The organism is Oligoflexus sp. (assembly GCF_035712445.1).
Lineage (GTDB): Bacteria > Bdellovibrionota_B > Oligoflexia > Oligoflexales > Oligoflexaceae > Oligoflexus.
Genome location: NZ_DASTAT010000017.1, coordinates 1 through 57,671, shown reverse-complemented (window position 1 = coordinate 57,671; position 57,671 = coordinate 1). Strand labels below are relative to the sequence as shown.

At 50.7% G+C, this 57,671-nt stretch carries 54 protein-coding genes and 1 pseudogene (1 of these 55 running past the window's edge); 32 read left to right on the top strand and 23 right to left on the bottom strand.

Going from position 1 to position 57,671, the window contains the following annotated elements:
• Positions 1–776 carry the end of a chemotaxis protein CheB gene (locus VFO10_RS02955; RefSeq protein WP_325137185.1) on the top strand. It extends 1,780 nt beyond the left edge of the window, so 776 of the gene's 2,556 nt are visible here — the last part of the coding sequence; its start codon lies off the left edge, out of view; its stop codon occupies positions 774–776.
• Between the two features lie 4 nt (positions 777–780).
• Here VFO10_RS02955 and VFO10_RS02950 read toward each other — a convergent pair whose 3' ends face one another.
• On the bottom strand, positions 781–2,304 hold the full coding sequence (locus VFO10_RS02950) for a GAF domain-containing protein (protein ID WP_325137184.1): 1,524 nt from the start codon (positions 2,302–2,304) through the stop codon (positions 781–783).
• Between the two features lie 236 nt (positions 2,305–2,540).
• On the opposite strand from VFO10_RS02950, the gene VFO10_RS02945 reads away from it, so the two are divergent.
• On the top strand, positions 2,541–4,709 hold the full coding sequence (locus VFO10_RS02945; protein WP_325137183.1) for an ATP-binding protein: 2,169 nt from the start codon (positions 2,541–2,543) through the stop codon (positions 4,707–4,709).
• Here the strand turns inward: VFO10_RS02945 and VFO10_RS02940 are convergent.
• The 3 genes from VFO10_RS02940 to VFO10_RS02930 form a co-directional block, all read right to left on the bottom strand.
• Positions 4,663–5,985 (bottom strand): HAMP domain-containing sensor histidine kinase, encoded by a 1,323-nt coding sequence (locus VFO10_RS02940; protein ID WP_325137182.1) that lies wholly within the window; start codon positions 5,983–5,985, stop codon positions 4,663–4,665. The genes VFO10_RS02945 and VFO10_RS02940 overlap by 47 nt on opposite strands.
• A 153-nt stretch (positions 5,986–6,138) precedes the next feature.
• Positions 6,139–6,810: a transcriptional repressor LexA gene (gene lexA, locus VFO10_RS02935; protein ID WP_325137181.1), complete on the bottom strand. Its 672-nt coding sequence runs from the start codon at positions 6,808–6,810 to the stop codon at positions 6,139–6,141.
• 26 nt (positions 6,811–6,836) lie between these two features.
• Positions 6,837–8,096 carry a M48 family metallopeptidase gene (locus VFO10_RS02930; protein WP_325137180.1) on the bottom strand — a complete coding sequence of 420 codons (1,260 nt, stop codon included), beginning with the start codon at positions 8,094–8,096 and terminating at the stop codon, positions 6,837–6,839.
• A gap of 207 nt (positions 8,097–8,303) precedes the next feature.
• Here VFO10_RS02930 and VFO10_RS02925 point away from each other — a divergent pair, with 207 nt between their 5' ends.
• The 7 genes from VFO10_RS02925 (at position 8,304) to trxA (ending at position 15,526) form a co-directional block, all read left to right on the top strand.
• Positions 8,304–9,290, top strand: a complete 987-nt coding sequence (locus tag VFO10_RS02925) for a YheT family hydrolase (RefSeq protein WP_325137179.1) — start codon at positions 8,304–8,306, stop codon at positions 9,288–9,290.
• Positions 9,291–9,454: 164 nt separating this feature from the next.
• Positions 9,455–10,438 (top strand): ABC transporter ATP-binding protein, encoded by a 984-nt coding sequence (locus VFO10_RS02920; protein WP_325137178.1) that lies wholly within the window; start codon positions 9,455–9,457, stop codon positions 10,436–10,438.
• 6 nt (positions 10,439–10,444) lie between these two features.
• Positions 10,445–11,443, top strand: coding sequence for a dipeptide ABC transporter ATP-binding protein (locus tag VFO10_RS02915; RefSeq protein ID WP_325137177.1), 999 nt, complete (start codon positions 10,445–10,447; stop codon positions 11,441–11,443).
• Positions 11,440–13,245, top strand: a complete 1,806-nt coding sequence (locus tag VFO10_RS02910) for an ABC transporter substrate-binding protein (RefSeq protein ID WP_325137176.1) — start codon at positions 11,440–11,442, stop codon at positions 13,243–13,245. Before VFO10_RS02915 ends, VFO10_RS02910 begins: the two co-directional genes overlap by 4 nt.
• Positions 13,246–13,258: 13 nt before the next feature.
• Positions 13,259–14,194 carry an ABC transporter permease gene (locus VFO10_RS02905; protein WP_325137175.1) on the top strand — a complete coding sequence of 312 codons (936 nt, stop codon included), beginning with the start codon at positions 13,259–13,261 and terminating at the stop codon, positions 14,192–14,194.
• Positions 14,195–14,212: 18 nt separating this feature from the next.
• Complete coding sequence (locus VFO10_RS02900) at positions 14,213–15,079, top strand: ABC transporter permease (RefSeq protein ID WP_325137174.1); 867 nt, start codon at positions 14,213–14,215, stop codon at positions 15,077–15,079.
• 120 nt (positions 15,080–15,199) lie between these two features.
• Positions 15,200–15,526, top strand: a complete 327-nt coding sequence (trxA, locus tag VFO10_RS02895) for a thioredoxin (protein ID WP_325137173.1) — start codon at positions 15,200–15,202, stop codon at positions 15,524–15,526.
• Positions 15,527–15,580: 54 nt separating this feature from the next.
• On the opposite strand, the gene VFO10_RS02890 is transcribed toward trxA, so the two are convergent.
• On the bottom strand, positions 15,581–16,891 hold the full coding sequence (locus VFO10_RS02890) for a HAMP domain-containing sensor histidine kinase (protein WP_325137172.1): 1,311 nt from the start codon (positions 16,889–16,891) through the stop codon (positions 15,581–15,583).
• A gap of 295 nt (positions 16,892–17,186) precedes the next feature.
• Between VFO10_RS02890 and VFO10_RS02885 the strand changes: the two genes are divergently transcribed.
• Positions 17,187–18,572: a cytochrome P450 gene (locus VFO10_RS02885; protein ID WP_325137171.1), complete on the top strand. Its 1,386-nt coding sequence runs from the start codon at positions 17,187–17,189 to the stop codon at positions 18,570–18,572.
• Between the two features lie 42 nt (positions 18,573–18,614).
• On the opposite strand, the gene VFO10_RS02880 is transcribed toward VFO10_RS02885, so the two are convergent.
• Complete coding sequence (locus VFO10_RS02880; RefSeq protein ID WP_325137170.1) at positions 18,615–19,538, bottom strand: alpha/beta hydrolase family esterase; 924 nt, start codon at positions 19,536–19,538, stop codon at positions 18,615–18,617.
• Positions 19,539–19,753: 215 nt separating this feature from the next.
• Here VFO10_RS02880 and VFO10_RS02875 point away from each other — a divergent pair, with 215 nt between their 5' ends.
• From VFO10_RS02875 to VFO10_RS02855, 6 genes and pseudogenes are all read left to right on the top strand, one after another.
• A complete protein-coding gene (locus VFO10_RS02875; protein WP_325137169.1) occupies positions 19,754–21,601 on the top strand; it encodes a GAF domain-containing sensor histidine kinase in 1,848 nt (615 codons plus the stop codon).
• 11 nt (positions 21,602–21,612) lie between these two features.
• Positions 21,613–24,978 (top strand): response regulator, encoded by a 3,366-nt coding sequence (locus tag VFO10_RS02870; RefSeq protein WP_325137216.1) that lies wholly within the window; start codon positions 21,613–21,615, stop codon positions 24,976–24,978.
• 241 nt (positions 24,979–25,219) lie between these two features.
• Positions 25,220–25,591 (top strand): hypothetical protein, encoded by a 372-nt coding sequence (locus VFO10_RS02865; RefSeq protein ID WP_325137168.1) that lies wholly within the window; start codon positions 25,220–25,222, stop codon positions 25,589–25,591.
• A 242-nt stretch (positions 25,592–25,833) separates the two neighbouring features.
• Entirely contained in the window at positions 25,834–26,244 is a 411-nt protein-coding gene (locus VFO10_RS02860) for an RES family NAD+ phosphorylase (protein ID WP_325137167.1), read from the top strand.
• 55 nt (positions 26,245–26,299) lie between these two features.
• Positions 26,300–26,383 (top strand): annotated as a pseudogene (locus VFO10_RS31285) (hypothetical protein); the annotation flags it as partial.
• A 982-nt stretch (positions 26,384–27,365) separates the two neighbouring features.
• Positions 27,366–27,803: a hypothetical protein gene (locus tag VFO10_RS02855; RefSeq protein WP_325137166.1), complete on the top strand. Its 438-nt coding sequence runs from the start codon at positions 27,366–27,368 to the stop codon at positions 27,801–27,803.
• A 148-nt stretch (positions 27,804–27,951) separates the two neighbouring features.
• Here VFO10_RS02855 and VFO10_RS02850 read toward each other — a convergent pair whose 3' ends face one another.
• The 4 genes from VFO10_RS02850 to VFO10_RS02835 all read right to left on the bottom strand — a co-directional run bounded on the left by VFO10_RS02850 (position 27,952) and on the right by VFO10_RS02835 (position 30,518).
• Positions 27,952–29,010 carry a hypothetical protein gene (locus tag VFO10_RS02850; RefSeq protein WP_325137165.1) on the bottom strand — a complete coding sequence of 353 codons (1,059 nt, stop codon included), beginning with the start codon at positions 29,008–29,010 and terminating at the stop codon, positions 27,952–27,954.
• 29 nt (positions 29,011–29,039) lie between these two features.
• Positions 29,040–29,315, bottom strand: coding sequence for a hypothetical protein (locus tag VFO10_RS02845; RefSeq protein WP_325137164.1), 276 nt, complete (start codon positions 29,313–29,315; stop codon positions 29,040–29,042).
• Between the two features lie 54 nt (positions 29,316–29,369).
• A complete protein-coding gene (locus tag VFO10_RS02840; protein WP_325137163.1) occupies positions 29,370–30,212 on the bottom strand; it encodes a hypothetical protein in 843 nt (280 codons plus the stop codon).
• 114 nt (positions 30,213–30,326) lie between these two features.
• The gene (locus VFO10_RS02835) at positions 30,327–30,518 is read right to left on the bottom strand and encodes a hypothetical protein (protein WP_325137162.1); all 192 of its coding nucleotides are present in this window, start codon (positions 30,516–30,518) and stop codon (positions 30,327–30,329) included.
• A gap of 357 nt (positions 30,519–30,875) precedes the next feature.
• Between VFO10_RS02835 and VFO10_RS02830 the strand changes: the two genes are divergently transcribed.
• The gene (locus VFO10_RS02830) at positions 30,876–31,757 is read left to right on the top strand and encodes a hypothetical protein (RefSeq protein WP_325137161.1); all 882 of its coding nucleotides are present in this window, start codon (positions 30,876–30,878) and stop codon (positions 31,755–31,757) included.
• Between the two features lie 74 nt (positions 31,758–31,831).
• Here the strand turns inward: VFO10_RS02830 and VFO10_RS02825 are convergent, their stop codons facing one another.
• The gene (locus tag VFO10_RS02825; protein ID WP_325137160.1) at positions 31,832–32,890 is read right to left on the bottom strand and encodes a hypothetical protein; all 1,059 of its coding nucleotides are present in this window, start codon (positions 32,888–32,890) and stop codon (positions 31,832–31,834) included.
• A 212-nt stretch (positions 32,891–33,102) separates the two neighbouring features.
• On the bottom strand, positions 33,103–34,185 hold the full coding sequence (locus tag VFO10_RS02820) for a hypothetical protein (RefSeq protein ID WP_325137159.1): 1,083 nt from the start codon (positions 34,183–34,185) through the stop codon (positions 33,103–33,105).
• Between the two features lie 152 nt (positions 34,186–34,337).
• Between VFO10_RS02820 and VFO10_RS02815 the strand changes: the two genes are divergently transcribed.
• Together VFO10_RS02815 and VFO10_RS02810 are read left to right on the top strand one after the other, a co-directional pair.
• The gene (locus VFO10_RS02815; protein ID WP_325137158.1) at positions 34,338–35,468 is read left to right on the top strand and encodes a GIY-YIG nuclease family protein; all 1,131 of its coding nucleotides are present in this window, start codon (positions 34,338–34,340) and stop codon (positions 35,466–35,468) included.
• A gap of 119 nt (positions 35,469–35,587) precedes the next feature.
• Positions 35,588–37,858, top strand: coding sequence for a Kelch repeat-containing protein (locus VFO10_RS02810; RefSeq protein ID WP_325137157.1), 2,271 nt, complete (start codon positions 35,588–35,590; stop codon positions 37,856–37,858).
• Between the two features lie 90 nt (positions 37,859–37,948).
• Here the strand turns inward: VFO10_RS02810 and VFO10_RS02805 are convergent, their stop codons facing one another.
• Positions 37,949–38,410, bottom strand: a complete 462-nt coding sequence (locus VFO10_RS02805; protein ID WP_325137156.1) for a hypothetical protein — start codon at positions 38,408–38,410, stop codon at positions 37,949–37,951.
• 8 nt (positions 38,411–38,418) lie between these two features.
• Entirely contained in the window at positions 38,419–39,111 is a 693-nt protein-coding gene (locus VFO10_RS02800) for a hypothetical protein (protein WP_325137155.1), read from the bottom strand.
• Positions 39,112–39,489: 378 nt separating this feature from the next.
• Here VFO10_RS02800 and VFO10_RS02795 point away from each other — a divergent pair, with 378 nt between their 5' ends.
• The 5 genes from VFO10_RS02795 (at position 39,490) to VFO10_RS02775 (ending at position 44,692) form a co-directional block, all read left to right on the top strand.
• Complete coding sequence (locus tag VFO10_RS02795; protein WP_325137154.1) at positions 39,490–40,644, top strand: hypothetical protein; 1,155 nt, start codon at positions 39,490–39,492, stop codon at positions 40,642–40,644.
• Positions 40,641–41,927, top strand: a complete 1,287-nt coding sequence (locus tag VFO10_RS02790) for a hypothetical protein (RefSeq protein WP_325137153.1) — start codon at positions 40,641–40,643, stop codon at positions 41,925–41,927. Before VFO10_RS02795 ends, VFO10_RS02790 begins: the two co-directional genes overlap by 4 nt.
• Entirely contained in the window at positions 41,924–43,714 is a 1,791-nt protein-coding gene (locus VFO10_RS02785; protein WP_325137152.1) for a pre-toxin TG domain-containing protein, read from the top strand. Before VFO10_RS02790 ends, VFO10_RS02785 begins: the two co-directional genes overlap by 4 nt.
• Entirely contained in the window at positions 43,704–43,919 is a 216-nt protein-coding gene (locus tag VFO10_RS02780) for a hypothetical protein (protein WP_325137151.1), read from the top strand. Before VFO10_RS02785 ends, VFO10_RS02780 begins: the two co-directional genes overlap by 11 nt.
• A 71-nt stretch (positions 43,920–43,990) precedes the next feature.
• Complete coding sequence (locus tag VFO10_RS02775; RefSeq protein WP_325137150.1) at positions 43,991–44,692, top strand: hypothetical protein; 702 nt, start codon at positions 43,991–43,993, stop codon at positions 44,690–44,692.
• A gap of 314 nt (positions 44,693–45,006) precedes the next feature.
• Here the strand turns inward: VFO10_RS02775 and VFO10_RS02770 are convergent, their stop codons facing one another.
• The 3 genes from VFO10_RS02770 to VFO10_RS02760 form a co-directional block, all read right to left on the bottom strand.
• Positions 45,007–45,687: a hypothetical protein gene (locus VFO10_RS02770; RefSeq protein ID WP_325137149.1), complete on the bottom strand. Its 681-nt coding sequence runs from the start codon at positions 45,685–45,687 to the stop codon at positions 45,007–45,009.
• A 240-nt stretch (positions 45,688–45,927) separates the two neighbouring features.
• Complete coding sequence (locus VFO10_RS02765; RefSeq protein WP_325137148.1) at positions 45,928–46,260, bottom strand: hypothetical protein; 333 nt, start codon at positions 46,258–46,260, stop codon at positions 45,928–45,930.
• Positions 46,261–46,338: 78 nt separating this feature from the next.
• Positions 46,339–47,235: a hypothetical protein gene (locus VFO10_RS02760; protein WP_325137147.1), complete on the bottom strand. Its 897-nt coding sequence runs from the start codon at positions 47,233–47,235 to the stop codon at positions 46,339–46,341.
• Positions 47,236–47,538: 303 nt separating this feature from the next.
• Between VFO10_RS02760 and VFO10_RS02755 the strand changes: the two genes are divergently transcribed.
• From VFO10_RS02755 to VFO10_RS02735, 5 genes are all read left to right on the top strand, one after another.
• Positions 47,539–48,144: a hypothetical protein gene (locus VFO10_RS02755; protein WP_325137146.1), complete on the top strand. Its 606-nt coding sequence runs from the start codon at positions 47,539–47,541 to the stop codon at positions 48,142–48,144.
• A gap of 553 nt (positions 48,145–48,697) precedes the next feature.
• A complete protein-coding gene (locus tag VFO10_RS02750; protein WP_325137145.1) occupies positions 48,698–49,789 on the top strand; it encodes a hypothetical protein in 1,092 nt (363 codons plus the stop codon).
• A gap of 168 nt (positions 49,790–49,957) precedes the next feature.
• Positions 49,958–50,707 carry an endonuclease/exonuclease/phosphatase family protein gene (locus tag VFO10_RS02745; protein ID WP_325137144.1) on the top strand — a complete coding sequence of 250 codons (750 nt, stop codon included), beginning with the start codon at positions 49,958–49,960 and terminating at the stop codon, positions 50,705–50,707.
• Positions 50,708–50,936: 229 nt separating this feature from the next.
• Positions 50,937–51,287: a hypothetical protein gene (locus VFO10_RS02740; protein ID WP_325137143.1), complete on the top strand. Its 351-nt coding sequence runs from the start codon at positions 50,937–50,939 to the stop codon at positions 51,285–51,287.
• A 363-nt stretch (positions 51,288–51,650) separates the two neighbouring features.
• The gene (locus tag VFO10_RS02735; RefSeq protein ID WP_325137142.1) at positions 51,651–51,854 is read left to right on the top strand and encodes a hypothetical protein; all 204 of its coding nucleotides are present in this window, start codon (positions 51,651–51,653) and stop codon (positions 51,852–51,854) included.
• 89 nt (positions 51,855–51,943) lie between these two features.
• On the opposite strand, the gene VFO10_RS02730 is transcribed toward VFO10_RS02735, so the two are convergent.
• From VFO10_RS02730 to VFO10_RS02710, 5 genes are read right to left on the bottom strand one after another with little or no spacing between them, the layout of a single operon-like run.
• The gene (locus tag VFO10_RS02730; RefSeq protein WP_325137141.1) at positions 51,944–52,441 is read right to left on the bottom strand and encodes a hypothetical protein; all 498 of its coding nucleotides are present in this window, start codon (positions 52,439–52,441) and stop codon (positions 51,944–51,946) included.
• Positions 52,442–52,448: 7 nt separating this feature from the next.
• Complete coding sequence (locus VFO10_RS02725; RefSeq protein WP_325137140.1) at positions 52,449–52,964, bottom strand: hypothetical protein; 516 nt, start codon at positions 52,962–52,964, stop codon at positions 52,449–52,451.
• A complete protein-coding gene (locus VFO10_RS02720) occupies positions 52,961–53,443 on the bottom strand; it encodes a hypothetical protein (RefSeq protein WP_325137139.1) in 483 nt (160 codons plus the stop codon). The genes VFO10_RS02725 and VFO10_RS02720 overlap by 4 nt, the downstream gene beginning before the upstream one ends.
• A 2-nt stretch (positions 53,444–53,445) precedes the next feature.
• Positions 53,446–53,841: a hypothetical protein gene (locus VFO10_RS02715; protein ID WP_325137138.1), complete on the bottom strand. Its 396-nt coding sequence runs from the start codon at positions 53,839–53,841 to the stop codon at positions 53,446–53,448.
• Entirely contained in the window at positions 53,838–54,143 is a 306-nt protein-coding gene (locus VFO10_RS02710) for a hypothetical protein (RefSeq protein WP_325137137.1), read from the bottom strand. The genes VFO10_RS02715 and VFO10_RS02710 overlap by 4 nt, the downstream gene beginning before the upstream one ends.
• Positions 54,144–54,339: 196 nt before the next feature.
• On the opposite strand from VFO10_RS02710, the gene VFO10_RS02705 reads away from it, so the two are divergent.
• Complete coding sequence (locus VFO10_RS02705; RefSeq protein WP_325137136.1) at positions 54,340–55,326, top strand: site-specific integrase; 987 nt, start codon at positions 54,340–54,342, stop codon at positions 55,324–55,326.
• Entirely contained in the window at positions 55,323–56,747 is a 1,425-nt protein-coding gene (locus VFO10_RS02700) for a hypothetical protein (RefSeq protein ID WP_325137135.1), read from the top strand. The genes VFO10_RS02705 and VFO10_RS02700 overlap by 4 nt, the downstream gene beginning before the upstream one ends.
• An 8-nt stretch (positions 56,748–56,755) precedes the next feature.
• Here VFO10_RS02700 and VFO10_RS02695 read toward each other — a convergent pair whose 3' ends face one another.
• Positions 56,756–57,070, bottom strand: coding sequence for a helix-turn-helix transcriptional regulator (locus VFO10_RS02695; protein ID WP_325137134.1), 315 nt, complete (start codon positions 57,068–57,070; stop codon positions 56,756–56,758).
• Between the two features lie 239 nt (positions 57,071–57,309).
• Here VFO10_RS02695 and VFO10_RS02690 point away from each other — a divergent pair.
• On the top strand, positions 57,310–57,671 hold a 362-nt coding region (locus VFO10_RS02690), incomplete at its 3' end, for a hypothetical protein (protein WP_325137133.1).

Sequence of the window (57,671 nt, the reverse complement as noted above, 5' to 3'; positions counted from 1 at the left end):
ACGTGGTCTGCCACGGTCCCGATACGACCCGAAGCCTCGATATTGAACTGATCGACTTTACCCCCGAAGTGGTGAGCGCCTCGCATGTCTATCTGGTTCGCATTCTGAATAGCGGACCTCAACCAGCCCCTTCCTTGGATCCTCAGGAATCCTTTGATGAAAGGCGGTATTCGCAGGCTCAGATCAGCAATCTGGAAGAGCAGCTGGATGGCCTCAGGGAATCCTTGCAGTCGACGATCGAAGAGCTGGAGACCACCAACGAGGAACTGCAAAGCGCCAATGAAGAGCTGATGTCTTCAAACGAGGAGCTGCAGAGCGCCAATGAAGAGTTGCAGTCGGTGAATGAAGAACTCTATACCGTCAACGCCGAATACCAGTCCAAGATCGACGAGCTTCAGCAGGCGCATCGCGATATCGAATTTCTGCTCAAAACATCGAGCATCGGCATGATCTTCCTGGATCGCGAACTGCGGATCCGCCGCTACAATTCTGAAATCCTCAAACTCGTCAACGTCATGCGCCACGACGTGGGTCGGCCTATCACGGACATCACTTTTATCGCGGAACATGACCTCGTCATTCGCACTCTGAAAGAGGTCATGATTTCGAAGATGACCAAGATCATTCAGATCGCGACCGACCAGAGCAAATACATCATGCGGATTGTGTACTGTTCCGAAGGTCACGAGGCGGCAGGGCAGCCCATGGACTATGGCTATGTGATTTCAGCCTTCAACATGGATGCCAATCCCTTCCACAATGGGCACGGGCCCTGAGCCGTCAGGTGATGCGCGGCCTTTGGATGTCGCCTTTGGAGCGGAAAATGAAGTTCACAAGGCGCCGCGCGACCAGTTTATCGGTGTGCGTCCAATACGAGGAGCAGCCGCGTCTTTCCTCGATCCAGGTGGCAAAGGATTGGCGAGGCTGAAGCCTTGGGGCAGTGGGATCGTCGGACAGATTCTTCATGGGATCGCCGGCCCAGGTGATGGTCTGCAGCATTTCATGGCGAAAGCCGAAGAACACATACTGCCATCTTTTTTCCCCGACCGAGAAACTATTCTGGACGATGATCAGCCCCCCGATGTCATCGGGCCATTCGTGATAGTAGCGAAAGCGCTTGCGAACATTTTCGGTGGCGAATAAGGGCCGGGTTCGATCGTAGCAGAACGTATCCATCATGCGGTGAATCAGGTCGGTGTCGGGACAGTAGCCGAAGGCGCTGACCTCGTCGCCGCTGATCAGCACGAAGCCGCAAAGGCCCAGAATATCGCAGATGCTCGCCACGCCCTCCTCCGAAAGATTCACCGTCCTGTCCCGCCAAATCAGATCATCGGCAAGGCCGAGGAGCCTTTGGTCCAGACGCAGGTGCCAGCGATTTTCTTCGAGGATTTTCATGGTTCGCAGCGTGACGCAGAAGTTGCGCACTGTTTCAGCGACCTGGATGCGCACATCGAAGGGAACCGCTCGCGGTGCATAGGCATGGGTCGTCACAAGGCCCCAAAGCTGCTTGTTCAGGATGATGGGCACCGAGAAGGATGACGCCACCTTCATGTTCCGCAGGTATTCGATATGAACAGGTGACACGCTGCGCAGATAACTATGGGTCAGGTCCAGATTCTGGCCATCGGCCGTCCGAATCGCCACAGGCCGATCATGAATACTCACGACCTGGCGAAAAAAAGTCTTCATATAAAGGTTGCGGGCGATCTGGGGAATGTCGGAAGCCGGGAATCGGTGGCCCAGGTATGCCGGGGCATCAGACAGTCTTTGTTCGGCAATCACTTCCCCGCTGCCATCGAATTGGAACTGATACAGCATCACATGATCATAGCCGATCATTTTCTGAATATCCCGAACCAGGGCCTTATAAGCATCAGAAGCTTCCGCAAACTCATGGGGAACATAAAGGCATGGTGCCAGGTTCTTTTTCGTCGGACCGGAAGCATCCTGCGCGGGCGCGGGTTCAAGTTCCAAAAAAATAATCTCGGCCGACGGGGTCGCGACCACGCTCCACACCCTCTGCCCCAAACGAAAATCTCCCAGTTTGCGTGGCAGTTCCGGGATCAAGGACTGCAGATGTTCACGAAAGGGAAGAAGTTCTTTGAAAAAAGAAAAGAAGTCACGCCGCAGCAGCGTCTCCACAGGAACGCCTATCTGCGCGACGTTTTCGCTTACAGCGAGGCAAAAACCCTGCCGATCCAGGGCGAAGAAGACTCCATGGCCCTGAATAAAGCCCGTATGGCGAAGTTCTTCCTTCTCACATTCGCTGGCGAGTCGATCCATATCAACAGCAGAAGGTTCCATAGACTTCAGAATATGTCCTCCTGATGGAAACTTTGGAAGCTATAGCAAAAACTGTGGAAAAAACGAAGATCAATCCTTTGCACGGCTGTCCAGGTCGCAGTCCCCGTCCCGAAAAGCTAAAAGGTATTTGGTACATGGATGAGATCGTGTAATCTGCGGATAAGCACGCACACACATAACCAAGACTGCGTCCAGTCGACACCGATCGAAGACGCACCAGCAATGTGGGCCATGCCATGACTAGCCAATATACCGACTTGTGCATCAAGGTCAGTTCGGATCGCCTCCCCGAGCTTCATCGTCTGATCAGCACGCAGCTCAGGGCGGATGAATACGTCATCGACGAGGCACTGAGTCCTGTAAGCAGCCGGACTGGAGCCACAGCTCTGGCGGAAAGCCCTTGGTTTTCTGAGCTGAAAACCCAGCTCGTCATTCAATCCGATTTCATCCGCTGCCTTTTGGATATGAACACCGATGCGGTGCTCATGTGTTCCGAAGACTTTTCCATCGAATCCTGCAACCAGTCGGCCCTCGATCTGTTCCAGATGGAACAGCACGAGCTAATCGGTCGTGATTATCTCGGATTCTTCGCGGATGCCAAGGACGGGGAACGCTTTGAACAATTTCTGAAGCCGCATGCCCTGATCCCATCGGATAAGGTCAAATACAACAGGGTCTTCCGAATTCGGAATGGCGTCGGCCGCATTCTGCATGTCGAGATCTGGATGGAGCATCACTTCCAGCTTCACGGACTGAGCCGCGTGATCATGATGAAAGACTGCAGCCAGCGCATGCGGACCGAACTTGAACTCCGCACCAACATCGCCATTCATCGCACCATTGCCGAAGCCGCCTCGGACGCCATCGTGAGCATAGATCAGTATGGGATCATCCAGTACTGCAATCCTGCGCTCCTGCGTCTTTTTCAAATACCGCGCCCCGAGGTCATCGACTTCACCATCGAGAAAATACTGCCAGGATTCAAAGGCAATCTGCAGAAGATCCTGGTGGGATTGAACGCCGAGAAAGAGATCGAGATCCGTGATATCGAATGCATGGCCCTGGCCGCCAACGGTCAGACCTTCAACGTCGCGGTTTCGGTCGGCGGGATATCCGCTGATTTCCCCTTCGGCCTTTCCATTATCATTCGCGATATTTCGAGTCGCAAGAAAACCGAGCTGGCTTTGCAGGAAGCCAAGAAGGCCGCCGAAGCCGCCAGCCAGGCGAAAAGTCTCTTTCTGGCCAATATGAGCCACGAAATCCGCACGCCGCTGAATGCCATCGTCGGCTTTATGGAATTGATCATGGAGCAGCTGGATGACAAGCCCCAGGGGCTTCAGTATGCCGAGACCATTCGCCGCAATTCAAGGCTGCTTTTGCAGATCATCAATGACATTCTTGATCTTTCGAAGGTCGAGGCCGGGCGCCTGGAATTCACCTGCGGCGTCTGCTCTCTCAACAAGATCATCGACAATGTTCGCAGTCTTTTTTCCCCGCGCGCTGAAGCGAACGGCGTGAAATTTCATGTGGTCAAGGAAGGCCCGATACCGGACCTCATTGAAACAGATGAGATCCGCCTGGAACAGGTCCTTATCAATCTGGTGGGCAATGCTGTGAAGTTCACCAGCTCCGGCCTCGTCGAACTGAAGATCAGCAGTGAGAAAAAGGCCGCAGAACCCACTCTCATTTTCACCATCACCGACACGGGCCGAGGCATCAGTCCCGAAGCGCAGGCCTCCCTCTTTCAGCCCTTTTCCCAAGGCGATATCGCCAGGACCCGTGTCTATGGAGGGACGGGCCTCGGGCTTTTGCTGTCCCGCAAGCTCGCCGAGGGACTCGGTGGATCCTTGCAGCTCGTGAGCAGCCAGGTGAATCAGGGATCCTGCTTTCGCTTCGCCATCCAGCATAGATTGCCGGTCTTGCATCAGATCCCGAAGGAGCGAAAAGCGGCTGCCCCGCGGCAGGTGCTGCCGTTTGATCGAGCCTCGCGGCCGCTGCGCGGCATCCGCTTTCTGGTGGTTGACGATGCGCCTGACAATCACGCGCTCCTCAGTCATTTGATTCGCGGCTACGGCGGTGACGTCGCGATTGCTGAAAATGGAGTTCAAGCCGTGGATAAAGTCGTGGCGGAGCCCTATGATTTCATCTTCATGGATCTGCAGATGCCCGAGATGGACGGCTTCCAGGCCACGGAAAAAATTCGCGGGCTAGGCTACAAGGGTTTCATCTTCGCCTTTTCTGCGGCCAACATGAAAGAGGATCGCAGTCGATCGCTGGAGGTTGGCTGTGATATGCATCTGGCCAAACCCATTGAGGTGAATCTGGTCCTGCGCCAGATTCATGATCGCCTGCCTCTGCTCAAATCCCGGGTGCTGGACCTGAAACCAGGGGCAGTTCCATCTTGAAGGTCGTGTAGCGTGCCGAGGTATCGAGCCAGATGTTGCCGTGATGCTGCTCCACGATGCCTTTGGAAATGCTGAGGCCAAGACCCATGCCCTTGCCGATCGGCTTGGTGGAGGAGAAAGGTTGAAAGAGCCTCTCCTTCTGCTGTGGCAGCACGCCCTGACCACTATCGGTCACGATAAAGACCACCCTTTCGCTATCATGCACGGTCCAGACGCGGACCCAACGTTCCTGAGCCTCGGCCACCGCATCAAAAGCGTTGGAAAGAAGGTTCAAAAGCACCTGGGCGATCTGCGACTGATGACAGGGAATCATAAGGGTCTCAGGAATATGCTTGGCGACGGTCAGCTCAATCCCGTAATGCTGAAATTTCTGGCGACAGAGGGCTTCAGTATGATCGAGCAGGGCGAGCACGCTGACGTTCTGAAAGGGGTCGCGCGCTCCGTCTCCGGAAATCTGCAGAAGGCTCTGCACGATATGCGAGATGCGGCCGGAACTCTGCTGCAGGTTATGCAGGGATTCCTGGAGTTCCTGGGCCGAGAGCATGCCCTTGATGAGCCGTGCCTTCAGGGCGTAAAGCTGGGCCACAATAATGGACAGAGGATTATTGATTTCATGCGCGATCCCACCGGCCATTTCCCCGAGCGCCTGCATCTTGGAATTTTGCACCAGGGCTGACTGCTGCCTTTCGATCGTGGCCTTGGCCTGCTGCAGATTCATTCCCGAAGCCACCATCTCGTTTTCCAGCTCCCGATGCCTCAGGCGAAGAAAGTCAAAGATCAGGTAAAGGAAGATAAAGGAGCTATTCAGTATTCCAAGGCGAATGGCCGTGATCATCCATTCAGGATGTGTCCTTGGCAGCTGGAAAATATCATAATCCCGCCATTCCAAAATATTCCAAAGGATAGGAGCGAGCAGCACAGCTGCCCATTCCATCCAGCGCTTGGGTCGCAGGTGAATGATCTGGCTTAAAAACGCGCTCAAGGATAGCAGCTGCACAAGGGCTTTTTCCCCCAGTATGGCGGCAAAGACGAAAAAGGTCAGGTGCTGCAAAAGAATCACGATGCATTTGAGCCGGGAATCAACCTGAACCGACAGCCGCCGCAGCATGAAATGAATGGGAACCTGAAAAGCCAAAAGCAGCAGGAACTCGAAATAGCGCTGCCCGGCGATGAAAATCAGCGCGTAGAAGCTATCGGATACCAGCTGCGACCACATGATCTTTCTGATCTGGCGCCTTTGAGCTTCGATTTCAAATTTCCGGATCTGCTGCAGCATAGTCGACGTGCCAGCCTTGACTCGAGGTTGCGCGCGTATCCTAGCCGCTGAGAAAGAATATGTAAACAGAGTAGGGGAGAAGTATGTCGAGTTATCGCCAACACGGAAGGTTGACGATAACTTATGTCATAATGCTGGGAATTTCTGTCATCATCAGTTCAGGTCAAACATGGTGCGCTGCAGCGCAACGACCCGGCCGAGAACGGCGAAGGGTTCATCGTCGGCATAGATTTCCTGAAAATCAGGATTTTCCGGTTTCAGGTACCAGCCGCGACGTGAATCCAGGCAGAGCCTTTTCACAGTGGCGTTGTCACCGACCTGCGCGACGACGATGGTTCCGTGCGGAGCATCCTGCTGCTGCTGAATCACGAGCCAGTCGCCATCCAGGATCCCGGCATGCAGCATACTCAGGCCCTTGGCCTGCAGAGCAAAAAGATTGTCCTGCGAGACGGAGCGCGGCAGAAGACTGCTCGAAACGCGGATATATCCCGAGTGATCCTCGATCGCTTCGATGGGGACGCCAGCGGGAACCTTGCCAAGGCAGGGCACCAGAAAGGAATCGCCCATGTCGCCGGGAGCGGCGAGCTTCACACCGTAAAAGGCCTTTCCTTTGTCGGAAAGAGTCAGGGAGCGCGCGGCTTGCTTCATCGGTGTGGTGATGAAACCTTTTTTCCGGAGCGAGGCGATCACGTCCTGAGCGGAGCCAACAGCTTTATAGCCCATGAAGTCACAGAGTTCACGAAGCGTCGGCGCATAGCCCACGCGTTCGGTGTGCGATTTTATAAACTCGAAAGCTTTGAGCTGGCGTGGAGTCAAGTTCTGCATAAGCTGCACCTTTCAGAGTCAGTTCGTTATCGAAGATATCCCATAGCATCCAATCGCTCGAGTAGGGGCGGATGCGAATGATAAACCCCTGAATACCAGGGGTGACTGATCGGCATTAAATGACTGTTTTCACGAAGCTTCAAGAGGGCGTCGCCCAGCTTGCGCTTGTCTTCGATATTCTGCAGGGCGAAGGCGTCGGCCTGGAACTCGTTGCGACGCGAGATCTGGCTTAAAAGCGGTTGCAGGATGAAATTGATGGGGCCAAACCAGAGTGAAAATACCACGAGCGCGCCGTAGTCGGAAACAGCCGGCAAACCGAAGGCCTGATAGAAGCTGAGCAGCGGCAGGCAGAGGCTGAGTCCGTAAAACATGAGGCCGGTGATGAAAAAGCTGCGAATCAGCGACCAGCGCACGTGATGCAGTTTGAAATGCCCGAGTTCGTGAGCGAGGACCGCTACGACTTCACCGGGGCTCATGCTTTTCACAAGGGTATCGAAGAGCACGATTTTCTTTTTACCAAAGACGCCCGTGAAATAAGCGTTGCCGTGCGCCGAGCGCTTCGAGGCATCCATGATGGAAATGCCGTCGGTGTTGAAGTCTATTTTGCGGGCGAGGGTGTAGATATCATCGCGCAGAGCCCCTTCTTCCAAGGGATGAAACTTGTTGAATAGGGGCGCGAGGAGCGTGGGATAAAGCCAGGCGGTCAGAAGACTGAAGCCGAAGAGCAGAAGCCAGGCGGGAATCCACCAGTTGCTGCCGGTGCGGCCCATGACGAAGAGCAGCGCCGCGAGCAAAGGTCCACCCAGAAGGGCGGTCAACAGCATGGTCTTCACCTGATCGCTGATGAAGCCTTTCAGGGTCTGGCGATTGAAACCGTGCTTTTGTTCGATGACGAAGGTGAAATAAAGGTCAAAGGGCAGGCTCAGAATATAACCCAAGGCACCGAGCAGCGCGAAGAATCCGAGTCCAGTCAGTATCGGGCTTTCCGCGCCGCCGGTCAGCGGGCTGATGGTTTGCTCCACCCATCCAAGGCCACCGGCAGCCAGGAAAATAAGGGTAATGGCGAGCTGCACCGCGCCCGAGATCTGCGCGAAGTGATACTTGTCCCGGGCATAGGCCGAGGATTTTCGCATCGCTTCAGGGCTGATTTCAAGGACTTTGGCGGCTTCCGCCTGACGCTTTGGGTCCTGGGCATAGCGATGATTGAGCCAGGACAGCAGAGTTTCGATACCATATTGCCCAAGGCGAAGGACGAGATAGACAGTCAGTATGGGAGTAGCGTTCAAGGGATTTCCCCATAAATAGTTACGGACCCAAACTAACGATAGGTGAGCCAAAATGCAAAGTAAAAAAGTGAAGAAAGTCGAGGTCCTGTCGAGTTTTGCAAATTTTTCAGCGCCAAAAAGTCCTCGTAAGTCAAAGACTTGCCTGGATCGGGCTTAACTCGTAAGTTCCCTATGCCGACAAGAGGCCATCTCTCCTGGAGTTTAGCCATGCCTTCGTCATTCCAGCCTCATCCACTCTGTCCCGGCGGGCAACTGCAGACTGTGATCGGCTGGCTTTGGCCTGATTCGCGCCCCTTTCCGCCGGATGAGTCGATGATTGTTCCTTTGTCGGACGGTGATGCCATCGTACTGGATATCAATCATCCCGCGGACGCTTCCCCGCGAACGCCGATCGTTTACCTGATGCATGGCCTGGGCGGTGATTCCGAATCTTCGTACAAAGTTCGTCTCGCGACCAAGCTTACCAAAAGAGGCGTGCGGGTCATTCGCCACAACCACCGTGGTGCAGGGCGGCACGGGAAGCTGGCCCAGCGCATCTATCACTCCGGTTCCGTTGCCGATGTCCTGGCCGGTCTGCAAAGCGTCTCGCAACGCTGGCCGGATAGTCCGCTTTTGGTCGTGGGTTTTTCCCTGTCCGGCACCATTCTTTTGAATCTTCTCGGTCAGCGTGTGAATGAGCTTCGTGCTCTGCCGCAATTAAAGTCGGCGCTCGCCGTCTGTCCGCCGATCGATTTGGAATTGAGTTCGCGCACGATCGACCAGATCGGCAACAGGCACCTGGATCTTTTCTATGTGCGCAGTCTTTTGAAACAGCTCCTGGATCGCAGCGTCGTCGACGCCGACTTCGTGGCCCAAAAGATGTCCCGCCTTTCCTTGCGTCACTTCGATGAAGTCATTACTGCTCCACTGGCCGGTTTTCTGAATCGCACGCATTACTACGACAGCTGCTCGCCCAAGAATGTGGTCGGCAATATCAGGCTGCCGACGTTGATCCTCGCGGCCGCCGATGATCCTATTATTCCCGCTCCTTCGGTCATCCGCGCCCCCTATAGCACCAAAACCCTGCTTTCCTTGCAAGCATCCGGAGGCCATCTTGGCTTTATCAGCAAAGAAAAGACGCCGCAGGGCGACAATCGTTGGCTGGACCACTTCGTGACGAGTTGGGTTCACGAGCAGCTCCTCGCCTGCGCTTAGTCTGGACAATTCAAAAGCCAAAATCTGCCTGCCCTGAGCATGCTGAAGAGCCTCTTCGGCTGCAGGTGACACCGTCATGCAACGCAATTGCAAGTGCGGGCGAAATAGATTAGAAGGGAGGTCACTTTATATTTCCAACCTACGTTTTATGATCGGGAAGGTTGATGTTGGATTCCAAAAACGCCCTGCTGAGAGTGCGGGATCTACGCACCTCTTTTCAGACGGAAACCGGGACAGTCCGCGCCCTTGATGGGATCAGCCTGGCCGTTGAAAAAGGCAAAACCCTGGCAGTGGTCGGCGAATCCGGCTGTGGAAAATCAGTGACCGCCATGACCATCATGGGGCTGGTGCAGGAAGCCAATGGCTTCGTCGAAAGCGGCGAAATTCTTTTCGAAGGCCAGGATCTCACGAAGATTTCGAAGGAAAAAATGCGGGCCATTCGTGGTGATCGCATTTCCATGATTTTTCAGGAGCCGATGACCGCCCTGAATCCGGTGTATACAATCGGCGAACAGATCGCCGAGGTGGTTCGCATTCACCGTGGCATGTCGCGTCGTGAATCGCTGCATGAAGCTCTGCGCATGCTGAAGCTCGTGCACATTCCCGATCCCGAGCAAAGGCTCCACGATTATCCGTTTCAGCTTTCCGGTGGCATGCGGCAAAGGGTGATGATCGCGATGGCCCTGGCCTGCGAACCCAGCCTTTTGATTGCGGACGAGCCCACCACGGCCCTGGATGTCACCATTCAGGCGCAAATTCTGCGTCTCATGAAAGAGCTGCAGCAGGAAAAGCGGACTTCGATCATTTTCATCACCCACGATCTGGGCATCGTCGCGGAGATGGCCGATCATGTGGTCGTGATGTATGCGGGGAAAGCGGTCGAGTACGGCGATGTCTTCAGCATTTTCGAAAATCCGCGGCATCCTTATACCAAAGGCCTCCTGCAGTCGATCCCGTCGGCCACGGTCACCAAAAAGCAAAAACTGTTCACCATCGAAGGCACGGTTCCGAGTCTTCGGAATCTTCCCCAGGGCTGCCGTTTCAATACGCGCTGTCCTTTTGCGTTTGAACGCTGCTTTGCCCAGAACCCCGAGCTGACCCAGCTGCCTGGGGATCATAGCGTGGCCTGTCATCTGGAAGGACAATAATATTTCATGACCAGCCTGCTCGACGTGAAAAACCTGAATATGCATTTTCCGATCCGGGGCGGACTTTTCAAGCGTCAGGTAGGTTCGGTCTATGCCGTGAATGATGTCTCGTTTCAGCTTGAGGAAGGCGAGACCTTCGGCATCGTCGGTGAATCCGGCTGCGGCAAGTCCACGCTGGGACGCGCCCTGGTCCGCATCTACGAGCCGACCTCGGGTGATATCTTTTTCCGCGGCCAGAACATCGCGCATTTGAAAGACAAGGGTCTGAAGGATTTTCGCAAGGAAATCCAGATGGTGTTCCAGGACCCCTACGCCTCGCTGAATCCCCGCAAACCCATCTTTGATATTTTGGAAGAGCCCTTCCTCCTGCATGGCCTTGGCAACGCCGCCGATCGCAGAAAGCAGGTGGAAGAGCTGATGCAGCTCGTGGGCCTGCGCGCGACCGATATGAATAAGTTTCCGCACGAATTCAGCGGCGGTCAAAGACAGAGAATCGGCATTGCTCGGGCTCTGGCCCTGCGCCCGAGCCTGATCGTCTGTGATGAAGCGGTCTCGGCCCTGGATGTTTCGATCCAGGCCCAGATCATCAATCTTCTCATGGATCTGCAAAAACAGCTCAAGCTGACCTATATTTTCATCTCTCACGATCTGAACGTCGTGCGGTATATTTCCGATCGCGTGGCGGTGATGTACCTCGGTCGTCTGATGGAGGTCGCCGATTCCGCCACGATGTATAAAAATCCCGCGCATCCTTATACCCGGGCGCTGATGGCGTCGGCTCCGAAACCGGATCCCCGTCGCACGATGAAACCAGCTGTCCTGGAAGGGGATGTTCCCAGCCCGAGTCGTCCCCCTTCGGGCTGTCCGTTTCACACGCGCTGCCCCTATACCATCGCAATCTGCAAGGAGCAGCTGCCGGCTTTGCTTCCCCTTGGAAATGACAATCAACACCGCGTCGCCTGTCACCGCGCGCAGGAATTGAACATGGAGGCCATTCACTCATGAAATTTCAAAATCGCTGGCTTGCTTTTCTGTGCCTCCTCGGCAGTTTCGCTGTCCAGCCTGGCTGCACGAAAAAGAAAGTCGAGGAATCCAAGGTCAGCAGCACGGGCTCTGCCGAGGCTCCTTTGAAGATTTTCTATCACTACCGGCGCTCGGAAGAGAAAAGCCTGGACCCTGTGAAATCTTTCGATGAGGCTTCGCGTCAGCATATTCGCAGTCTCTTCGATACGCTTTTGGAATACAATTACCTCAAGCGCCCGTATGAACTCGCGCCCCTCCTTTTGACAAAAATGCCGGAAAAACAAGCCGATGGCGTGACCTATCTTTTCACGCTGAAGCAGGGCGTGAAGTTTCACGATCACGCCGTTTTCCCCGAAGGCAACGGCCGGGAAATGACGGCGGATGATGTGATCTTCTCACTGAAGCGCTTCGCGGACGCCAATGCCAACCGCCTGAGCTACACCCTGATCCAAGGCCTCGTTGTCGGCATGGATGAATTCCGCGAGCTTTCGAAAAAGCAGCCGCAGGGATTTGATTATGCGAAGCATGAAATCTCGGGCCTTAAGAAACTGGACAACTATCGTTTCACGATCACCTTCACCCGGGACAGCCCGCTCAACTTTTATCCCCTGGCCTTTGAAGGCACCTCGGTCGTACCCAAGGAAGCCGTTGCCAAATACGGTGATGACTTTGATAAGAATCCGGTCGGAACCGGCGCTTTCTATCTGAAAAGTTACTCGCGTCGCGGCACGACTGTTCTGGCCAAAAATCCGAACTATCACGGCACCTATCCGACCGAAGGCGCCCCTGGGGATAAGGAAGCGGGGCTTTTGGAGGCTGCAGGCAAAAAGCTGCCCTTCGTGGACGAGATCCACCTGCCTTTGATCGAGGAAACCCAGCCCGCCATGCTGAAGTTCAAAAAGGGTGAAGTGGCCTGGGTGGCCATTGGCCGTGACGATTACATCGCCATGGTCGATCGCGTTCCCACAACGGACGGAACCAAAAAATTCAAATTAAAGCCCGAGTATGAGAAATATGCGCTCTATTATGTGCCGAGCCTCGCCACCAACTTCATGCGCTTTGGCATGAAGGATCCTGTGGTCGGTAAAAACAAGGCGCTCCGCCAGGCGATTGCCTATGCGATGAGCGCGGATGGTTTCATTGAACTCATGATGAACGGCCGCGGCAACCGCTCCGAATCCATCGTCCCGAATGAAATCGCCGGCAGCACGCGCGAAACCGGCTCGACCTGGTACACGCAGAATATCGAAATGGCCAAGAAAAAACTGGCTGAGGCCGGCTATCCCGATGGCAAGGGCCTTCCCGCCCTGACGGTCGAATACCGTTCCGCCATCAAGGATCAGCGGCAGCAGTATGAGTTCATGCGCAATGAACTCGCCAAGGCGAATATTAAATTGGAAGGCAATTTTCAGTCCTTTTCCAACTTCCTGAAGAAAACCGACGAGGGCAACTATCAAATCGCCGATGCCGGCTGGAACGCGGATTATCCGGACGCGGAAAACTTCTATTCCCTATTCTATAGCAAAAACAAAGCCCCGGGCCCCAATACCAGCAACTTCGAAAACGCGCAGTTTGATGCCGCCTATGAAAAGGCCCGGCATATGATGAATGGACCCGAGCGCTATAAGCTCTTCGCCGAGATGGATGCGATCCTGAAAGAGGAAGTGCCGATGATCCTCATCAGCAATCACTACGTGATGGGCGTTCTGCAGCCGAATGTCCGTAACTTCAAGCGGAACCTTTTGGAAGAGTATCCATACAAGTACGTGGACCTGGCTCGATAATCGGGGGAACGTCATGATCAATTACATCATTCGCCGGGTTTTGCAGACCATTCCCATCATTCTGGGCGTGGCCTTCATCGTCCTCGTCCTCTTCACCAAGGTCGGCGAGGACCCGGTGCGAATGAAGCTCGGCAATCATGCGACGCAGGAAGCCATCGACGAACTGCGGGCCAAGTGGGATCTCGATAAACCGCTCGGCACCCAGTATCTGATCTTTCTGAAGCAGATTGTGACCTTTGATTATGGCGAGTCCTTCAACTCAGGCGAGCAGCTGAGCGAGATGTTCGCCGAGGGTGCCTACGCATCCCTGATGCTGACGCTCCCGCCTTTTTTCGCGGGGATCCTGATGAACCTCGCGATCGCGGTTTTGATCGCGTTCTATCGAGGGTCCTGGATCGATCGTTACAGCACCTTCGTCTTCGTGGCCGGTATGAGCATCTCGTACATGGTCTACATCATGTTCTTTCAGTATTTCCTGGCCTATGAACTCGGCTGGTTTCCCATCAACGGCTTTGAACCGGGCCTGAATGCGATTCCTTATCTGATCCTGCCCTGGATCATTTTCATGATCGTCTATTCCGGGCCGCAGATTCGCCTTTTTCGGACCGTGTTTTTGGACGAAACCAAAGCCGATTACGTGCGGACCGCCTTTGCGAAAGGCTGCTCGCCAGCGCGCGTTATGTTTGTGCATATCATGCGGAACGCCTTGATCCCGATCCTGACCTATACCGTGATCGAGATTCCCAACCTGCTCCTCGGCGCCTTTCTGATCGAACGTTTCTTCTCGATCCCCGGCACCGGCGACATCTTGATTTCGGGCGTGAATAACGGGGATTTTCCCATCATCAAGGGGCTGACGGTGCTTCTGGCCATCAGCTTTACGCTCTGCAACATGCTCATTGATATCCTTTACGCCTACGTTGATCCGCGCGTTCAGCTGGATGGCTAAGACAGGGAAGAAGGCTCTATGAAGACTTTGATTCAGGAAGGGGAAAGCCCAGGCCGGCGCGCATGGAAGCGTTTTTCCCAACGCAAGTTCACCATGATCTGCCTCGGCGTGATCGTGCTTTACATACTGATTGCCCTGGCGGGATATGCCGGACTTTTGCCGGATTTCCAGGAACGCGTGGGTGCGGCCAATGAACCGCCGTCCCTCGAATTTGCCAAGCTTATGGGAACTGATCTTTTTGGTCGCTCGGTGCTTTATAAGATTCTGATCGGGACCAAAACAGCCATCACCATCGGTTTTCTGACCACAGTGATTTCCGTTCCCGTGGGCATTTTCTTCGGATCCATCGCCGGCTATTTCGGAGGCAAGGTCGATACGCTGGTGATGTGGGTCTATACGGTGCTGTCGTCCATCCCCAGTATTCTGCTGCTCGTCGGCATCGCCTATGTGCTGGGCAAGGGTCTTCTTTCCATCTGTGTAGCGATGGCTGCGGTGACCTGGGTTGGACTTTGTCGTTTGATCCGGGGCGAAGTGATGAAGCATAAAAATATGGAATACGTCCTGGCGTCGCGCCTTCTGGGTGCCAGTGATTTTCGGCTGATCTTCCGTCACATTCTGCCCAACGTCTTTCATCTTGCGATTATCAGCGCATCCCTGACCACGCTGACCGCCATTAAGTTTGAGGTGATCCTCACATTTTTGGGCGTGGGTATACAGGACGGCGCCAGCTGGGGCACCATGGTATCAGATGCTGCGGGTGAGCTGGTGAATCGCATCTGGTGGCCACTCTTTGGCGTTACGGTGGCCATGTTCCTGATCCTTTATGCACTGAATATCGTTGGGGATGCGCTGCGCGATGCGCTCGACCCAAAATTCGTTGACTGATCCATGGCTTAGATGAAACTTCGGCCCTTGTCCCTTGACAGTTTCGGGGTGAGCCTTATCTTGTTATAAGACATTCAGGGCCACGTGGGCCTCTTTCAAAGATTACAAAAGGTAATAATTATGGCCACTTTCACCAAGCAAGTTACCGATGCCGATTTCGAATCCTTAGTGCTCCAGTCCGACCAGCCTGTCCTGGTGGATTTCTGGGCTCCTTGGTGCGGTCCCTGTATTTCGATCGGCCCCAGTCTTGAAAAACTGGCCGAGCAATACCAAGGGAAGGTCACTGTGGCCAAAATCAACGTCGATGATAATCCCGAAGTTTCCGCGCGTTTCGGTGTGCGTTCGATTCCTTATCTCGTCATGTTTAAAAATGGCAAAGTCAGCGAGTCCGTGGTCGGCGCTCAGCCTCCGCAGAATCTGCAGAAATTGATCGAGCGCGCGTTGTAAGGTGTCGGATGGCGGCGCAGGCCACTGTCCTTTTTCAAGCGGCGGCCCTGGTTCTCACGAAAGCTTCTGAAGTGGAAGTGAGAGACAGAAACGGCCGCCGGGACCACTCTTACAGGTCAGATCGCCCCCATACTGCCGTGCGATGCAGCGCGCGTTGTAAAGACTGAGCCCCAACCCTGCCCCGACCGCCTTCGTCGTAAAAAACGGCGTGAACAGCGAACGAATCATATCCTCGGAAACGCCCGGCCCTATATCGGCAACTTCCACCTGAAAAAATTCATCCTGGCTGCTGAGCGTCAGCGACACTGTCGGCGCCTTGTGACCCACCATGGCTTCCAAAGCGTTATGGATCAGACTATCCACGGCATCCATCACATGCTGCCGATGACAACGAATGACGGCCTCATGAGTAAGATCCATCTTCACGTCAAGCTGAATACCGTGATGATGCAGATAGTGCTTGCAGCGCTGCATGATAAGCTGGGCGATCGTCGTCACATACAGAGGCTCGGGCAGGTTCGGCCCGCGCTGGGTTGAAACCAAAAGTTTCTGCAGAATACTATGAATGCGATGGATCGCGGCATAGGCTTTTCCTATTCGAATCCCAATGGTCGCCTGCTCCTGAGGAGTGGCAAGGCTCTCCAGATGCTCAAGAGTCAAATGAATCGTAGCCAAAGGGCTTTGGATCTGATGCGCGGCCCCCGCTCCCAGACTGGCGATCACTGCAAGTTTCGCATCGAGGGATACCAGTCGATTGCGTTTCAACTTGCGGCGATAATGACTTTTGGATTGGCAGAGCAGCAGCACCGCAGGGAGTATGAAGCCGATGAAAGAGCCGAGCGTGAAGATAAAGCGCAGAATGGATGTCGTGCTCGGCTTCAGCTGCAGCGTGCCCGGGGGAAGGAGATTGAGTTCCACAACTTCGAACACCACGAAAGCGGAAATCGAGCTGACTATAATCCATCGCCATTCCTGGGTGCGGAACAGCAGGAAGGGAAAGAGAGCGAGATGCAGGCAAAAGAGCGAAAGATTGGTCTCTTTGCCATAAAGGATGACCCCGTAGCACAGAGTAAAGTGGGAAACCAGCAGGTACACAACGCGGGCGGTCAGAAAACAATGCCGGCGCGCAAGGTAGAGGGTCATGCTGTAAAGAGCAAGAGCGGGAAGCGGCAGCTGCATGAGGACGTCCCACTGGCCTGTAAGGCTCACACCCAGGACGGCGAAAAGCGCAAGAACAAGGGCGATGTAAAGGGAGACATTGAAGGCCTGGAGCTGAAGACGGCAGCTCTGGTCTTTCAGATTATCCTGTCCCGCTCTCAGGCCCTGCATAAAATAAGTGGCCAGACGGAAAGCTGAATGTTCCACGAGGGGTTCCCTGTTTTTCGGTTGGCTATGTATAGTCCACAAAAACCGGCAGCTCAACAGTTCATCAGGTCTCTGCGGCTATCTGAAGTGCAGAACTGTCGCTTGTTTCCTGACTGTGGGTAATATTTCCAGAATGCCCTGGCAGAGTTCCCCATACACTGTCAATGCCCTGGTCACAGCTTCTCATACGCTTCCAGTAAGAAAGCAGGGTTAGCTTGCATGCCGTCTGGCAGAAGGGTTGCAACAGGAAAGGAGATGCCAAAATCCTATCGAATGACCTTTGCCGGAGCGGACTATGAATAAAGACTCTGCCCTGACTCCATTGGTGAAAGCTGACAGTCTCACTGCGATTCCGAAAGCCGCGAGCCTGACTCCCTTCAGCTGGGGCTATCATATGTCACGGGACGCCCTTAACTATTCGCGGCGTCTGATGGAAACCTATGGCGACATCGTGCGTGTGCCTTTTCCCTTGCGCGCCACCTACCAGGTGACCGATGCGGACCTGATCGGTCGGGTTCTGATGGGAACGGAAAAGACCAACTCCAAATCCTGGGTCTACGACCGTTTGAAACTTCTGCTCGGCAATGGCCTGATCACCAGCAAGGGCGAGCTTTGGAAAAAGCAGCGTCGTCTTTCCAACCCGGCCTTTCTTCCGAAGGTGGTGCATTCCTTTGTGCAGATGATGCAGGAGGAAACGAATCGCATGGCGGATGAGTGGGAACAGCGGATGAAGACCGATACGGTCATCGACATCTCAAGCGAGATGATGAAGCTGACCTATACGATCATCGTGCGGGCCCTTTTCTCGCTCGATCTTTCCCAGAAAGCGGGCGTCATCAAATCGTCTTTGCATGAGATGCAGGAATACGCCAACTATCTTTTCTACTCGATCTATCCGCTGCCGCTCTCTGTGCCCACGCGCAAGAATCGGCGGGCGAAAAAAGCCCTTGAGCAGATGGATGAGGTGGTGTACCAGGTCATTCGCGAGCATCGAGCCAACCCGGATAAATACCAGGACCTTCTTTCCATCTATATGAGCACCAAGGACGAGGAAACAGGCGAGTCGATGAGCGAGCGGCAGCTGCGCGATGAAGTCATCACGCTGATGCTGGCGGGTCATGACACGACAGCTTTTTCCCTGTCCATGGCCTTTGATCTGATTTCAAAGCATCCTCATGTTCTGGACAAGATGCGTGCGGAATATGGGAAGCTTTCGAGTGGAATGATGAAGCTGGAGGATCTTCGCAATCTCAACTATACGAATATGGTCTTCTCCGAAGTGCTGCGGCTGTTCCCGGCGACCTGGGTCATACCCCGGGAGCTGGATGAGCCTTTGGAATACAAGGGGATTGTCTTTCCGGCGAAGAGCAATCTGATGCTCTTTCAGTTCCTGACGCATCGGAATCCTCGCTACTGGGATCAGCCGGAGGACTTTATTCCTGAGCGCTTCGATCCTGAGAATGCAAAACGCCAGCACCCCTTCGCATACTTTCCCTTTGGTGGCGGGCAGCGTTCCTGCGTGGGATCGCATTTTGCGAAAATGGAAGGGCAGATCATCCTGTCGACGCTCCTGCAGCGATTCAATATGGAGCCTGTTTTGGACCAGCCCTATCAATTGAATGCGCGGATCACACTGGTTCTGAATCCAGGAGTGAAGGTGCGGATTTCCAAACGAACTTAGAGAAAAAAAAAGGCCTCCCGAGGGAGGCCCTGCTAAATTCTATTATTTGCCTTCGATAAAGCGCAGGGTCTTGCCCACATAATCACGACCAATCATGATCGGAGCGTGATCGGCGCCACGGATGCGCCAGAGGGCAGTGCGCGTACCGCCTTCACAATCATTATAAGTGAAGGTGTCGGTTTCGTTCGCAAGGCCAGGGGTCAGAAAATCCGACAGACTTCCTGAAGGCTTCAGCTTGCCGTTTTCATCCGGCAAGAGTTCCCACTTAATCAGGAGCAGATCCTGACTCTTGGATTTTTCCACGAGAGTCTGGCAGCCGTTGCGCTTGGCCCAGAAATCCAGGGTTCCGAAGGCGCCGGGATAGGCCTTGCCGGTTCCCTCGGTTTCAAAAGGAACAATGCTGTCATCGCTGCCATGAACCTGAAGTATAGTGATGGGCGTTTCCGTTTTGCACAGTTCCGCGTCGCCAAAAGTGGATCCAGCCAAGGAAACGACGCCTTTGAAAAGGCCGTTGGTATCGCACGCGAGGCGATAGGCCATGAAACCACCATTGGAATGACCGTAGATATACACGCGATTCTCATCGACATTGTATTTGGCAATGGTCTCGCGCACGAGGTCCTGAAGATACTGGGAATCATCAACGCCGGTGCTGTCCGTATCACAGCATTCCGGTGTGGCATTCCAGAAGGTTTGACCATCGGACGGACGCGTCGTGCCTTTGGGCATCAAAAGAAGATAGCCATTAGCGTTTTGGGAACGACTCAGACCGAGCAGTGTGTCCGCAGTTTCAGGCTGGTTAGCCCGGCCATGAAGCATAAGGATCAAAGGCAGTTTTTTCTTGCCATCATACTGTTTGGGAAGTTTCAGCATTGCAGGACGTTCCTGGGGTCCAACGGATACGGTTTCGGCCAGGGATGGGGAGGCGAATGTCAGGATCAAACCGAGAACCAAAGCATTTTTCATAGGGTCTCCGTAAGAGGTGCTATACACATTAAGCTGGGCACAATGTAATGATGGGATCGAAAAGAGCGAGCACTGAGATTGCGGGGATTGTTGCGGAACTCCGATAGGGTTTATTACCTCCCTGAAAAAATTGGAGTTTTTTGCAAAAAAACTATTGAGTCCGCGCATTCTGAGCCGAAGATGGTTGAGGATGCAACCCCAGGAAAGGACTCACTATGCAGAGCGCCCCCAAACCTCAAAATGAACAAGAGCGTCTTGAGTCCCTCCATGAATTGAACATACTCGATGCCACTCAGGATCGCTCGCTGGACGAGCTTACCGAACTGGCCTCCGAACTCTGCGAGACGCCTGTATCCCTGGTGACTTTGATTGATGACCAGCGGCAGTTTTTTAAGTCGCGCAAAGGTCTGGATGTGATCGAGACGCCGCGGGAGATATCCTTCTGCGCCCATGCGATCCTGGAAGATGACCTTATGATCGTGCCGGATACCCATCAGGATCCGCGTTTCTTTGACAATCCGCTGGTCACCGGCCCTTACCAGGTACGCTTCTATGCAGGATTTCCTCTGAGCACGGAAGCTTCCCGCAACCTCGGTACCCTTTGCGTTGTCGATATGAAGCCCAGGAAACTGACCGCCTTTCAGATCCGCGCCCTGCAGATCCTGGGTCATCAGGCTGCGCAGCATCTTGAACTTTTGCGCTATCTGAAGCGCCTCGATGCGCGCAATCGTGATCTGCGCGCCATCATGCAAAATATTTCGCAGGGAATTTTCACGCTGAATAAAGAGGGTCTGACGCAGAGCGAAGTCTCGGCCCAGCTGCCTCAGATTATGGGGCTGCCATCGGTCGCAGCCAGGCTGAAATGGGATCAGGTTTTTGAACGGGCGGATCTCACGCCGAGCCAGAAGAATAAGATTCAGGAGACTTTGAATCAGGTTTTTCAGGGCGAAGCGCCGGTCGAGGCCCTGCAGCAACTGCCCGATGAAATTCGCGTGGACCAGCAGCGCATCGTGGAAGTGAAATGGGATCCCATTCAGAGTGAAGACAGAAAGCTTGATAAGGTTCTCGTCGCGCTCAAGGACGTCACGCAGTCGCGTCAAAACCTGGAGCAGCGCATGATCCTGAGTGAAAAGATGGCCACCATTGGTGAGCTCGTCTATGACCTGAGCCATGAGCTGCGGAATGCGCAGCATGCCGCGAGTTTTGACTGTGATCAGGAAAAGCAGCGCTTTGGTCACCTTTTCGCGGCCTGCAGCATGAGCGAGGCCTGGAAGATTTTGGAAAAGAAAGCCTTTGCCACCCAGGAACTCTTTGCGTCCAATGCCCAGGACCTTAATACGGTGATGCGCGATAAGAACCTGCCATCGGGCCAGAAAAAATTCATAATGGGGCTCCTGTCGCTCGGTTTAACAAGGCAGGAGGCCGAAGGGCTCAATCAAAAGTTTGCCGTGCTCCCGGCGGATCATCAGCAGACTGTTCAATCGCTGATGGGCACGTTTGAAACCTTCGTCTACATGTGGAAGTCGGCGCAAAGAACAGCGGAGATCACGCAATCCGTCCTGGATCACGCCCGGACTCACGAGCTGAAAGCCCCGGTGGCTGTCACGGAACTTGTGGACAGCAGCCTGACCCTTTTGCGTAAGAAGAGCCGGGCTTTAGGGGTGACGATCGACCTGAAGGTTCAGCCCGAAAGCACGGTGGTCGTGAATAAATCGGAAATCAATCAGGTGCTTTTAAACCTGATTAAAAATGCGCTGGAAGCCTTTGAAAGCTCCAAGGTCCCGGTTCAGGATCGGGTGCTGAGCATTCGTCAATCGGCGGCGGAAGGGGCCCTTCTTTTGACTGTCGAGGACAACGCCGGGGGCATCAGCCCGGATGTCCTGGCACGCATCTTTGAACGGCGTTTTTCCACGAAGGGTGAAAAAGGCAACGGTCTGGGCCTTTACATGGCGCAGAAGCTGATTCTGCGCAATGCCGCGGTTTTGAATGTCACCAGTCGTGATGGAAAAACCTGCTTTACTCTGAGATTTCCTACGACCGAAACCATGCCAAAGGCGGGTTGACCGTGAAGCAGATGATTGCGTTGGTCCATAAGATTCTGAGGGTGAATCGTGAGCGCTTTCCGGAAGAACGAGAGTGGCTGAAAGCGGTCAATCGTAGTCTGTTTCAGACTCTTTATGCTCTGGCCTGGTCGTGCTATGTGATCACCTATCTGATCCTGGACACCACAATCAACGCCGCTCTCTGCGGTGGATTGGGTTTGGGATCCACTCTGATCGGCCTTGCGATTCTGCGGCATTCCACAAACACCGCGGCTGCCACCCATGTCGTTCATATTGGAGCCTTGCTGACTCTTCTGGCTATCTGCCATTTCACGGGCGGCATTTCCTCGCCGATTTACACCTGGCTGTTTGCGCTGGTGATCTGTAACTTTCTTTTGATGGGTCAGCGCCGCGGGATTATCTTCGCCTGCATCACGCTTGTGGCCTGTGTCATCAATTACATGATTCAGCTGAATTGGCCTGTGGGTCCTGTGAATGCGTTCTTTGAGACCCAGGCTCTGTCGTTTGGTCTCTTTCGGCTTTTGACCTATAGCCTTTCCTTGAGTCTTGTCTGCGTCTTGACCTATACCTTTGCCAAAAATCAGTTTGATGCCTATGAAAGCACAAGGCTGGCTCATGAGCAGATCTATAAGCAAAAGGTCGAGCTGGATCAGCAGCATGAGCAGCTGATCAGCATGAGTCATGTTTTGAAGCTTCAGAAAGAGCAGCTGGAAGAGGCCAATGAGAAATTGAAAGACACGGATGTTCAGAAGACGCGCTTCTTTCAGAATATTTCGCATGAACTCAGAACGCCACTGACTCTTATCCTCGGTTCGATTCAGCAGGCGCGACGCGAGGTCGGCGACCTGGAATCCCTGCAGGTGCTGCAGCGCAATGCCAATCGTCTTCTGCGGCTGGTGAACCAGCTCCTTGATTTTCAAAAGCTGGCGGCAGGTCATGGTGAGCTGAAGCTTCAGCCGATCGACCTGCGTCGCTTTACGCAGCAGATTTCTGAGTACTTCGAAACACCAGCCCGGCAGAATCAGGTTCGTTTTCACCTGGATCATACGGACTTGAGCCCTGAAAGTGTGATTCGCGTGCTCGGAGAGATTGATGGGCTTGAGAAGATCGTATTCAATTACCTTTCCAATGCTTTGAAATATACGCCTCCGGGCGGCACCATCACTCTGAAGCTCAGTATGATGGGGCCCGAGGTTCGCGTGACTGTCAGTGATACCGGCCCTGGCATTCCCGAGCAGCAGATTCAGCGTCTTTTCCAGGTTTTTTCGCAGGTCGAGCAGGTCGGCGGACGCAAGGTGGAAGGGACGGGGCTTGGTCTGGCCTTGACCAAGGAAATTGCTGAACGCATGAAGGGATCGGTGGGGGTGTCGAGTGAGGTCGGGAAAGGATCTCAGTTCTGGGTGACTCTGCCTCTGATGAAAGCGGATCGTCCGCATATTGATTGTCTTCTGGTTACGCAGAATGCCGTCATGCAAAAGGCGTTTATGGCTCATTTTGAAGCTTCGCCTTTTACGATGCGTGCCGCGGCCAGCCTGGATGAGGCGCAGGGGCTCCTTCAGAACTGGGATATACAGATTGTCTGTTTGGATGTGGCCCTTCCTCAAGGTCGCGCGTTTGAGATCCTGGATGAGACTGTGCGGCTTTTGCCTGAGAGCAAACGTATTCTGATTCAGCCTGAGGGTGTTCCCTATGAAACACCGCGGACCTTTAATCCGCGGTCCATTGATCGTATGATCAGCTTTCCTTTCCTTGCTGAGGATCTTGGCTATCTGCATGACCTTTTGGTGAAGTTCAGACTTTTGGATCATGCGGATTTTGTGAAGTTTCTGGTGGTGGATGATGATTCGGTTTGTTTGCAGCAGACGATTGCCTGTTTGGAGAAATTGGGCGGGCTTGAGGATATCTGTGTGGCTGCATCTTATCCCGAGGCCATTGAGCTTTTGAAGACCTATCGTTTTGCCTGTATTTTGAGTGATGAGAATATTGGGAGTGATCCGGGGTCGAAGCTGCTGGCCGAGGCGAAGGTTCTGCAACCCGAGACTACGCGTATTTTGATTACTGCGGATCAGAGTCCTGAGCTGCGGCAGAAGGTGATCAACTCGGGAAGTATAGATCATGTGCTTTATAAGCCTGTTCGGAAAGAGGAGCTGCAGCCCCTTTTGGAAGGACGAGTCAAGGCGCAGAGTCAGAGTAATTCAAGCGAATCTTCAAGCGCGAATTATAAGGATTGGTTGCTGGCTGGGAGTAAATCCCAGGGCCGTGAGGGTTTGATTCGGGCGGAAGCGCAGCTGCGTGAAGGCCAGGCCAGAATTCTTGTGGTTGATGATCTTCCGGATATGCGGCATCTGATTGCTGAGTCGCTGCTTTCGCTGGATTATGGGGTTATTGAAGCGGAAGATGGGCGGCGGGCTTTGGAAATGGCTCGGAATTATCGTCCGGATTTGATTATCAGTGATTGGATGATGCCTCATCTGAACGGACCGGAGCTTCTAAAAGAGTTGCAGGCTGATGCTGAATTGCAGTCCACGCCGACAATTTTATTGACTGCAAAAGGGGATGAGCTGAGCCGTATCGAGGCGATGCAGCTGGGGGCGATTGCATTTCTTTCCAAGCCCTTTGATATTGCAGAGCTGGTGAATACGGTTCATAACCTGATTCGGTTGAAAGAGAGTGAGAAGAAGATCAAGGAACTGAATCGGCATATGCGGGAGCATGTTCTGCAGCGCTTCTTCCCGGCTCAGGTTTTGAAACGTATCTGTGAGGGTGAGGTGGCCTTTGGTTCGGGCAGCAGCCTTTTGCCTGTGACCATTCTTTTCGCCGATCTCTGTGAATTCACCCGCAACTCCAGTGTTCTTGGGCCGCGGAAAATCTCAGAGATCCTGAACGTCTACCTCAGCCGCATGAGCGACATCGCGTTCGCGCATGGCGGGACTGTGGATAAATTCATTGGTGATGGTGTGATGCTGATCTTCGGTGCGCCCGAGCCTCTGGAATCGGCGGAACAAGTCCGCCGCGCTTGTGCCTGTGCGTTGGCCATGCAGGAAGCGATCGAGGATTTGCAAAAGACCTGGCAGGCGCAGGGTTTGCCCCTGTTCCAGATGCGTGTCGGGATCCACCATGGGCCGGCCCTTGTCGGTATGTTTGGGAATGAGCGGCGCTCTGACTATACTGTCATCGGGCCGACTGTGAATATTGCGTCACGCGTGGAAAGTGCAGCCGAGCCGGGCGCGATTTTTATCACGCAGGTGGTGCGGGATTACCTTGATGGTGAAAATCAGTGGCAAAGTGCCGGCGGTTATAAGTTGAAGGGTATTGATGGGGAGTCGCAGCTCTATCGACTGCTTAAAACACCGAATGCTTTGAAAGCGGCGGGTTGATAGGTCAAAGCATGAGTCTCAGCGACTAATATTCGAATCAATTGCATTAGGGATAAAAGTTCTTGCACTGTTGCGCCTAGCCAGTGATCGGAAAATCGTCAGAATTATCTGTGCATTATGATCATGGCGCATAATTGGTACAAAAGTGGTATTTTCATGGTAAAGTATTGGTAGAAGAAGCTGATAAAGCTGTTTGAGGGCTGGTCAGGTTATTCTGTTTTGGGTTATGTGAGAGGTTGCAATGTCACATCAAGCTGTTGATCAATCTTTTTTCATGAAGAGCAACAGGCCTATCATTTCGAAGTTCTTCGAGGTGGGATTCAAGCGTAAAGAAATAGCCAGAGTATACAAGATCAATTATCAAGTCCTGCGTGATGACAAAATAACAGCGGAAGCAAGCCAAGCGCTAAGGCCTCCAACACAGCTTGTGCCCTATTTTGTGAAAATATTCAGAGGTGATTTTGAAAAAATCGTCGCCTGGCTGAACGAAGGAAACGTTGCTTTCCATGGGCTCACCCCCATAGAAATGATCTACATGCGCCGAGAGGAGGATGTCATGAAGTTTCTGCAATCCTATCTCGATGCCGACAATAGAGAGGTATTCAGAGGCTAATGTCCATCACAAGATATAAAGAGCTTCTGAGCGAGTTGAATCTCGCAGCACGTTTGTCGCAAAAAAGCAAAACTCATGCAGGAACTGAATGACGTTAAAATAACGATCAGTACGCATTGCTCCAAAAAATTTAGCAATCTTACAACAAATTTTGGAATCGTTAAAGCTGGGGCGTTCTGCCGAGGTGCGTATCTAAAATTCCAGAAAACTCCACAGGGAAGCGGCCCAGGTGTTGGGAGATTTTGGAGCGACAAGAGCCTGGACTCACCGCTTTATTTTGCATCAACGAGCATGCTGTTTTTCCTGAAAGACGGGAAACAGGATTTGACATTGTGGAGCCTCATTTCCGCTTCTGGGCTACCGTAAAACTTCACAATGTTCTCGACTTGACCTCATCAGATATACATAAGCGCGCAAAAATATCAAAATATGAAATTGGGATTGAATGGACTGCGTGGACAGGAATTCCATGTCCGACGCAGATCCTTGGAAGAAAAGCGTTTGATGCTGGCTACGAGGCCATTCTATTTTACAGCGTTCGGCACAAGGGAACACTTAACCTTGCCGTTTTTGCCTCAAACCTTGAGGTTCAGCGATCCTCCATTGTGATTCACGTCCCGCACAATAACTTTTCAAACGACCGCATTCCCTAGGGTCAGGATATTACCATCTGGCCTACATTATGCTCCATAACGGTATTTAAATCGAAAGGCAAAGCTTTGCCAGAGAAGGGCTTACGGGTTCAAAGAGTTCAAAAACTATAGACTAAGGCTTTTGAATCTGTGCGCATGAAGGGCTTGAGGGTGACACCCACACTGAATCGGGAAGAGCCCCTTTTTGTTCCGTCCAGACGCAAAAAAACCAGAGCAGGATTCCCTTAACTCTGGCTTTTCTCTGTATTTTCCCACTGGATATTGCTGGTCGGGGCGACAGGATTCGAACCTGCGACCTCATGGTCCTGGCACAATCCGCGAATTGTCAGAAAATTAAGTAAAGTTAGAAACTTAAGTAGTTGAAGAATTAACCATCCACATTCGGATTCCTTGCTCCGTAGTGTCCTGCGTGTTCCTTTTGTCTCCGAAAATGTTCCGCAGCAAACTACTGCAGCGCGGCATTCTGATATAACCCAACCCATTCGCAATTCACTCTGGTGGTGTGCACCCGGTCAACACTTATACCCTGAACGTCAGTCGCTTGGTGATCATCACTAGGCCACCAAACGCACCGCTATGCAAAATGATCTATGTCATTCGGTTTGGACTTAGACAAGTAAGTCCAGCTTAAACACAGTGATCGCTAAACAATCCTACTAGCTTTTCAGGCATGTTGATCTGGTGCGGTCTGATGCCGGTGGTGCGGTCTAATGCTGGTGATCTGATGGGAAAGTCTTCAACCGTGAGGAATACCAGTTCCGCCTGTTGACGAAGCAACTGAAGGAAGCCGAGAGCGGTGAATACATGTCCCTTGGCAGTTCCACCCTGTCGAAGCTGGCTGCGCTTAGCCCCAGGGAACCAGGACTTGATGGAACAGATTTACATTGCTGAGCAAAAGTTCAGCAACAGCATCTTTGACAGATTTGCAAGGGGTCTGGCCTGAAATACGGCGCATGAAGGGATGTAAATGATCCACATGAGCGAATCCACCCGGGTTCGCTCTACCTTGCCAAATGCAACCATTACAATCCCAAAGCCAACCACCGTATCTTCAGCCTGCCTCCCAAAGATTGATTGGAAGAAATGAATTTAAAAAATTCCCACATGAGAGGATCAAAACCATGCCTGCTATTGGAAATTTATCGTGCAAAACCAAATCCGATCTTGCCTGCATCAATGAGCTTTCAGTTCGTTGGAAGGAGCTACTTAAGGCCTATGCTGCGTTCTGGTTACATCGCAGCGGCCCATCAACACCTGCTGAGACCCGGATGATGAAACAAAGAGCGAAGAGTTTTGAGGACTACCTTGAGCGTTTAGTTCACGGGGACCATGACTTTGAGGTCGTAGACACATTGAAAGTCATTATCGAAGACACATATAACGAGGACCTGCTCCAGGAAATTTTTCAGGAGTATTTGGATATTATTGAGATGGTGGCACCCAGTTACAGCGGAATGGAGTTTAACTACATCACTCAGCTACCGAGTGTGAAGTTCTTCAGCATCGAGCTTCTGAAGGAACTGATGAGCAAGGAGTTGCGGGTTCTTCTGGATCTTTGATCTGAACTGTTATCCTGGGGCAACCACAAAGCGATAAAGGGGTCGATCACGAATTTGCCCAGCACCGAGTTCTTTCCGACTAAGCTGATCAGCGAGTTCTACTCGGAAGAGTTGCGGGATTGCTCGCCGACCAGTGAATATGGTCTAACTACTGTTCTTTCTGCTTTTCTTGACGTTCTCCGAGCTGAGGCAGTGACCATCTGATGCCATGTTCCATCTCGCCCCATGATATTTCAATCCCTTCAGAGCCACGTTCATCCGCTATTTGAGAGGCTCCTCCTTTTCCGCGATTCCTCTTCTGCTCCATCATTTCTCGAACCCTACGACCGTATTCTCGGCGATAGTGTTCATAGAATGGCTTGTCGGGATCTTTTTCAGCCAGAATTTCAGCGACACCAGTTCCTTCAAGCACTCGGTGAACGGTGCCAAACCGCATTAGATCAACCAGATCACGGATTCGGCAGCCAGGTTCGGAGCGCCGATACTTAGGGAACCGGTAGCTACCATCGAATACTATGAACCAAAAATATCCCAGAATGGCTTCGATTTTTTCAAATGTGCCGTCCACGATACGAAACTCAGCACGCGGAGTAGTTGCACGTCGCTCCAAATTTTCGTTCTCATACCGGTGCGCCAAATGATCGTTTCGGATGGTCTTCAAAAGTTTCACCTCGTCCCTGAACACTTTTTGCAGAGCAACGGTGTTCTCTTCCGAAACGCCTGCCAATTCATCCCAGCCAGAAAAAAGAGCCGCGAACGAATTCCGAAGCGATCTAATGACAGCGTGCTTCCGACCGTCCTGGATATGCCTTTCAGCTTCCTGCAGTGCCTTGAGCGACATGTTCTTGTTGACCATCAAGATCGTCGCATCATTTACATCCTCCAATGACTTCATTTTAAAGAGATCACGACTTTCATGTGCTTTTTCCAGAAAGCCCTTTGGTCGCATTCCTTTGTGATCAGGCTTGGCGGGTGCCCAGCCGGTGCAATAGGAAGCCAAGTCGATAATCATTTTCTCATAGGCTGCTTTTGTATCCTCGAAGAGTTCGGGATAAGCGATCTCTACGAGACCATTTTCATCCCTATACTGGTCCAGTTCATCAGCAATGGCTCGATACCGGATGTACTTGGTTTTCAAGCGAACCAGAATATGCGATTCGGTACGGAGTTCCTCTTCAAATTCAGCCTTGATACCATCTTCGTCCATTTTCAACCCTTTGCAAGATAAGCTTTTTATTAAGGCACAGGCTGCTTAGCAACCAGGGGATTCATCACCTGACCACCAAACAGCGGCACCACTACCAGCAGGTCCTGGTCACCTGTCAACAGGATGCAGCCGTTCAAAATCGCGGCCTCGGCAATCACAGCATCGGTGTGGTTGCTCTTCCGTTTCCGGCGGCCCTGCATCGCATTGAATATCGGTTCCCAAAGGCCAGCCGTGGCTCCAAAAGGTCCTTCTCCCCAGGGTGTGAGACCCCATACAGCGGTCTCGATATCATGTTCCTTGAGCATGATCTGAGTAAGTTCGGCTAGAGTATCTCCTAATTCCTCCTCCACTGATGCGGATCAGTACAATCCTTCATCACCCAGGTCTTTCAACGGACGAGTGTCATAGTCTTCAAATGGCGAAACCTTGTCATAGAAACTGTCGCTGAATTGATTCCAAACGAATGAACCATGGGCCATGCCTGATCCCCCGAAGCCCCCCATATCCCCCGACAGTGCACCGCTCTTTACGAGGCGATCCACGCGCAGGCGGACGTACTGCAGGTTTACGTTTCGTTTCAGGGTTATTTTTGAATAGTTCGGTCTATCAACACGAATCGTAGGACGCTTGATAGACAGTTCAAACAGACCTTCCTCGCTCTGAAGTATATCTTGGCGACAACGCTCACGCTCCTCGTCAGTTTTTGCAGCATCGAACCGATCCTTATGCTGCTGCAAACTCTTACGTCTGTCTTCGATCTGCTTTGGAAGCTCCACGGATTGCCAAGCCTTGTTCTCTTCGTCCGCAAGCTGCTTCAATGCCACAAACACCTCAAGGTCTTGGTCTGTCAGATTACTGAGAGCGTCGGCAATCATGGAATCGTCGTCGGTCAAGAACTGCTGCCTCATGTAGTTGGCAATGACCGCAGCCAAGCAGCAAGTTACCCAGACGCTTTCAGCCCTCCGCGCCTTGTTCAGCAATTTTCCAATGTTTTCCTGATGCTTTTCCTCATAGGCCATCAGCATGAGCTTGCGACCAGCGTTTGGGTCATCCAACTCCTTGTTTAATGTCTTTATCAACGCCTTGAGACGGTTGAGTTCAAAGCGATGGGCACCCCAGTAAGTGAATTTGATGAGCGCATACACCGCTTTTGCTGGTCCTGCAAAACCTGAAAGCGCGCCGATCGTCGATGTGATGTCCACAGTACCTCCAGCGGTCACGATATCGTCCTCCTTGCTTACGCAAGTAGGGCCGTCCACGAAAATGGTTGATTCAAACTTCTGTAGTATTTCTAAGGTTTATAATGATCATTCTTTCTACAGTGGAAGCAGCTGGGCCGCTTCCCAGGCGAATATCCCGGGTTGCTGGTATTGGGGGTGTGCGGAATAGGTGCGGGGCCGACGAACCAGCGTGAACGCCGGAAGTATCAGCAGCGATCTGAATTCCAGCTTCAGAAAGCCGAACAGACCTTTCAGAAACACAACCAAGGCTTTGAAGAGCGCAGCCATTGGGAACCTCGTCAGCGTTGATCCTGAAACGGATCACACGATGTGAAGATGTTCAGCCTAGGTCGATTCACACGCAATTCACGAAAATTAAACGATACTCACTCACCTACCGAACGGTACCGCCCCATGCCTGTACGATCCCCCAAGCCCTACGCTTGCTCTGAAAAACGTCCTCATGTACCGCGACGGTGGCTTGATTCTGATAATTCATCAGAATACCATCGACCGAACAATTCCACAGGATGTAGTGAACGTCCAGGCCCGGATTTCTGCCCGCGACGTGCGTCCCTCTGGTTGAATTTGGTATTCTTCACGGTCTTGTATCTTGACAACCGTCGAATAGAAAGGAAATGGAACATGGTTCGGAAGATGACACCAGCGCAATACAATGCCTACGTTCGTGAAATAAATCGAAAAAACAAACAAGCCGTTGATAAATACAACCGACAGGTGGATGCCCACAACAGGAAAGTTAAACAGAGTATTAACGACTACAATCGTGAAGTACGTTCATACAACTCAAAAGTCCGAGCGAATCAGCAGCGCATCAAAAATGAATTAGAGCGTCTGAACCGTCAGCAGATGACTGTCACCTGGAAAGTAGAATATCGGCAGTCAACGCAAACGCTGCACCAGTCGTATGATCGATTGTTGGACTTCTTCGACTCACAGGAAGATAGCCGTTTTGAAAACCTGATCGATCTTTCAGAACAGGAAGCGATCAATAGTCTTGAGGTCGCGAAATCGATCCTGGACAGTTCGAGTTCAGATTCAACCCAAATGGATATTGGGCATGACCACACGGCCGTCAACCTAAACAGATTCTCAAAGGACCTCGATGACAGATGGCAGGGGGCGGTCTATGCTCTCAACCCGAAAAATCCTGATGCTGCTCGTCACTTTTGCACAAGCGCCAGAGAAGTCATCGTGCGGATGCTGGATATGAAGGCTCCCGACCACCAAGTGCTGACCGCAATGCCTGACTGTCACAAGACCGACAAAGGCGCACCTTCCCGACGATCAAAAATTCTCTATTTGATAGAACGTAGAGGATGGGTCGCTGGTCCGTTGGCAGATTTCGTGGACAGCGATATCGATAACGTGATGGAGTTATTCAGGGTCCTCAATGATGGAACCCATGGCAGTGCTGGAACTTTTAGCATGAGTCAACTTCTGCAAATTAGAAACCGCGTAGAGTCAGGAATTTCTTTTTTGACGGCAGTAATAGGTGACCTGTAGTCGGGAGTAACTGGACAGTGGCCGCTGACGGGCCGCTGTTTCACAAGACAAGAAGTTCAATGGCCATGCAAAGTCTAACAAGTTAAAGATTCGCGGATCTTCGCCGCATTCAAAACGCTCACCGCCAGCAGCAGCGCACGCAGCACGATGGCCAAAGCCGCTCCCATACCCACCGCTCGATCGTTGGTGACGCCGAGGACTTCGGTTCGTGGCAACGCATCAATCGCCGCCTGCGTTGCTCTCAGATCCTCGCTAAAGGTCTTAACGTCCTGCCAGCTTTTCGTTCTCTTGGCCCATTCCAGATCAGACCGAGCGTCGGCCTCGCGCTTTTTCAGATCCGTCAACCGACTGGAGGGCGCAATGGTTTCCAGTTTTGATCTGGCTTGGTAAAAAAGAGAGTAGCCCTGGCTCACGATCATCCAACAGAAAAATATCCCGACGATGAACCGCCGGACCTGGTTCCTCAAAAAACCGTCAAAGGTCATCATGACCAAAGCCTGGAGACTTAGCACAGCGCATACGGCCAATTCCAACGTATGGCTTTGGAGCACCTCGTTGGCATCAAAAAAACTTTTCAGCATGAAAATTTCCAGCAGGCAGAGGCTGAGCGCGAGGGCTACTCTAAAAAAGATGACGGCTACCCTCAGCGTTTTTCCACTGGCTCCTGGTACAGGCGATGAAAATCCTGGCTTCTTTAGATCGACGCTGCCACTTTCAGGTTGAAAATGGCGGTGCTGGTGAAAGTGGTTTTGGCCAGATCCACTTTCCAGATCCTGCCCAGATGGAACTGGACACCCTATGAGTCCACCATGGGCGGCACTTTCATATTCCGTGACCAGGGACGCCGGTTTCTTTTCATCTTCATAAGGTTTTTTATTAAGGTCAGTGGCGGGTTCTGCTGAGAGGAGGCGAAGTTTGGGGGCGTTGCGGGCAGGTTTTTCAAGATGTCGTCTGCCAGGTACCTGGATTTTTTCCACGCTGGTCAGGAAATCATTCCCGGCAGGTACCGCGTTGCCAGAAACTTTCAGATGCTTCTGTGCGTGGTACCGTTCCAGGTTCCGAGCCTTGATGCGTTCACGGTTGCGCTCATAATTCGCTCGGTTCTTTTCCTTTTTGATCAATTTCTCGTCCATGACCATGCATTCCATCAAATAGGATTTGCTCACAATCGAAAAACCACGTGCATGCCTCCAAAATCGTCGCTGGATTCCCGGACGACTTTGAGGCGTAGCTTTCGACAGGAAATAAATCTCTGCGATGGTGCGGCTGGTGGGTAAATGCAGCAGGCTCGGTCGATTTCGTCGAGATGGCATATCTCGAAACCTGAGGGCTGACCCAGCCCGACTCAGGCGCTTTTCTTGATGCTGCTTAGGTCAAACGCAATCTTTTCCAATTTTCCACCAAACCCAGAAGCACAGGCTTCAGCATCCACACGGGCGAGGTTGATCTGCATAAACGTGTCTCGATCGGCTTTCAGTTTCAGCACCGAAGTCTGCACTTCAGTTCCTCGTTTGGGATCTATCCCCGAAACGAAGCCATTGAACTCTATAAAATGGACATGACCGGTATATTCCGCCTCGAATATTTCATGGAGCGTGCGGATGGCGATCTGGTAAAGCATGGCGGTGTATATAGATTTGGCCTCGGTTTTGCCAAGGTACTTCGTTTGGAATGTATCTTTGGAGGCCACATACTTCACTTCGGAAACAAAAGAGATGTCGTCGAATGCTGGCAATTGGGTATCAATTCGGACCAAACGAGCCGATTTATCAAAACTGATCTCATGGTCCAAGGAAATGTCTTCGGGATATTCCGACCGTTCCAGAACCATATTCAAGTAATCCTCAATCGCGTCCTTGTCACCCTGCTCGAATGTATCTCTGAGTGAGTCAACCTTCACATTGTGGTCGCGCTGCTTTTTCTGGAATAAAGATCTTGCGTCTTCATATTCTTTTCGGTTTTTCTCCTCTTGCTGAGCATATGTTTTGCAAGCCGTCTCATACTCACCAAGGGCCTCTGCTTCAGCCTGCTCGCGGCTTTTTCGCAAGAATGTAAAAATCACCTCAAGAAAAGACTTCTTAGGCACTTTCATGAAGAAGTCTTCTTTTACAGGAGCAGGTTCTGGATGATATGCATGAAATTCCGCATTCGATTTCAATTCGTTCCAATCGATGCGGTCATTCTTCGAGAGTGTGGCGGCCAATATCTTGCCGTAGCTGGCATTGCGTGTTTTGGCTTCCTCAGTCTGCTGAACAGCGTCATCACCTTTTTCTGCCTTCAGGTTTTCTGCGTGGCGTTTGTCTGCTTCACGTTGCCATCTCGCAACCTGCTTTTCAATTTTTTGCTCCAGGAGGTAAGGATCATTGCTCTTTACAAGCGCCTTCTCGCCGGTTGCCTTATTGGTAAGGATTCGCTCGTATTTTGCCATTTCTTATTGTCTCCATTGGCGATTCACAGACTCTAAAGAATTCGGCAGAAGGTGCTGTATCTTTAGAGCAAACTGCTTTGAATGTGACTTCGATCTAATAATTTCCTTGGTTATGACCGATTGGATCGCCACGATCTTCTCTGGAGACAAGCATGTTTGGTGGAAAAAAAATCAAGGAACTGGAAGCTGAGATTGCTCGATTACAGGCGCTTATAGCTGAGCAGAACCGGAGTATTGAAGCATCCCAGAAGCTGGTTTCGTCTACCGAAGAACGTGTGCAATCTGTTACGGATAGGGTCAATGAACTGGAACGCCAGAAGATCTATTTGGAGCAAGACAACCAACGTCTTCATAAGCGAGTCGTGGAGCTTACTTCGTCTGATGCTCGGGCAACAGCAGCATCCGATGCTCTGCGGTCTGTACTGGTCAAGTTTTCAGATGACATTTGTGAGCGCATCGTCAAAGCTGTAACAGTGGCGACCTTGGAATCCTCGCGGCGGCAGATTGAACGGATTTTCGACTATTGCAAGAGTGTCCTGCCAGCATTTGACAATGATATGCAGTTGAAATGGTCTGAACGACTAAAGACCGCTCACGCCGAAGCTATGGAGCGGGAGCGCCTTCGCCAAGAGCAGGCTTTGATCAAAGAGCGGATGAGGGAAGAAATCCGGGCTGAACGCGAGCGTCAGAAAGAACTGGAGCGTCTGGCCCAGGAAGAAGAGAAGATCAGACTGGAGCTTGAACGAATCCTTCTGAAGAAGGAGACTGCGGCCTCGGCACTGCAAATTGAAGAACTGAAGCAGCAACTGCTTCAAGCACAGGAAAGGAGCGAGAGGGCAAAGTCTCAGGCAGAACTTACTCGCGCCGGTCATGTCTATGTCATATCCAATGTCGGTTCATTTGGTGAAGGCATCTACAAGGTGGGTATGACCAGAAGGCTTGAACCATATGATCGTGTCCATGAACTCGGGGATGCCTCAGTTCCATTCCCATTCGATGTCCACATGATGATTTCCTGTGATGATGCGCCAAAGCTCGAAAGCGACCTTCACCGGCTCATGCATGGATCACGGGTGAACAAGGTCAACCTCAGGAAGGAATATTTCAGAGTTGATCTGGAGATGATCCATAAGTTCGTTGAGGAGAATCATGGCAAGGTCGAATACCACGCAGAGCCTCAAGCGATTGAGTTCCACGAAACAAAACTGATTGAAGAGCGAGGCTTTGAGGCAGACTACGACCCAAATCAGGAAAGTGACGAAGATTTGGAGCAAACCGCCTAACGGTTTCCCGATACCCGCTGTCCGAAAACCAACGACCTCAAAATTGAACGTTAAGGTGCACGCATCACTTGCAGACATCGGCTACCAAAGTACCGCCAGCAGGTTGCGAGCATTATTTGATGAGCAAGCTTAAAATCATTAAAGCCTTTCTAAAGAAACTAATTAATATCATAATATTATTTATGTTTTTAGTTGTTCTCCAACCAGAAATTCTTAACCAATACCCGACTAAACTTCTCGGAAATTTCACCGATTTTGATCGCAGAGGTAAAAAGCCAATGCGTAATGCGTTCATATTAATACTCAGTCTCTCATTGAATTCGTGTGGAAGTGGATCAAAATCTGGCTCCGTTGAAGGTTCTACCGAAACAGGATCTTGCTCGGCTCCGATAGATGTTCCTACTGTCCCTGCCGCTGCGGGACAGTTTGCTTTTACCTTGCCCGATACCATAGACAGTTGCTCTGTGGGTGGATATGTGGTTGGATACGAGGGTGTGTTACGAGTCGAACAGACGACCGAAGGGTCCTTTGTCATCAACAATATCCCAGCTGGGCAGCTTGACATTATCATCACAGGAAATGGTTCCGATGCCAGCCTTTCGCTCGATAAAAAAGAAAAAGATCGTGGCATTCGGGTTAAAAAATCCAAAATATTGAATGGAGTAAAAACTGATGGCGGAAAAATTGATTTGCCAAAGGTTGGCGTAATCACGGGACGCGCACTCCTTAATGAACAGACCGACCATGCTGGCATTGACGTTTACATTCCCGGCACCGACTATATAGCCAAAACAGATTCAGGGGGGCGGTTTGCCTTCAGCGCAGTTCCGGTTGGGACGCACAATCTCTATTTTGAAAAAGATGGCTACCACAGAGGGCAGGTTGAAGAAATTGATGTGACAGAATCGTCTGAAACAAAGTTGGATGATATCACTCTGGTGATATCAACCGGCGCGGAAGGTCTCATTGTAATTGAAAATGGTGCGGCCATAGCGAACTCCAGAACCGTTAGTATAGTAGTTGGTGCGACAGAAGACGCAGTGCTAATGAAATATTCGGAATCAAATACCTTTGAAGGGGCTTCGTGGAAACCAGTAAAAAGTTCCATGCAATATACATTCGACAGCCAAGGTGAAAAAAAGCTGTATGTTAAATTTGCGAATGCTAATGGCCTTGAAAGCTCCCCTTACAGTGATACCGTAACCATAGACATATTCTCTGACGGCACCACACTTTTCAGTCCTTCATATTCAGTCGCATCGGTAGTACCTCCAAACAGCACATTCACTCTATCGGCTATAGCCCTACCAACCAATGCAACTGCCATGATGGTTTCTACTTCTTCAACATTTTCAGGAGCTTCATGGGAGGCGATTGCTGCTCAAAAGCAGATTTCAGTTCCAGCAAATTATTCCAGTTGCGGCTCAAAAACGTTTTACGTGAAGTTTAAGGACAAGGATGGCTTTGAAAGTCCAATTGAAAGTAAATCTGCTGAATTGAATTGCTGGCAATCCGTATCACGTAGTGGGGCACCGTCAGCAAGGGAACGTCACTCGGCGGTGTGGACAGGTTCTCAAATGATCATTTGGGGAGGAACCACTACCACCTCTGATGATTTGGGCGACGGCGGCATCTATAGTCCTTCGGCAGGAACTTGGAGCCTTATCAGCGCATCTGGCAGTCCAACACCGCGATGGCAGCACAAAGCAATCTGGACTGGGAACAAGATGATCATTTGGGGAGGCTACAATAGTAGCACAGGAAGTCTGAATACCGGATCGATTTATGATCCTGAGAATGGGTCATGGACAAGCATTTCGACAACGAATGCACCTAGCGCTCGGAATAGACATGGAATGGTATGGACGGGATCTAAAATGATTGTCTTTGGCGGATGTGCAAGTGAAAATAGTCCTTTTGGTGACGGGGGGATTTACGATCCCAGTTTGGATACATGGAGTTCATTGTCGATGACGAATGGACCAAGCGCTCGAACCGAACCTGCGGTCGTATGGACTGGAACAGAAATGATTGTTTGGGGTGGAATGGATGGAAGTTACGTTCGGAAATTTGATGCTTATGCGTACAATCCTACAACAAATCAATGGCGAACCTTGACTTCTTCCCCTTCGACAGAAAACCGACAGTATTACAGTTATGTGTGGGACGGGGCAAATCTGCAAATTTGGGGTGGGATTACGTCGGCCTGGCAAAATACTGGGTCAGTATTTAATTTCTCTTCCAACTCTTGGGCCTCAGCATCAATTAATCTTTCTTGGAAACCCGCCTATCAGACAATTGTCAGTACCGGAACAGCGTTAATCTTTTGGGGTGGCACTGAAGACACAAAGGGTGTAAATAACGACGGCTACATATTAAACGAGTTCTGAAACGATTCACAAAATACTTGTTAGCTGATCCATGGCAAATAAAAAGGCGGGAGCCAGCCCCCGCCTTCAATTGATTGGCAAACAGAATTTTTACTGCTTCACAGCCGCCCGGGCTATTTCCCGTCGATCTTTCAGAACCACGGAGTCCAGCGTTTCGCCTGCCAGTACATCGAATGACAGGTTTTGGCCCAGAGAGCCAACGGCATCGATGGGTTTGACGCGGTCGCGCAGGATATTGACATCATTACTGGATAATCTGAGGGCAGGAGGAATTCCACCCCCGCTGCCACCGCCAAGCATTCCATCCAGTGGAGGAGTCCCGCCACCGGAGGAACCACCACTCACCAGCATCTGAGGCTGCAGCTTGCCGCGTGTCAGAAGTCCAATATCTCCAGCGCCATTGTCGAAGAGGCCGCCGTCCAGATTGCTGAATTCCCTGTCGGTATTCAGCAGCAATTCAAGCTGCTCGCGTGCAGGTGGCGTCCCACCGCCTTGGCTTCCACCTGCGAAAGCTACGGATGAGCCGATCAACAGACTCGTGATATATTTCATGACAGTCCTCATTTCACACTCCCTGGCCCAGCGATTACCGACAAAACGGCAAGTCGATTGCCTTTCTTTTCAGCTGCAATTTTCAGAGCCTTAGTGCGTAGCTCTTCCACAGCTTCATATAGATCGCGTATACCTTCATCACTCAAGCCCTCGCGCATATCTTCGATGATCGAACCTGGCTCACTGAGCGCCACCATATGGAAATGGTGTATAGCGGTTTTCTTAACCACTTCTTCAGGCGGATGAGCGCGGCCTTCCAAGGTGCTTTTAAACCCTGATCCGGTTTCAATCAGGATGCCCAGATCGACGAGCTTGTCCAGCAGCAGTAAACCCTGTCTCCCGAACTCCTCTTTTACCTCATTCCGTCCGATGTCTGCCATCTCAGCAAATGCAAACACTTTGTAAAGCGGAAGATCATCGGCAAGGATCGCCGCAAGCTCATCTGCACCCTTCGCTGTTCCGAGACCACTCGCTTCGTCAGGATAAAAGTCAGCAAGGATACTGGCAGCTTCAGCAGGCGAAATGAAGTTGAGAATCGCCTTTGCGTTGGCAAACGATAATTTTTTTTGCTCACCGTTATAAAGCCGGTAGATCGTGCTGTAGCTCACACCACTGTGTGTCACAAACCAACGCACGCTCTCATGCTTCTGGGCTATATAATCTTTCAATCTCGATTGCAAATAATCGCATATCGAAGCCATTATGAGACACTCCCACTGATAATTTGCCGTTACTTGATACCATGATCACAGTCTTCGGGAAACCGCCTGTGACCCGCGATGGGTAAAGTTTTCTTTGCGAATCCCGTGTCCATCGCGTTGTTTAACTGATTTCGGCTATTTTCAAATGAATCAGAGGCCGTAGAAATAGCGCCTTCTGCCCCACTTGCGCTCAACGTGAATCAATTTCTCTCTCTTTGAATCACTGAAGGTTTTGTTGCCACAGGCATTGCGTTTACTCGTCAAATGATTTTTCAAAAAACTATTTTTGAATCACTGACCGCAAGCAATTGCCAACGCTTTCAGGGTCTCGTATTCCGACGTTAACCAGAACGGTTTTTCTACGGGAGACTCCATCACATGCTTCGAGTTTCATTATGCACGATACTGCTGGCAACAGTTTCCACATCAGCACTGGCCGCCCTTAATCTTCGTACCGAACGCAATGCTTTATGCGGCGTAGAGCTTTATGAGGAGCGATATGACGGCGACGTTTGCGGTTGGGTTTACTATGAAAAGCAGACAAATGCCTGCGAACTCGATCGCTATGAAGAAGGTGCCGATCTTTCCTGCCCAGGATCTGATTTGGGTGGTAGGAAAATCACTGCGGAGTTGACCAAGCAGGCTTCCGGCGGATGGAGTATTGCCTGGTGGAGCCTCAAAGGCGGAAGCACGGTGCAGGGTTCGGAGGACATCCAAAAGATCCTTGGCAACACGCTTCCCGATTTGAACCCAGGCAACGACAAGCGTGAAACCGCCTTTTGGAGTTGCAAATTTTCTTACGTTAACACCATGGGTTCGAGTTGGTATGGAGGGCTTTCGTGCACAGCGAAACCGTTTGCAGCCACATGTGCCATGGAGAAATTTGGCAAGGTTTATAAGCCCTGCCGGGCAGAATCTCACGGGAAAGAATCACCCAAGAAGTGCCGCAGCGAAGAATTCGACGCAGAGTTGCACAACAGCTGCTCCTTTTACAAGACTCCCGAAGAGATAGACGCTTTCATCGATGCTACATACGGAAGTCTTGCAATCAACTCCGTTTCACTGCCTTCAAAGCAGGCGGATCTCTATGGCTCATTCCGTCAGGAAGCTTCCTTCATCTGTCTGATCGAGAAGTACAAGGATCTCGAAGGATATGATGATGTTTTCAATGACCTTGTGGTGAAATTCAAGAATGCCTTCAGCTATGACTACGCGGAGTCCTCACGGACATGCGCTGAATCAGCAAACGAAGCTGTTCCGCCTAAAATCACTGCTGGCGATCTTGATTGCAAGACCTATACAGTCCAAACGATCAAGACTTTGACAAAACCAGAAAGCATGAATCCTGCAGTCTTCAATCGATTCAAGTCAACATGTTCGGTGAAACTCGCCTACGACTTTGCGGTCAGCTGGTTCGATGACAAACTCGTTGAAATCAATCAGCTGTTGGGCGATGTCGTTGCCAAAGAAGACGCTGAGAGAAAACAGTATCTTGATGGCCTGAAACAGTCCGTCCTGGAGTCAAAACAATGAAGAAAATTATACTTTCAGCCTTCCTCTTGGGTTCCCCTGGCTTTGCGCAACAACCTGAAATCCCCGAGTGCAAAATCCCGATGCCAAGCGATCTGTCAGCAGGAAATGCAGCTGTCAAAAAGATGCGGGATGAGTGCCTTCCGAAGATAAAACGGATTGCTGAGTGTGTGTCACGCACACGTCTCCTGTCTGAAGCGGTGTCGGCATTCATTGGCAAGTTCCGCAGACCGGCTGGAAACGTGCCCTTGCTTGTCGCTGCCTCAGCAGACATCGAGCATTTTGACCTAAAAAGTTCCGACCTGAATATATGGCGGAATTTTCTTTCACTCGAAACACAATACAATCAGTCACTCGATGTCGTGAAGAACCTTGCGAATAAGTATAGGACGATTCAGACTGCGGGTGCCGCATCCACGATGCGATCCCAGCTGGAAATTCTGGACCATGACTATAACGAGGCTGCCAAGGCCATAGCCAGACTTTCCGAGAATGAGTACAAATTGCTCATATTCATCGAAAATGTGCAGCGCGATCTCGCGGAAAGCTATAACAGAACCAAAGATGAGGCGCTGTGGCTTGTAGGCGATGAATGTAAGGATGCGAATGTTGCACCGGCGGTCAAAAAGATTGAGTCGGCCTTCATCGTCTTTTCCGAAGACGTGAACCTGATCTATAGGCACATCATGTCCGCGAAGTCTGCCCGCCAGAATCTCATCAATTATACGTACACGGCGATCCGGGCCAAAATTGAAGATGCTTACAGCGCCCGACTCGTTGATGAATTATCCACGCTTGGCGGAAAGATCGATACGATCCTGCGTGCCAATCGCCTTTCGGCCAAATTTGAGAACTGGTACTCCTGGACTGCGTTTGAACCCAATCGTGACAAGGTCCTGTCAGTGTATCAGCAGTTTGAAGCCGCAAGACAGATCCTTGCTGCCGATCTGATTAGTGCTCAGAACTTCAAAGAACAGATGCTGGTGGCAATAGAACCATTCCCTGATACCGGTGAATACTATCTAAACCGAATGGATTCTGTCATCAATGAGATCGAAGCCCGCCTTCAACGCCTTGAAACCAAAGGATGGCAGGGTTTTCTCTCTTCACAGAAAGCAACAGCAAACCGAATCGTCGCAACCCCCGAGAAGCTGACCTCTGCATGCCTTGCTGCTTATAACGACTTTCTCGAACAGGCGTCGAGTGTGGATACTCTGGAAAACTATCGCGTGAGTGAGAAGAGATACATGAGTACCGTAATTACCTGTACGAGGAAACCATCGTGAAACAATTGCTGATATTGATGACTTTTCTGCTCTCAATCGTTTCATGCAGAGCATGGACTCCGGCGGATCAGGCCGACTATGATAAACACTGCCCGAAAGGTTCATGCAGCATCCATGTAACAAAAGAAAGTAGTACAAACTACTGCACTGGGACGATTGTCCCGATTGATTGCCACAAAGACAATCCGAATCCGGGCGGCACCTCCAGGCCCGGGTCTGGTTCAGAGAACGGCTCTGGCAATGACGATAACTCCACCCAGCCAGCGAATGATGCGTGCGATGGTGCTGCAAATTGTCCTGGTGGTTTGGGTGGAAGTGGACTGAACCCCGAGAATGATCCTGGACACGGGCCTGGCAATGGCGGCAGCGGCGGTACTCTCAAAGGTGTTGGTGACACATTATCCCATTGGGGGCACGAAATCGGTAAAGGCTGGGATGGCCTTAAAAATGAACTGAACGGCAATAATGCAGAGAATCGACGCAAGAAGCGCGAGGCCAAGCGTCTCCTCAATGAAATGCAAAACCTCTGGGCACAGGCTGAAGGTTATGGCGTTGCCGTTGCAGACGACAGGCGGTCTGCTGAGGAAAGCTGGGGTTTACTGGAAGAGAGTTGGAAAGAGTTTGGCATTGCTTCGCGCGAGAAAGACTTGGAAGAATTTCGCGGACGTTACAACACCCGCACGCGCGGAATTCTCGACGGTATTCCAACTCCAGATCCATCTGTGTTTGATGGAATGGGCAAAGGACGCGGTGATGGTATCTATCCTGAACATCAGAAAGTGGCGAACGGGCGAAAATACCTGGAATATGCGAGAGGAAAACTTGACCCCAATGCAGCCGACTACGGGGTGCGAAAAACACTTCTTGATTTTGGAGATGCGGCGCTCGATGAGGCTGAAATCAGCTACAGAGCCGGAAATGTCGTTGAAGGCAACGCTTGGTACGAAATTGGGATGGCCGCAGCCGATGCTGCATTATCGCTGACACCAGGCGTGGGCTGGGCAAAAGACGTTTATGAATCCATTACCGGCAAAAACCTGCTTACCGGCAAGGAACTGACGAAGTTCGAGCGCGGGATGGCAATCGCAGGTGCCCTTACGGGTGGAATTGCCAAATTTGGCGCACTCGCAAAAGCCGGGAACATGATCGGCGTGATGGCTACGACAGCCAAAACAGCCCAGGAAAGCGAAAAGATCACACAGGCTGGTAAAGAAGCCGTGGAAGTTCTGGAAGCTGCCGCAAAGACTGGAGCCAGGTCCGTCGACGATATCAAAGACTTAATGGTTGTTGCGCAGGGCGTTGATCAGGGTGGAAGCGTCGCCAAAGGCATTGACACAGTTAGCGCGGCTAAAGAAACCGCTGACTTATCCGCGAAGGGACCAAGAAAGACCCCTGGTGTTGCGACGAATTCCAGGCCGCTGTATAACTCCGAGAAAATGATGCGAGGAACTCAAGGGAATGCTGGCCTGATTCCTCAGGAAGTGGCCGCGAAACTTGAAGGTAAGTCATTTAAAGATTTCGATCAGTTTCGTGAGAAGTTTTGGACGGCGGTTTCCGAGACAAAGTATGCGAATGAATTCTCTAATTCCAATAAGACGCTGATGGCTGGCGGGAACGCTCCATTCGCAGCAAAAACTCAAGCCGTCGGTGAACGAGGACTTTATGAAATACACCATATCACACCGATTCGGGTTGGTGGCAGTGTTTACGATATGAGTAATATGGCGATAGTCACGCCACGATTTCACAAAGAAATATTGGAGAGAGTTTACCATTATGGCAAATAAACCATCCTACAGTGAATGTCTCGAAATCGTGAAAAAATTTCAGAACGGCGGATACGGTTCTGATGCAAAAAACCAGGAGATGATGAATTACTTAAGCACTGCATATCCAGAAGCCTCCGATCTTATCTTTTGGGATAAGCGAGATCTAACTCCAGAACAGATCCTCAAGGAAGCGGATGAGCGTGCGAAGCCAATACTGCTGTGAACAATCCCGAATCGAATAATAAATTGTTGGGCATCGTTCTCGCAATGATGCCCTGAGCAGGATGGTCTTCCGTGAAAGCTTCAAAAATTGTTATAGCTCTTGTATCGCTTGTAGTCATGGCATCAGAAGGTAGAAGCACTGACATCGAGACCAACAAGCACATCACTTTGTCCCCCGACGCATACCTGGGTGTCTACAACTCCGCAGTCGGCGCTGGCCTTGGGCTATCTGCGGACGTTTCTGATCGTTTCACTGCAGGCGTCAGGTGGTTTTCCGGTTTGGAAGAGGACGTGGATTCGTATAAAAAAGATTTCAAGTCTACACGCCTTTATTTTGAAGGAAGCGAAACCCGTTCCGATGAATTGTCAGCCTTTGGCCGGTACCGCGTGCTTGAAACCCTCTCCGTTACCGGCGCACTGGATCAAAAGAAAAGCGTAGGGCGGATCGACATCAGCGATAAGCAGAACCTCATGCGACGTGGTCAGGTCAAAGTCGATAGCACTGTTTATAGCCTGTACGCAGGCATCGGGAACTACTGGTCTGGCAGCTGGTACAAAGCCGGAGTCGATTGGCTTGGGATATCCGTTCCTTTCTCATCACACGGAAAGGTTCTGCACAAATATGACGAGCCGGAGGATTCCTGGCTGACGACTGATGAAGCTGACCCGTCCCGATACTATTCAGGGGTGAAATCGCTGATCAGAGATGCCAAATCAAAGGCGACGGATGTCGGAGCCACGCTTCTGCTGGGGAATTTGAGCTTCATTTTCTGAATGAAAGATGCGAGTGGATCTCTGTGCGTCCGCCGCACTCCTCGCTAAGGTAAAAAAACAGTTCGATCTCTGCTGGTCGCTTCCAACCGGAGCGGCTGCTGAATCCTTTTGTCTGTAATGACAATCCCACCTCATCGTGTCGCTCGGCTGCTGTCGGGCGATACGTTTTTTCAGAGCGGTAGCCGACACTTGTTTTTTAGGGGTTGTAGCAGCGATCATAGTCCTACCAGAAAGCATTCGGCAAACGCTGTCCGCAACCAAAGGATTCCGGGCTGGACACCGTTCAACCATTGAAAAGATCTCTGAGTGACAGGTTAATCGGGTGCTGCCGATCCGATGATATGAAATTGAAAAAAGTGCTGGACATCAGTCGGTTTGACCAGAAAATCAGAGCCATCCAGTCTAAATTTGTGGCTGGACCATAGACTCTTCAACTTATTTCCAAAACTGTCTGTCAGGGAATAGAGATGAGACCAGACTTCCTTTTCCCATTCTTCAAGGTCGGATCTTTGTCCTGGATAACCACCTGCGAATTCCAGGTATACTTTGCCTACAACCCCAACAATAGCGAAACGCCCCATCCGAGGCATGATTTCCGCTTTCTTGGACGATGGATCTGGGAAAATATCGGAAAAAATTCCAGCACACTGCTTCGGCCAATTCTTGTTGTTGTGCAACAACTTAAACTCTAATGCTAGCAGCCAATCCCAGTTCATTGGTTTGGAAGAATATTCGACTATACCAAGATCCACTTTCGCTAGCTCATTATCGACGCCAAAGCGAAAGTGTGAATGACCATGGTTTTCGATTATGCTATCAAGCTGAAGTTCAACTCGATTTTCTTCGATTGCCAGTCGAGTTTCAATTGATAGCCAAGACTCAAATGCTGCACCTGCTGCGATTCGTGATATCACTTTGCGGCGTTTTTCCTCGGAGACGAGATTCTTTTCAAGACATGTCCCAATGTTAATGAGCAGATCTTCTTTTTTCAGCATGCTGAGTACAGTCCTTATTCGATATTTTAGCATAAACCGCTTTGGAAAGCTGGATACGGATATCACATCCGACAGCCTTTAGAACTCATTCATTCACGGCTTCACTTAAGGAACGCCCATTCAGACAGGAAAGCTGAATGCCCATATTTATAGCGCAAGCCTGCGCCCATGAATGATCTTCCATTTTTGGAAAAGTTGAGCGATCAAAGATGTCGGTTCCTATCGCTCTTCAAGGGCATTCTACCTCTTCGTGCGAAAACCTTTTTCAACGATATACAGCACGGTAGGTGGATGCTTTGGAGTGCCGTCCGGGTTCTCCCATGCTTTGACCACCAATGAATAGATGTCTGGCTGCTTTTCTTTGCAGGCCACGACCGCTATGGTGCCGGGATAAGGACAGATGATGATTCCGGGATCAAGTGGTGGATAAGCCTCTTTGAAACGGATTTGCGGGTGCTGCTTCAGCCAAGCCAAGAACAGGTCGCGGGCATCCCGATTATAAGTATACTTGCGCTTGTCGGATTCTGACTGGAAATCGACCAGCAGGAGGTCCTGGCCAAGGTCAGCAGCCATTTGGTCCACTTCTGGAATGACGATAGGCACTGTTCTAGGTCCCTTCTGGAAGTTGTTACAGCTGGATTCAGACGGAATTTAGATGGACAACCTTTTTCGCGCAAAAGAGTCAGAAATATGCTTTTCAAACTTTGAAACGCGTTTCATGTACTGGATAGCGTTTTCCACTCTCGAAGTATCTGAATGGTTTTGTTTTCCAAACAGCTGGCTCACTACTACCTTAAAGTCCTTCTCGTTACCAATATAAGTGGCCCCGAGATTCCAAAATGCAATATTTGCACCACCAAACGGCAGATTGTATTCTTTTTCAATCGCAAGCATGGCTTCAATACAGTCCTGCCTTGATGGATTCTTTACCCCAAGGGCCTTCGTCGCCCGCAGTATCCAAACATCAATAGGCTGCAAATACTTGGCGTCTACAGGGTTTTTCATTTTCAAAGGGGGATTTAAAGAATGGCCTAGCCAAAAAATATCCCGCAGATAGAACGCTGCGATTTTGTGCCGAATTCCATATATTGTTTTCAGCTTTCGGTAAGCCTCTCTGGCTTTCCCCGCAGATATAAGGCTGAATGCCCAGCTTGCCACAGTATTGTCTTCCTTCAGATTCCATATGAACGTTATCAGATTCACCTTGGTCTTTGAACTGGGGCGGAGAGGGTCTACTAAAGGATTTCGCTTGATTGCCTTTCTGTTACCAGCTGGCTTTTTACAACGCGATTCAAAGGCTTTCCACAGCTTCTCCTCAGAACCTTCGGACCATCTCTGCCGACCGGTAAGGTGGCGTTTCACAGCGTCACTCGCAATTTCACGATACCTTTTGGCTGCCCCAGATATGTTTCGTTCGTAGGCATATTCAATCAGGTGAAGCGTTGCATTGAGATATTGTTTTTCGCCAAGAAGTGAGTTTAGGCTTCTCCGGCACTTTATGTTTACCCAGTAGTCATCGATTAGAAAAAGAAGGGTTTCCCTTGGCATTTCGTTTCCGTTTATGAGGGTTGCACGACGTAGCGGCGAAATTCATCCTCTGGTATTCCCGTTGCCACACAGCGTTCTACAACTCCTGGGCAAGGTGTTAAAACGCTTGTTCCATTCCTCGGCGGACAAGCCGCTGCAAAGTAAAACGGCCTTAAAAAAATGTCTATGGTTTTCTCAAAAAAATTATAAATTAGGCGTTATATAAAATAATACAATAATATCAAAGAATTTTTCCCGATTGACACAATCATGATCGGAAGTATATTAGAATCATTATACGCCTAAATTTAGGGGTAAATAGAAATGGAATTTTCAGCAGAAGTGAAGTTGATTTTTACCCAACTGGCAAAGGAATTGCCCAAAACGCTTAAGATGCCCGGATATATCACACAAACAGGCAGCATATTGGATAAAGCTGTATCCGCTCGCGCTTACGTCGATTATGAGAGTTTGTCAGCCAGTCTTGGTCTCAATAACCCTCGGCATCGGAGTCTAGGACTGGCTTTGATGGCGCTTACTGCGGAAGACGTTAGCCTGGATCGACCCTGGAGATCATCAGTTGTCGTTGGAAAGAATACGGAAGTCCCTGGTCCTGGATATTTTGATTTGATGCGGAGGGCTGGAACCACATCGGGTACGGAAACCGAAAGCTGGTTTGACCATCTTCGGCATATGAAATATGTTGTCTTGCCAAACGGTGAACCGATCCCAAAAGGGATGCCCGTTGTCAGCAGAAAAAATCAAGTCTCCTCTTCAAAGTATGTTGTTTCTTTAGACGATGTCAGTGCTATCCAAATGAAGAAACTCGCAGAGAAAAATAGCCTCACTGAATCTGAGATGCTGTCACTTCTCATTAAGTGGGGGCTTGACATGACCTTAGTAGTCAGGAACTCAGGAATCAAGATGTGATAATTTGGATGCTGAGTCGGATCACCTCAGCAGACCTGAGGTTCCTGATTTGGACCGCTTACTCGTGGCTTTGAACAAACACGCGGCGCTTTGAACGACTCCACAGAACTGATGCCCTTGGAGTCATGTTCAACCGCAAGCGTGGGCAGGTTGGAGTCAGTCTCAGGCAGCAAGACAAACGAGAAAACCCTGGAAGTCCGTTCTCACCTCTACTGGAGGCCAAGGCATAGTTCTGCCGATGCCGACTGAAGTCCACTTTTCCCGACAAGGGCTTGATTGCATGGCGCACCTCTGAAGTTGAGTGAATAACCAGCAGAACCCTAATGAACAGATCCACACATACAAGTGCTACTGTGAAAAGCAATCTCTCATGGAGTTAGCAGCTATCAGTAAGATGAGAATATTGGCCAGCGACTGCTTTAATGGTCGATTGGTCCACAAATAGCATTCAGATAGGGATTTTTGCCAAACATCATCTAAACGTCTTTCCTGGAGAATGCTCCATCCATTTTATGGTGATTTATGGTTGTACCCCTGAAGGGCGCCTTTTAAAGTGGACGCCTGCCACGAAAAAACCGTCGGTGTTGCCAAAGAGGTGAAGCAAGTGAGCAAAATAGATTTCAAAAACCTCAGGAGACTCTCCAAATCCGGCTTTTCCAACAAAATGACCGTCTCTGTCTCTGCACCTAAAAGTGCCGAAGGCATGACCTTGAGGAGGTGCCCGAACGCCAGCTGCACACCACGGCGTTTCCTGCTTGGCGATTTATCTGGGGACGCATCAAACCAAGATGCCTCGTTGAGTCCACGCAGGGAACCGGGGACCAGTGGTTGCACTTGCCCTTACTGCGGGATTGATGCTGACGACCATGATTTTATAGATCCAGTGGATCACGAGTATGCCAAAGGAAAGATTACTGCAGCTTTGCAGCGTGATATCACCAACTACTTGTCCAAAATGGCAGCAGATTTTAACCGAGTACAAAAAAGAAACAGCTTCATAAAGATGGAGATGAAGCTGATAAGTCCTCCAGTTCGAGAACCAAGCGCCTACCGCGAAGATTTGCTTCGGAACCTTTCATGCAGCTATTGCACCCGCAAGTACGGCATATTTGCCGTTGGACTATTCTGTCCCGATTGTGGATCAAAAAACCTCATGGTGCATTTTTCCAGAGAGCTAGAATTGGTTGCTCAGCAAATCAATGACGCCGAAGCGAGAAGCCATGAGGGGCAACGGGAATATGCTTATAGGCTCCTTGGAAACGCCCATGAGGATGTTTTGTCTGCGTTTGAAATGTACCAAAAAACCGTTTTTCTTTATATCTTGAAGAAACGTCATCCTGATAGATGGGAGAAAAAGAGGAAGGTTGGGAACGCTTTTCAGAATGCGGAACGCGCTGAAAAACTCTTCCACGAATTGGGTCATGATCCATATAGAGTTATGACGGACGTTGAACGAAACCAGCTAAACATTCTTTCTCGAAAGCGCCACGTCATAGGCCACAACCTTGGGATTGTTGACGAAAGTTACCAAGCTCACGATCCGAATTCAGAAACAGGACGCACGTTGGATCTTTACGCAGAAGACGTAGAATCTTTTGCAAGCCTTTGCCAGAAAATTGTTGAAGAACTTGAAGTTCTGGTCTGACTTTTTGCCAGAAATGTGGCTTGGCTCGCACCATCTGAGGGCTTAAAGTATCTTCCTGATGCTGACCTGTTCCTGGCGCTGACCTGTTTGGTGAAGAACTGTCTATAGTCCGATTCTTGGTGCCTTGGTCAATAAAACCAATAACGCGATCCTTTGCCTGGAACTGCCATGCGCATCATTACCTGGAATGTGAACCACCGAACCAAAGAAGTCCCCATCAGAAGTGGTTTGATCGAAGCTCTGCTTGCGTTAGAGGCGGACGTTATGATTATCACAGAGTTTGTGCCTGGAAAATCCCGAACCGCCTTCTATCAGGCGCTTTCTGATGGCGGCTATCCTTTCACCATTATCTCTGAACACCTACGTGGTCATAACACAATTTTCATCGCATCCAGGTTTCCGTTGACCAAGGGGGACTTGGTTGCACCCTCACTTATGAAAGCGATGACACCCAACGCCTTGCATGTTCGACTTCCTTCTGTCGGGATTGAGATTCTTGGCGTCAGGCTTCCTTTACCTGTAAAAAAGGAACACCACTTTTTGTGGTGGGAATGGGTTTTGGCAAGTGCTTCTTCTGTCCGTGAACTACCTTTGGTCATTATCGGGGACTTCAATGTCGATTCGAGGAATCGGAGGTTTCCGAAGTGGAAGTGGTCTGATCCCGTTCAAAAACTGTCTGAGCTTGGATTTTCCCTTGCCACTCCTTCAACGGGATTCAGTTTTTTCCCACGAGCAGATAAGAAGAAGACCTGTCTTGATCATGCTTTCATCAGTAAGGACTTTCGGCTCTTACGGGCTGAGTATGTGACAGAGATAAGTGGTCTCAGGGTGGCTGGCACCGATGGGGCTGTCTCCGACCATGCTGTGCTTTTAGTGGATGCAGACCTCTTTGAGGTAGGAGACAGGCGAAACCCTTAGGGTTCCATTTCGATTGCAGTAATCCAGGGCAGGAATATTCCAATTATGAAGAAGCCCAGGGGTTATTTCCCTTGAAGCCCCTTGTGAAAAGACAGAAGCCACCTGTTATCTCACCCTCAAAACCCCGTGGTTAAGCCTTTATTCCTTCTCTACTCCTATGAAAAGGAGGAGGAGACGCCCACGCCAGTCCTTCGGCCTTGGCGGGGCTAACTGGAAAAAAGAAAACACTGTGAAGGGTTTTACAGGCTGGACATCTCACTTATGGTGTCTGCCGTTCCGCACTTTGCCCTCCGGGCTGGCGCAGCAGGCAACAGGCTTACTTGTGGCCTTGGATAACGCACGCGGCGCTGGTCTGTGTCCTGCGATCACAGAAGCGTGTCAGGCCGCATCAATCTACTGGTACTGGTATAGGCAACAGTTCATGCTCGTCCTTCGTCGTTGGTCCAGCGAGCGCTTCATCAATGGCATCAGCAAGCTCCCGTATGCCGCACAGAAGACGATTGCCCAGGACATCGTTTTCGCCGTTATCTTGTGGCAAGGGAAACTGACCAGCAAAGAGGCGCAGTGCATCAGCCCATGATCGTTGCAGATATAGAGTCACTTCCAAATTTTCTACTTATCGCCCTCCACTATTGATTCACGAGGTGGGTTTGCCACTGGACACGGAAAACTTCCAAGGACATTTTGTGTTCCGTTATGTCTTAGGAAAACCATTGGCGCGGTGGAACTCTTGAGAACGACAAGAAAATTGAAGGAAATGTTCCGACAGAGCCTTTGGATGAGTGTTCGCTTTGGTTGGCTTTGAGGAGAACAGAATCCCAGAACGACCTACCCGCTCCCGTGTCCCATCAGTCGTTGAAGTAAATTCGTTTTCCTTTAGGTTGTTGGCAGGGCAGTTTAGGATCAAAGCGTCTGTGCCGAAAAGCCCCATGGAGGAATAGAAATGAAAAAGTTCTTCGACAGATTCAAAGCCCACGAACTCAACGCGATTGATTTTCCCGATTTTGTTAGCCAGTGGCACATTGCAGAAACTTACGAATCCGTTTTTGAATTCCTCGGACTCACCGAGGGTGAATATGCTCTCTTCTTACAAAACCCGGACAAGGCTGACAAAATTTTACGGGAGCCACGGACCACTCCCATATGACGATCAGCGCGGTTGCCGGCTTCTCAATCTCACCAGGGTTTCATAGGACGATCGCTCCTCTCCAGGGACTGACTCCGCTGTCCCGCGCCTTATTCGCCATCAGTCACGGGTTTGATACCCTCAAGCATTTTCTTCGTGCTCACCCCTCCGTTCCAATAGGCCACCAGCACGTCTTTGCTTTTAACCAGAAATCTTCTCACGTCGGCCAGCACCTCATCTGAAAGGTTGCCGTCCAGGATATGAGGAACGGTCTCGATGCTGATGCGTGCAAGCACTTTCGTTGATTCCGCCGTGGTGACCCAAATCTGAGGCTCGTGGTGGGGCTTCGTTGAAATATATCTGTCATCGAACACCAGGATGACCAACCCTGGCAACCCGGTATCACTTTCATCCAAAGCCGACATTGCAAAGCCCATCTCATCATCAAGGTCGATCAATGTTGCCCCCCTTTCTGTGCGGAATTCATCCTGAACATCAGTGGAACTATTGGCCCTTGCCCGTTCTATAGGCGCTTCTCCCTTTAGTCGTATTAACATTTCTTTCACACGCATTCGTCGCACCTTGTTTCTATTGATTCCTGCATCCATCAGTCCTTCAGGTAGAAGGTTTCCATTTATGGATATTGTTGTAGTATCGAAAGCCTTGGCACCATATCTCTGTTGGTTTTGAATCATCTACGAAACTGGATAACATCGGAAGGGAGTAGAGCGGAGGAACCTCGTTCTTGCTGTCCGGCACAATATTCACTCTTGTCACTATTATGCCCTCGACTTCAATCAATTCCTTTTCCCGGTAGCTGAACCCTTCCTCCCACACAAAGCCCTGAGTAACAATTGTTCCATTTGGCTGAGTGGTGGAACTGATAACGTCCAGTTTCCCAGGTTCGCCGATTTTGTCCAAAATTAGAAGGTCCACCGCCTCGATGTGAATGTCTTGATCTGGAAAATGAATTACATCACTCATCAGCCGCGCCCCTGAAAGGTCCGCACCTGAAAGCTGCTTCCAGAGATCAGGCCAGTCACGGAGATCAGCCTGCATATTTTCTCCGTCGAGTTGAAAGGAGAAAACTGGTCCATCGATTACGAGATTCGACACAACATGGGTTTTCATTTTTTCTCCTCGACAGGTTTGGAATTTTTGTGAAGGAAATCTGAATCCAGCGTTAGATCGCCCCAACACGGGAACAGGCCCTCCTCGTGGCAAGTGTAAAAGAAATCCAGATCCGTCTTGATACGGAGAAAAGCCCCGGAGAATGGGATGTCGCGCACGTCGGCACGCCTGGTAGTTCCATCGTCAAACGTGGCCTCAATGATCCAATCGGCGACGATTTTAATTGAATATATTTTCATTGGTGGCTTCCACGTCGCAAGCCGCTTCAGAAAGCTGATCGGAATCCGAACGTCAAGCAAAGGCAACTCCAGCATCCCATCCCTGAATCTTGCTTTTGAAAGATCTTGGTCCTCCAGCTGCCTCCATTGCTTCTTCCAGCGCTTGAGACTTACCTGCCACGGAACTCCATCCATTTCAAAGGTGATCAGATGATCTTTGATACTTAAAATTTTGAGACCTTCATCAACTCTTTCTGGCATTTTCAATCTCGCAGGTTTGGATTCCTTAATAGGGCTTTCAGGTATTCTCGATCTTCTCGCTTCATCGGCAGAATTTTCCGCAGAGCGGCTGAGTCGTGAAAGGTGAGCCTGATCTGCCTTGCCTCAGCCATCTCAATAGCGCTGCGTTTGATGGCCTCATCGTCCGGCCATTCCTTGGTGCTTGCGCCAACAAATCTATTGCATTCTCCCGATGGCTTCTCGTACAGCATGATCATGATAGAGACGACTTCTGGTTTTTGAAAAAATTCCTTCAGCATTACAGATGATTTGAAAAGAGGGTCAAAATTGCAAAGATCAGGAAACGTAAGGTCGGCAACAGCAAGAGCAGTATGGGTTGTTTTCAACTGGTTTACGTGGAATATCGCTACCTTCTTCATCGTTCCAGCATCCTCTTGATGTTGGCTCCGGTGACATCAATTGTAACGATGTCATCGTCTGCCCAGTTTTGGTGTTCCTGTCGCTGGATGCGGGCCATTTTCTGGAGTCGCTTCGCAGTAAAGTATCCCCAGAAAAACGCGTAAACGACTCTTGATACCAACCAAATTAGATAAGCTCCAACAAGAAATCCCATAGCGTTCCTCCCGTTTTCTACCTGATCGGCACCACCATTAAAAGCACTGAGGACATAAATTAGATTTCCGGCCAACGAAAAATCAGGCGCTGCATTCATATCGACCATGCGAGACGAATTTTAGGCTGACCATCTGCCCGATGGTAGGCTCACTCTGGTTTTAAGGCCTCTTTACTCTGCAAATAGTTGCTGGCGGGACTGGTAAAACTGATGGCCTTATGCCAGGTTGTGACCAAGAAATTTTAGCGATTTTGGATTTTGCCGACTATGGATAAAAATGGATCGACAGGGAAGCGAGGGGAAAATGCAGAGTTTTGAAGAACACTTGCAGAATAAAATTGCCGACGTTTCCACCCACACAACGCCGAAGGTTCAACAAGCTCTCCAGGAATTTCTCAGGCGCGGTTATGAGAGGTGGTCGAGCGACCGCGAGATGCGAGTCAATTCTGCTCTTTCCTACTTGCAGGCATTTTATTCTTTTATCACTAAACACCCATTCTTTGGTACCCAAAGGATCGACATGATAAACCTTGATCACAACAGCGTGCGCGAGGTTCTGAACAAGACGATTGCAATTCGTGGGCGTACATCACATTACGACGTGCATGTTTTGAAGACTATAATAGCCATCCTCAACGTCGCGGGTGAAGAGACCGGTGGTCACAGGAATTTTCTGCGACGACTTTCAAAGGTTGCCAGCAGCAAACCCCTACCTCACATCAAATCCCGTGCAGAATCTTTTAGGACTTTTTTGAAGGAATACTGCCTTCAAGAATGCTCTGCAACGGCACGCCACGGTCTTATAGAAATGCGTGACAAAGCTATCATTCATCTACTGATGAATACGCCTTTTCGATCGAACACAATACGCTCGCTAAAAAGATCTGATCTCTATGATGATGTTCTATCAATCGCAGGTTCCAGTATGAAAACGCGGAAGGGTCTTGGTTTCAAGCTGCCATCAGATACTATGGCGCTGATTCAGCAGTACCTCAATCACCGAAACGATGATAGCGAATTTCTTTTCGTCTCGATTTCTGGCAAGCAAATTTCCCACAATGCCTTGTACAAAGCCATTCGTAAGCGCACGTATAGCGTACTGAAGCAACGGCTTGGGATTCACCAAACCCGGCATGTAGTCGCCACGTTCTGCGCGAAAAATTTTGGGTCTGAGACAGCAGCCAATCTTCTGGCCATAAGTGTAAAGACGCTTCAGCGCCACTATAATCTCGCCGACGAATCAGACAGACTCGACGCGGCTATTCGGAGAATCAACGGGAGTGAGACATGAAGGATTCAATGGAATCGATGGACCTGCTGGACAGCCGTGAGAGTTCCATACTGCAGGACGTGGGCTGTGGGACAATTCATCAAGGCCATGCGTACTATGTATTTCAGAGAAATACCGAAAAAGGAACCACCACGTTTTTGCTCAGATCCGATCGACAACTCGTGCATGTGGTGAGCAGGACAAAGGACGATTTTCACATGAGCGATGGTTCCACAATACGCAGGTTGGCTATCCCAACGTTCAGAAGCTGGTCCGATGAATCGATTCGCCGGTTTGTTAAGCGCGAAAGTGTCGCCAAAACGTTTCCTGTTCTCTTTCAGCACGCGAAATCCATTCTGGGCCGTTTGGTCTACGCTGATGAAAGCGCCATAGACCTGATGGCCGCCTTCGCAATTCTGTCGTTTTTCACACGCCAATTCCATGCACTTCCATACCTTCACCTGACGGGAAACGCAGGGAGTGGAAAATCAGCTGGCGCTGTGGCCATCCTTAAACTGAGTTTCAATGGGTCTTCCGGCGAACTGGTTGCTTCATTCGGAAAGGCTTCCAGTTCTGCAATTTTCAGAAGCATCGCAGACAACAGGGGAACTGTGGTCCTGGACGACCATGAACTTATATCAGATTCCAAACCTTCGCCACTCAGACAGGGTCTGCTCGTAGCGTACAAGGCCGCCAGCGCACTCCAGGTTCTGACGATCCGTGGCAAAACTTTTCCCTTCGATTTATTTGGGATTCGGATTCTAACCAGCATCCAGGCAGGTGATGATGTCATCAACAGCAGGCTCTTACGCATCAACCTTTTGCCAGCCATGAGTTTCCAACCAGCCACAATCGACGAAACTGAGATCCAGGCCCTGCGTGACGACCTCCATACTCTTGCGATGACCGAAGACGTGTTTCAAACCTTAAGGATCGCGGCTGCTGAAGCCAGTTCTGATAAGCGCTTCCATGGACGCTTCGCAGAGATAACAATCGGGCTGAGGGCACTGGCTTCTCTATGTGGCGTGACTCTTGATCTGGAAAGATATTATCCAGCGCGGGCGGCTCAGCATCCTCCAGCGGTAAATATGAAGGCTCTGGTCATGGGCTTGCTCAAGGAGGGCTACCGCGATCTCACGGTCCTTCATGTTCACGCTGCGGCGTCGTTAGCTGGATCGGACATGAGTCTCACGAAGGTCGGGCTTGAGATGGCCGCCTGTGGCCTTTTGAAGGCATCAGGAAGTATCACTATTTTTCACACAAAATCTACCCGCTATCTTCCAACAAAACGGGCAATCATTCTCGCTGGCGGCAAGCTGAGACGAAGTGGAAGATCATGGTGCCAGCAGAGCCATCGGAAGCAGTTCATTCCTGAATCATGCAGTGGATGCCGCTTTTTAGCGGCCTGTGGCCTGAAAGACAGAATCAAAGCGAAAGTATAGCAGCGCTCTTACTCTCGTGTCCTGATCAGTGTTTCCAACAATTCTGATGCTTGCTTGGTCAATTCTAGTGCGGCCGTGGCCAATGTATTCGTCTTTGGAAGGTCATCCTCAGTTGTTCCTGGTTTTGCCAGCAGAGTTGCAGGCGGAACATGAAGCTGCTTCGCCAACCGCTCAATCATTCCAAGCGTAAGGTTTGACCCCTTTTCGATCTTTCGGAGCCTTGCAGTATCCACTTTGAGATTCTTGGCAAATTCCTGTTTGCTGATGCCCTTTTCAGTCCTGATTCGGACAATATTTCTTGCTACCAGTTTTTCAAGACTCATAGCAGTTCCCCCAATTACCTGAAAGTAGTAGGGAATTTAAGGTGCGTCACTTGTTTTGCATGACCTCATGAGGTCTGATAATTTAGATTCTCCACAAGAATGCCGAATGGGGGCTTGATTGAGGCGCAAATTGGTACGCGCCAGCCAGTTTTTTGGGAAACTGGTGATGGAAGGACGAAAAGAACATGACATGTCTTTTGAGCATGATCCACCAAAGCAAGATTGGGCAGGAGCAAAGTATGACCAGATTCATCAAGATCATCATCATATCGCTTTCAACAGCCTTGATAACTGGTTGCGGTAAGGATTCAAACAGTTCCGGTTCCACTGCTGGACCAGCTGTGCGGATCGGCAGCATGGATATTTCTGATGCATCGCAGCTTTTTGTGACCGGCCCGAACTCGACTGGTCTGTTTCTGGCTGGCGAAACCGAACTGAAACCTTTGACCCTCTATAAGTACGTTGGCGAGGGCAAGGTCGTTAAAGAAGTCAGCTATCAAGACGAAGCAGGGAATCCGGTTACAGTGACCACCTATCCGACCGAGGTATCTTCACCAGATTCACGTTTGGTATTTTTCAAGTTTTCGGATGAAGCGACATA

Excerpts from the sequence above, each read along its gene's own strand:
- VFO10_RS02855 (WP_325137166.1), top strand. The coding sequence starts at position 27,366 with ATGCCTGCTATTGGAAATTTATCGTGCAAAACCAAATCCGATCTTGCC.
- VFO10_RS02910 (WP_325137176.1), top strand. The coding sequence starts at position 11,440 with ATGAAATTTCAAAATCGCTGGCTTGCTTTTCTGTGCCTCCTCGGCAGT.
- VFO10_RS02885 (WP_325137171.1), top strand. The coding sequence starts at position 17,187 with ATGAATAAAGACTCTGCCCTGACTCCATTGGTGAAAGCTGACAGTCTC.
- VFO10_RS02845 (WP_325137164.1), bottom strand. The coding sequence starts at position 29,315 with ATGCTCAAGGAACATGATATCGAGACCGCTGTATGGGGTCTCACACCC.
- VFO10_RS02920 (WP_325137178.1), top strand. The coding sequence starts at position 9,455 with ATGTTGGATTCCAAAAACGCCCTGCTGAGAGTGCGGGATCTACGCACC.
- VFO10_RS02870 (WP_325137216.1), top strand. The coding sequence starts at position 21,613 with ATGATTGCGTTGGTCCATAAGATTCTGAGGGTGAATCGTGAGCGCTTT.
- VFO10_RS02745 (WP_325137144.1), top strand. The coding sequence starts at position 49,958 with ATGCGCATCATTACCTGGAATGTGAACCACCGAACCAAAGAAGTCCCC.
- VFO10_RS02950 (WP_325137184.1), bottom strand. The coding sequence starts at position 2,304 with ATGGAACCTTCTGCTGTTGATATGGATCGACTCGCCAGCGAATGTGAG.
- VFO10_RS02725 (WP_325137140.1), bottom strand. The coding sequence starts at position 52,964 with ATGAAAACCCATGTTGTGTCGAATCTCGTAATCGATGGACCAGTTTTC.
- lexA (WP_325137181.1), bottom strand. The coding sequence starts at position 6,810 with ATGCAGAACTTGACTCCACGCCAGCTCAAAGCTTTCGAGTTTATAAAA.
- VFO10_RS02720 (WP_325137139.1), bottom strand. The coding sequence starts at position 53,443 with ATGCCAGAAAGAGTTGATGAAGGTCTCAAAATTTTAAGTATCAAAGAT.
- VFO10_RS02760 (WP_325137147.1), bottom strand. The coding sequence starts at position 47,235 with ATGCCAAGGGAAACCCTTCTTTTTCTAATCGATGACTACTGGGTAAAC.
- VFO10_RS02915 (WP_325137177.1), top strand. The coding sequence starts at position 10,445 with ATGACCAGCCTGCTCGACGTGAAAAACCTGAATATGCATTTTCCGATC.
- VFO10_RS02795 (WP_325137154.1), top strand. The coding sequence starts at position 39,490 with ATGCTTCGAGTTTCATTATGCACGATACTGCTGGCAACAGTTTCCACA.
- VFO10_RS02825 (WP_325137160.1), bottom strand. The coding sequence starts at position 32,890 with ATGGACGAGAAATTGATCAAAAAGGAAAAGAACCGAGCGAATTATGAG.
- VFO10_RS02820 (WP_325137159.1), bottom strand. The coding sequence starts at position 34,185 with ATGGCAAAATACGAGCGAATCCTTACCAATAAGGCAACCGGCGAGAAG.
- VFO10_RS02800 (WP_325137155.1), bottom strand. The coding sequence starts at position 39,111 with ATGGCTTCGATATGCGATTATTTGCAATCGAGATTGAAAGATTATATA.
- VFO10_RS02875 (WP_325137169.1), top strand. The coding sequence starts at position 19,754 with ATGCAGAGCGCCCCCAAACCTCAAAATGAACAAGAGCGTCTTGAGTCC.
- VFO10_RS02700 (WP_325137135.1), top strand. The coding sequence starts at position 55,323 with ATGAAGGATTCAATGGAATCGATGGACCTGCTGGACAGCCGTGAGAGT.
- VFO10_RS02765 (WP_325137148.1), bottom strand. The coding sequence starts at position 46,260 with ATGGCTGCTGACCTTGGCCAGGACCTCCTGCTGGTCGATTTCCAGTCA.
- VFO10_RS02815 (WP_325137158.1), top strand. The coding sequence starts at position 34,338 with ATGTTTGGTGGAAAAAAAATCAAGGAACTGGAAGCTGAGATTGCTCGA.
- trxA (WP_325137173.1), top strand. The coding sequence starts at position 15,200 with ATGGCCACTTTCACCAAGCAAGTTACCGATGCCGATTTCGAATCCTTA.
- VFO10_RS02945 (WP_325137183.1), top strand. The coding sequence starts at position 2,541 with ATGACTAGCCAATATACCGACTTGTGCATCAAGGTCAGTTCGGATCGC.
- VFO10_RS02900 (WP_325137174.1), top strand. The coding sequence starts at position 14,213 with ATGAAGACTTTGATTCAGGAAGGGGAAAGCCCAGGCCGGCGCGCATGG.
- VFO10_RS02850 (WP_325137165.1), bottom strand. The coding sequence starts at position 29,010 with ATGGACGAAGATGGTATCAAGGCTGAATTTGAAGAGGAACTCCGTACC.
- VFO10_RS02735 (WP_325137142.1), top strand. The coding sequence starts at position 51,651 with ATGAAAAAGTTCTTCGACAGATTCAAAGCCCACGAACTCAACGCGATT.
- VFO10_RS02755 (WP_325137146.1), top strand. The coding sequence starts at position 47,539 with ATGGAATTTTCAGCAGAAGTGAAGTTGATTTTTACCCAACTGGCAAAG.
- VFO10_RS02940 (WP_325137182.1), bottom strand. The coding sequence starts at position 5,985 with ATGCTGCAGCAGATCCGGAAATTTGAAATCGAAGCTCAAAGGCGCCAG.
- VFO10_RS02865 (WP_325137168.1), top strand. The coding sequence starts at position 25,220 with ATGTCACATCAAGCTGTTGATCAATCTTTTTTCATGAAGAGCAACAGG.
- VFO10_RS02790 (WP_325137153.1), top strand. The coding sequence starts at position 40,641 with ATGAAGAAAATTATACTTTCAGCCTTCCTCTTGGGTTCCCCTGGCTTT.
- VFO10_RS02835 (WP_325137162.1), bottom strand. The coding sequence starts at position 30,518 with ATGGCTGCGCTCTTCAAAGCCTTGGTTGTGTTTCTGAAAGGTCTGTTC.
- VFO10_RS02830 (WP_325137161.1), top strand. The coding sequence starts at position 30,876 with ATGGTTCGGAAGATGACACCAGCGCAATACAATGCCTACGTTCGTGAA.
- VFO10_RS02695 (WP_325137134.1), bottom strand. The coding sequence starts at position 57,070 with ATGAGTCTTGAAAAACTGGTAGCAAGAAATATTGTCCGAATCAGGACT.
- VFO10_RS02705 (WP_325137136.1), top strand. The coding sequence starts at position 54,340 with ATGCAGAGTTTTGAAGAACACTTGCAGAATAAAATTGCCGACGTTTCC.
- VFO10_RS02730 (WP_325137141.1), bottom strand. The coding sequence starts at position 52,441 with ATGGATGCAGGAATCAATAGAAACAAGGTGCGACGAATGCGTGTGAAA.
- VFO10_RS02880 (WP_325137170.1), bottom strand. The coding sequence starts at position 19,538 with ATGAAAAATGCTTTGGTTCTCGGTTTGATCCTGACATTCGCCTCCCCA.
- VFO10_RS02905 (WP_325137175.1), top strand. The coding sequence starts at position 13,259 with ATGATCAATTACATCATTCGCCGGGTTTTGCAGACCATTCCCATCATT.
- VFO10_RS02710 (WP_325137137.1), bottom strand. The coding sequence starts at position 54,143 with ATGGTCGATATGAATGCAGCGCCTGATTTTTCGTTGGCCGGAAATCTA.
- VFO10_RS02810 (WP_325137157.1), top strand. The coding sequence starts at position 35,588 with ATGAGCAAGCTTAAAATCATTAAAGCCTTTCTAAAGAAACTAATTAAT.
- VFO10_RS02805 (WP_325137156.1), bottom strand. The coding sequence starts at position 38,410 with ATGAAATATATCACGAGTCTGTTGATCGGCTCATCCGTAGCTTTCGCA.
- VFO10_RS02770 (WP_325137149.1), bottom strand. The coding sequence starts at position 45,687 with ATGCTGAAAAAAGAAGATCTGCTCATTAACATTGGGACATGTCTTGAA.
- VFO10_RS02780 (WP_325137151.1), top strand. The coding sequence starts at position 43,704 with ATGGCAAATAAACCATCCTACAGTGAATGTCTCGAAATCGTGAAAAAA.
- VFO10_RS02925 (WP_325137179.1), top strand. The coding sequence starts at position 8,304 with ATGCCTTCGTCATTCCAGCCTCATCCACTCTGTCCCGGCGGGCAACTG.
- VFO10_RS02715 (WP_325137138.1), bottom strand. The coding sequence starts at position 53,841 with ATGAAGAAGGTAGCGATATTCCACGTAAACCAGTTGAAAACAACCCAT.